Source organism: Alistipes finegoldii DSM 17242, assembly GCF_000265365.1.
GTDB classification, from domain to species: domain Bacteria; phylum Bacteroidota; class Bacteroidia; order Bacteroidales; family Rikenellaceae; genus Alistipes; species Alistipes finegoldii.
Map to the genome: position 1 here is coordinate 516,600 of NC_018011.1, position 57,671 is coordinate 574,270.

Sequence of the window (57,671 nt, forward strand, 5' to 3'; positions counted from 1 at the left end):
ACCGCGAAAACGGGGCTGCTGACCGTCGCCAACCGCAAGCGGCTGATCGACGACCTCTACGCCGGCAATCCGCGCGTCGAAGCCCATATCTACACGGGGCTTACGGGCGAGTTTGCCGAGAAGGCCGGCGCCTGCGCCATCATCCGCGGCGTGAGGAACACCACCGACTTCGAGTACGAGCGCACGATGGAGGCGACCAACCACCGCATCTACCCCGACATCACGACCGTAATGCTCTTCACCCCCTCGCCCGTGGCCGACATATCCTCGTCGACCGTGCGCGAGGTGCTTTCGTTCGGCCGTTCGGTGGAGGAGTTCATGCCCAAAGGAATCGACATAAACAAATACTTATAAACAGAATCGTTATGATGGAATTCACGGCCGAAATGATCGCCGGATTTTTAGGCGGCGACATCGTCGGCGACAAAGAGACGAAAGTACACACCGTATCTTCGATCGAGGAGGGCAAGGCGGGCTCGCTGACCTACCTCACCAACCCCAAATACGAAACGTTCCTCTACAGCACGGGCGCATCGATCGTGCTGGTAAACCGTTCGTTCGAACCTTCGCAGCAGGTCTCGGCCACGCTCATCAAGGTGGACGACGCCGCCGCCTGCGTGCTCAAACTGCTCGAAATGTACAACGCCGCCAAGCCCCGCCGCAGCGGCATCAGCAAGCTGGCTTCGGTCGCTGAAAAGGCCGAGGTGGGCGCCGACTGCTACATCGGGGATTTCACGGTGGTCGAAGCGGGCGTGAAAATCGGCAAAAACTGCCAGATCTATCCGCAGGTTTACCTCGGAGCGGGGGTTACGGTGGGCGAAGGCACGATCCTCTACCCCGGAGTCAAGGTATACGAAGGCTGCCGGATCGGCCGCAACTGCATCCTGCACGCGGGAGCCGTGGTCGGCGCCGACGGTTTCGGCTTCATGCCCAACGCCGCGGGCGGTTTCGACAAAATTCCGCAGCTGGGCAACGTGGTGATCGAAGACGACGTAGAGATCGGGGCCAACACCTGCATCGACCGCGCCAAGACCGATTCGACGGTGATCCGCCGGGGCGTCAAGCTCGACAACCTGATTCAGATCGGACACAACGTCCAGATCGGCGAAAACACCGTATCGTCGGCCCAGACCGGCATCGCCGGCACCTCGCGGGTGGGGCGCAACTGCTTCCTCGCCGGACAGGTCGGCATCGCCGACCACGTGAACGTCGGCGACTTCGTGAAGATCGGTTCGAAGAGCGGACTGGACAAGGACGTGCCCGACGGCGAAGTGCGCTTCGGCTACCCGGCGCTGCCCGGCATGCAGTACCACCGTTCGGCGGCGGTCTTCAAGCGGCTGCCCGAACTGGAAAAACTGGTGCACAATCTGGAAAAACAGCTGGCAGAACTCAAAAAATAAACCAATATTCTTGCACAATGAAAAAAGCATTTCTCTTCGCAGCTTCCGCAGCCGTGCTGTGCAGTTGCAGCACGCAGCCCAAATACGTCGTCGAAGGCGACATCGCCGGGCTCGAAGGCACCGTCTACCTGTTCCAGCAGGACAGCCTGATCGACTCGGCCGTCGTGAAATCGGGTAAGTTCCGCTTCAGCGGTCCCGCCGGAGCGCCCGCGATGCACGACCTGCTCGACTCGCGCGACGGACAGCCGCAGGCGTTCGCCATGCAGCTCATCCTAGAACCGGGTACGATCTCGATCAAGAGCGACGCCGACGATCCGCAGGTGCGCCACACCACCGGCACCCCGGCCAACGACGCCGCCGAAGCCTACACGGCCGCCAGCCGCGCGCTGATCACCGAGTACCGCGACGCTGCGACCACCGACCAGCGGCGCGAAGCGATCGAAGAGGAGTTCGAGCAGCTGACCCGCACCTCGGTAGAGGCCAACCGCGACAACTTCTTCGGCGTCATGCTGATGCCCAACATGGCCTACGAGCTTTCGGGGCAGGAGATTCTCGACCAGATCGCCAAATTCTCGCCCGAAATGCAGCAGACCAAAGAGCTGACGGAGCTGAAAGCCACCGCCGAGCAGAAAAAGCGCACCGACGTGGGCCAACCCTACATCAACATCCTGCAGAGCGACGCCGAGGGCCAGATCGTCACCCTGACTTCGGTGATCGAGAATCCGGCCAACAAATACACGCTCGTGGACTTCTGGGCTTCGTGGTGCGGTCCCTGCATGGGCGAAGTTCCCCACCTGAAAGAGACCTACGACAAGTTCCACAAGAAGGGCTTCGAAATCTACGGCGTGTCGTTCGACAACAACCGCGACAAGTGGCTCGCCGCCGTCAAGGACAACGGCATGAAGTGGATTCAGGTCAGCGACCTGAACGGTTTCGACAATCCCGCAGCGAAGGATTACGCCGTTCAGGGCATTCCCTCGAACTTCCTGATCGACGCTTCGGGCAACATCGTCGCCAAGAACCTGCGCGGCGAAGACCTCTACAAAAAGGTCGAGGAGCTGCTCGGCAAATAACCACCGCCGTACAACCTGCCCCTCCGAACTGCGACACGCCGTCCGGAGGGGCTTTTTCGAACGATATGACCCCAACGGAAAAATACCGCATCATGGGCATCGACCCCGGCACCAACTACATGGGTTACGGCGTGCTGGAGATCGACGGACGCAGCGTGCGCTCGGTCGTCTTGGGCGACATCGACCTGCACAAGCTTTCGGATCCGTACGTCAAACTGCGCTATATCTTCGAACGGGTCGGGGCGCTGATCGACCAGTACGCCCCACGCGAAGTGGCGCTCGAATCGCCGTTCTTCGGCGAGAACGTGCAGTCGATGCTCAAACTGGGACGGGCACAGGGCGTGGCCATGGCAGCGGCGCTGAGCCGCGGCCTGCCCGTTTCGGAATACGCCCCGATGCGCATCAAGCAGAGCATCACGGGACGCGGATCGGCCGCCAAGGAGCAGGTCGCCGCCATTGTCTGCCGCATCCTCTCGCTGGAACAGCCGCCCAAGCGGCTCGACGCCACCGACGGCATGGCCGTGGCGCTCTGCCACCACTTCACGATCTCCAATCCGCTCAATGCCGCGATGGGCAACGAGCGCGTCAAAGGATTGGGCGGCGGCAAGAAGGCCGTATCGAAAGGCGGCTCCCAAAGCTGGGAGAAATTCCTCAGGGAGCACCCCGACCGGGAGATCAAGTAACCGCACCGCAAACCCTAATTTTCGACAGCAACCGAACGATATATGAAGAAAATCCTTCTCACGGCTTCGACGGCCGCCCTCCTCTGCGGATGCGGCGGTCCGAATTACTCCATCACGGGCAACGCAGGACTCGAACCGGGCGACTCGGTATTCCTGATCGGCAGCGGCCGTACGGAACTGGCCGCCGGCATCGTATGCGCCGACAGCACGATCCGGCTAAAGGGTCGTGTCGCCGAACCGGAGATCGCCCGGCTGGCCGATCAGGAACGCATCCCCGTCGGCACCGCCGTCATCTTCCTCGAACCGGGCGAGATACGTACGGTTCCGACGGACGACAGACGGGTTTACGCGGTATCCGGCACGCCGCTGAACGACAGAAAACGGGAGTTCGACGAGCGAATGGCCGACTTCGACCGCAAATTCCGAGAACTTCCCCTCGACGCACCGGCCGACTCGCTCTATGCGGATTACAACAAGCTGGTTCCGGAGAGCATCGAAGCCAATCTGGACAACCTTTTCGGGGCATACCTCTTCTCCGTCTACGAATTCGACGGCAACGACATCGCCGCAGCCAAAACCCGTCTGAAGCAATTTCCGGCCGCCGTGCAGGCCCACCCCATCCTGCAGCGAATCGCCGAAAAAGTCGCAGCGACCGAAAACACCGAGATCGGCAAACCCTACATGGACCTCACGCTGCCCGATGCCGCAGGCGAACCGGTGGCGCTTTCGGGGATCGTCGGCAAAGGCCGCTGGGTACTGCTCGACTTCTGGGCGACGTGGTGCGGCCCCTGCTGCCGGGAAATCCCGCACCTGCGCGAGGCATACGCCGCCTGCAAAAGCAAGGGATTGGAAATTTACGGCGTCTCGCTCGACAACGACGCCGCCAAATGGAGAACGTTCGTGGCGGACAACGATATGCCATGGATCAATGTGCTGGGCGTGAACGCAGACAAGCGAAGCGATGCGGCCGCCATGTACGGCATTTCGTCGATTCCCGCGAATTTCCTGATCTCGCCGGAGGGGATTATCGTCGCCAGAGACCTGCGCGGCGAAAATATCAAGGCCCGGCTGGAGGAAGCAATGCGTTGATCGTCAGCGGACAAACCCCTGACAATCGGTCCGATGCGCCGGCATGCGATTTTTCAGGGCATCTTTTTTCACAAAATTACGCCCAATAATTTGCGAGTTTCGGATTTTCGCCCTATATTTGCACTCGCAATTCGGCACCGTAGCTTAATTGAATAGAGCATCTGACTACGGATCAGAAGGTTACAGGTTTGAGTCCTGTCGGTGTCACTCTCAAAATCAACCACTTACAGCAATGTAGGTGGTTGATTCGTTTTAGTGCGGGTACACAATTTACACACAACTTCGCCCATTTTAAAGACGTCGATCCCCAGCAAACATGTTCGGCCGCTGCCCCTAAACCGGCACAAAATTGCGTTCGTTGATCCGTTCGACTTCACTGAGGGAAAAATTTCCCCCAGTAACTTTCACCCTTCCCGTAACCTCCCCGTTTAATCCTTGTACTACCCCTGTTAAATTGTTCTATAAGTTTGAATTTTACGTAGTGCAAACACTCTTTTATTGCGCTAAACTGTTCTAAAGGTTTGATTTTGGTGCTGGATACGCCGGCTTCAGATGATCGGCTTCGCGCGCGTAAGGACGTGGAAAAATTATCCTTGCTTGGGGTTGATTTTCCCCTCGCTGTAACCTCACCCTAATCTAACCCTTTTTACCCTTGGTGTAACCTTGGTGTTTTTGCATTCCCCTTGCCGTAATCTTGCCGTATTTTTGTATTTGTTTCACCCTTGCAGTAATCTTGCGGTTTTTCTGTTTTACCCTTGACGTAACCTTGATGTTTTTTTTGTTTTACGCTTGTTTTACGCTTGTTTTACCTTGGGGCAACCTTTGGGACATAAAGTCGTTTTCAAGTCGATTTTTCGGCTGCCAAATTGTAAATACCCTTGTAATCTTGCCATTTTCTTATAATCAGCTGATAACCAGCAACGGGCTGATTTGCCCTTGTTTTTAAACGTGCCAAATCAGACACCTTTAAATCCCCAGAAAAATGGGTATTTAAAAAGAAAGGATCTGGACGATTATTTCCGGCTCCAGTCAACCAAAGATTTCTTAAGTGCCTTACAATCATTGTTTGATTTTAAAGACGGGAATTCCCCGTATTTAACAACCAATCCACATCGGGATTCGTTCGGGGGATTCCCCGAACGGCTTTGCCATTTTTGGCAGTCGAAAAATCGGCCACCAATAACGAACCCAGCCGCCCGAATTGACGGCTGGGGCATCTTGGGGTGTACGCGAATTCCTCAGCATTGAGTGTGTGTATTATTATGTTGTTCATCTGCCAGCCTGCTCAACTCGGCATTAAATTCGGTGCCGATCCTCCGTCGCTCTATAAGCTGCTGGAGCACCTCCTTTACCTGCGGATCCTCCGGTTTTATTGCGCCGCTTTCCAATTTGGCAACAATCTCTTTCCCTCTGCGTATTACCGCATCTGTCTCCGCAGTTATCTCGTCATGCCGGCGTAAAATTTGGTCTCTGTTCATGATGCAATAGTTTTATCGGGTAAGTTTCATTAATAATCCTTTCGGCTTTTGATCGGCCTTGCTCGGCGATACCTGCGCCCGCAGTTCCTGCAGCTGCATCCGCAGTTCGAAGTTCTCCATGACTAATTCGCTGCGTTCTTGGAGTAATTGAAACCGGGCTTCGCAGGCTTTCATGTAGAGTTCCGAAAGGCTGTTAAAGTCGGACGGGTTATTTGGCTGCGTATTCATATTCGTTATTGATAGAGGGATCAAACATCATAAATTCGCCGTCTTTGGCCCATTCCCGGACCGTATATCGGCCTTTGGGCAGGAACCCGGCCCGGCGGACCGCTTCGGCCTCGCTGGGGAAATATCCCAGCGTATGCCCTTCAAAGGATAGTTCGTAGATCATAATCTTAGATGATTAGTTCAACATCAATTGCAAGGTTTCGGATATATCGGGATACTCTTTGCCTTCGGCGTCCCAGACCGCCGGAACCGTCACGGATTCCTGCATATCGTCGCTGCACTCTTTCGCCTCGTAGTCGATGAAGGCAATATACCCTTTGTGGGTGATCTCGAAACCTTCGCTTATGCCGTCGCAGTGGAAGGTAATGTAATCGGCTGCCTTGCGGGCCATTGTCCGAATGTCGGACCGGGTTAATGCTGTATTCATGGTATTAATTTAGTTTGCTGGTTCTGCATTGGTATTGATTGATTGTGCGTCTGCCGGCCAAAATATCACGGCATTCTGTAAGCTCTTTTGTTAGTTCGATTATTCGCTGGTGCGCCTCAATAAGGCGATCACCCTGTTCGATGTAATCGCGTACACCTTTCCAATACTCCGCTCGCCAATCAATTTCCGGGGAATTCGTCGTGTTTACGTTCTCTTTCATAATTTTATCGAGGTTTTGCGAGAATCTCGCTATTTGTCTATTTCGGTAATGAGTGTTGAAGGGGGACGGGCGGTCCGCCCCCGGTTGCCGTTAGTCTCCGTAGTAGGTCCTGCTGTTGCCGTAGTAGTCCGCCGGCACCGTCAACAGCTGCGGGCGGTATTCCGTGGCCTTCGGCTGCTCCGTCGGGCGGTTCTCGATCTTCGCCGTCAGTATCGCCAGCTTCTCGTTGCGCCATGCCTTCTTCAGGCAGGCCGAGAACGACATCGAGGCGTTAGCACGTTTCAGATACCAAGCGTTACGCATGATCTTCGATTTGTTGTAGGTTGCTTTCATGGCTGTAAACCTTTTGTTGTCGTTTGATGATGCAAAGTAAACAATAATTATTCAGCCACACAAATATTTTGACAACTTTTTATTATCAAACATGAATAATTTGCACACAATGAGTTTAATTTATATATTTGTAGCATCAAACAATATGTTTACATTATGGATAATGATTTTAGAATAGCGGAAATTCTCAAAAGTAAGGGAATGACGCAAACCGATTTAGCCGAAAAAATAGGTATTTCTCGTGTTGGTCTATCAAAAGCAATTAACGGAAATACCACTATTACAACATTGCGAAAGATCGCCGCAGCTCTCAACGTTGAAGTTCAGGAACTTTTCGCCCCTCAACCGACGAACACGATCACCTGCCCGCATTGCGGCAAACTTATTAAAGTAGAGAAGGGGGAATAAATTATGGGAAAGAAAACGGACGAAATAGACGCTAAAAGCCTTGAACAGGCGCGCGCCCTATTCGAATCGGGGGACATCGACCGCATAGAGGTCGGAACCGTGGCCGGGCTATGCGAGATTCACCGCTATTTGTTCGGTGGGTTGTACGACTTTGCCGGAAAAATCCGGACGCTGAATATCGCAAAGGGCGGTTTCCGATTTGCAAATTGCCTTTATCTGGGTGCCATCCTCCCGGTAATCGAGCAAATGCCGGACATGACCTTTGAGGAGATCATCGCAAAATATGTCGAAATGAACATCGCCCACCCGTTCATGGAGGGCAACGGACGGGCCACCCGTATCTGGCTTGACATGATGCTGAAAAAGCATCTCCAGCAGGTTGTGGACTGGCGGAAGGTGGATAAGGATTTGTATTTGCAGGCTATGGAACGCAGTCCGATCAATGATCTGGAATTACGCGCCCTGCTACAACCGGCATTGACTGACCGCACGGAGGATCGGGATGTTATTTTCAAGGGAATAGAACAATCGTACTATTACGAAGGGTACGAGGCATAACGGACGCTAACAAAGTTAGTAAGCGTAGCCAATTAAGTATAAAGGCCGGATACATTCCGGCCTTTATTTGGTCTTAGAATTGTTTTGTAGCTGCCTCGTTTTTTTGGATATTTCAATATGAAATTGTATATTTGATTTATTAATTTTTTATAAGATGGAAACTATTTACATTATTTTGGGCCTTATAATGCTTGTGTTTGGCATTTTGCAAATTATCCTATTTTTTAAATTGTGGAAAATGACAAACGATGTTCATGCGATTAAAGAAAACAAGCCAGTCGATAAAAATACCCCAGAGGACACCTTTTGGGAGCTTCGTAAATATATTTTATTAAATAATGTTGAGAAGGCAGAAGAAATTGTGTTGGCTATTTTCTTGAACAATGTACGGAAAGATATAGCTGCAAATGGAATAACCGGATGTAATGTAGAAAAGTGGAAAGCTGAATGTCAAGCATATTATAAGGCGATTGGTAAAAATATTCCGGAATCTATTTTAAAAATACATTCCGGAATAGATGTTATCCAATTGGTACACTGACACTGTTTAAAGAGAGTCTGTATTTTACATTTCCAATTTTTATTGTTGTTTATTTAATTCTCTGAGAGTGTAAAATAAACTGTGTCAGGCTATAATAATAATAGTTTAACACAGTTTTTATAATATGGCCAATTTGGAAATAGACTACAAGAAAGCAGCCCAGCAGCTGCGTAGCGGTGAAGCACTCTTCGGTAAAGACGGAGCTTTGGCTCCTATGCTAGAACGTATCCTAAACGCAGCCTTAGAAGGTGAGATGGATGCTCACCTTAATAGCGTTGACTGCAGTTCTGGCAATCGTCGTAACGGCAAGATGAGCAAGACCGTACAGACAAAGTATGGAGAGGTGATAGTCGAAACCCCTCGTGACCGTGACGGTTCTTTTAAACCGGAGACAGTTAAGAAACGTGAGACAATTCTTGCTGAAGGTATGGCAGATCAAATCATCAACATGTATGCTCTTGGTACAAGCACTCGTGATATAAGCAAGTACTTTGAGCGTGAGTTTAACACAACCCTTTCAGCAGAAACCATCAGTGCTATAACCGACCGAGTTATTCCCGAAATAACAGCCTGGAAGTCCCGTATGCTTGACCCCGTCTATGCCATTTGCTGGCTTGACGCCATTCACTACAAGGTAAAAGACGATAAGGGTCGTGCAGTCACTCGTGCAATATACAATGTCCTAGGTGTAAACAAGTCTGGTCACAAGGATCTTCTTGGTATGTATATATCTGAGAGTGAGGGTGCTAACTTCTGGCTTGATGTTATGACCGACCTTCAGAACCGTGGTGTACGTGATATTCTGATTTGTTGCGTAGACGGTCTTAAGGGATTCCCTGATGCCATCCAAAGTGTATTCCCGGAAACCTCCGTTCAGCTATGTGTAGTCCACCAAATCCGTAACTCAATCAAGTATGTAGGAAGCAAGCATCAGAAAGAGTTTCTGAAGGATCTCAAGACCGTATATGGTGCTGTAAGCAAGGATTCTGCATTAGCACAGCTTGACATGGTTGATGAAAAATGGGGTGAGATGTACCCCATAGTAATCAAATCCTGGCGCGACAACTGGGAGCGTCTTACGGAATATTTTCAGTATACTCCTGCAATCCGCAAACTTATCTACACAACCAATACGGTTGAGGGCTATCATCGTCAGGTGCGTAAAGTAACGAAGAACAAAGGTGTGTTCCCGTCAGACACCGCACTTGAAAAGCTTGTGTATCTTGCCTATCGAGACATTAGTGGGAAATGGACTATGCCACTGTCTAATTGGGCACTGATATCACAGCAACTTGCCATAAAATTTGGTGATAGGTTCAAGATTATGTAACTTTGCCTGTGAAAGGCTCCTCTTATTTGTATGCAGATGTGAAATCTGCACACAAATAAGAGGGAAAGAATAAAAAACAGAGCCGTGACACAGTTCAGTTTACACTACCAATTCTCTCTTTAGATAAGCTTCTGCGGTATCTATCACATCATAGCCTTTGGAGCTGACGAAGGACGCATAATCCATTCCATCGACGAAAATAACGCCCGTACCTGCTTTATTTACTTCGTTTAGGGCTTTATTCGCTTCGACACCCGCTGTCGGATCCGTATGATTTTGATCCCCTATAAATCGCCTTTTTTCCTTGCCATTATAAGTCACGGCATAACCAAGTGAACTGCGAAGATTCCATGTATGGTTTAAATAGTCGCGTTTGCCAGATAGTAGTCGAGCTGCCTTTTGCTCAATAAGTGCTTCGTGGGCTTTTTCATCCATGAAATCGACAACCTCGTCTTCGATATTGTCCATAAACGCTTTCAGGTCTGCTATGTCTTTTTTTATCTTCATGTAGTAAAAAGCGTTAGAGGCTTTCAGTATTTTTCTTAATGCTATTTATCCCTTCCTCGATCCGTGCTAAGGTTTTGTCCATATTTTTAGTGCTGGAATTTATCTCGCGCACTTCGATAAGGGTTTCCGCGTCAAAGCGCAACGATTCATAGCAGGCGACCGACATCTGATCTATTCTATCACCTAAAGTGGCGATGTTGTTTATGGCGGTTATAATTCCTCCAGTTTGCGCCATTGCCATTACATACCCTCGAATGTCGGTGACTTTGCCTTGAATGTCCGTGAATCGGCCGTTTAACTCGTCGCCGGTATCTTGAGACATAGCCTGAAAACCGCGAGAAGTCGCTTCTTGGCCCGCTGCTTCTGCCTCCCACTGCAGACCGCGCTCCTCGGCGGCCTGTTTGAGCCGCTCCCATAATTCTTGCCCTACCTTTTGCTGGGCAAGAACATCATCAAGCATTGTATCTACAACTCCGGCAAGTGCATTGTACCTCTCTTCATCTGAGAGTGACAGGTCCCGATTTATGGCGTCAATTTTTTTCTGCGCTTTTTCTATTTCGGGTCCTATAGTTGCCGTGTATAACACCTGCTTTGCAAGATTCTTAAGCATATTGCCAGCCGCTTCACCAAAGGCATCCGCGGCATTTGTTCCTTGTTCGAAAGAATCGACCAGTGCGTCGGTCAGTGTGTTTCCTAATTCGCCGAATATTTCATTGAGGTAGTCATTGACTGCCTTTATCGCTTCTTCATATGTCTCCCAATTATTTACCAGTTCTTTGAGGTATGTCTGATTTTCTTTGGAGAGGTGTTTGAAAGTATCGCTATTCCCCTCTACAAATTCTTTGAGGGCTTGCATATTTAACACGCCGCTCTCTTCGAATAATTCAGGGACTACATCTTTTAATTTCTTATATTTTGCGCTTCGGAACCATGTAGAATGTTGAACTTGATTCATCATGTTAGCAACAGACTCTGAAACGCTTTCCCAGATAAAATCATCCTTCCATAAATTAGCCAGACCTGTATTACCTGTTCCAAATTCTACATACTTTTCTTTGCCACGATTTGTAATTTTATCCATTGTTGCCTGATAGGCATTCATGGCGTCAGTTAAGGCTGTTACATTATTAACGTAATTCCCAAAGGCATCTTCTCCGAAAACAGTTTTGAATACATCGGCATTCAGGCGGGCGCGTTCATTCATCACCCGCAGCTCTTCGTTTAATTCTTGGGCTTCTCGGATATTCCGCTCCATTGAAGTTTCCGTATCTCCGAATATACTGGCAATGCTTTGTATGATTTTCAACGCAGCTTGAATAATGGCCAGAATTACAGATGCCCGTTCTACTTTTTGGATGGTGGTTGCGGCTACTTCTCCCGTATTTTCAATCCCTTCTGCCGAATTTTCTGCAAGGGTCTTGATGCTATTGATCATTTGCAGCGAGCTGGTCGTAATCTTGCTCGCGGTCGATATTACTTCCCCCATCGCACCGCCCGCAGTTTCGCCGATGTCGTTAAATTGTCCTTCAATTTTAGTGAGCGTGCTGTATAGTTTCTGCCACTTTTCAAAGGATTCGCTGTGCTTTTCGTCGCTAACGGGGTCCAATTTCTCAATAGCAGATAGTTGCGCTCGAAGAACATTTATTTTATTTCGCAGGTCATCCCCCAGCTCAGAATCCGAAGAAGGGAGTTTATTAAATTCATCTTCAAGCGTTTTTAATGCAGCTTTTATCTCGCGCTTTAGTTTTTCTATATCTCCTTTTATCTTGCTGATTAGGCTATTGACAAAGTCGCCGCCCTCCACCTCAAGGGCAGCCATCGCGGCGTCTTTTTCGGCTCTCAATGCTTCGGCCGTTCCCGCGTCTTTTGCTAAGCTGATTTTTTTGTCGTAATACTCCTTTGTAGCCTGTATCTTTTCGAGAATGGTCCCGTACTTCATGTAGTACTCATTCCACGCTTCAAGCTGGTCATCTAAATATGTCTTGGGGTCTTTTATTCCCGCTTCTGCCAAAAACGCAGTATCCCATTCTTTATTTTTCAACGCCTTAATAGCCTGTTGGCGCGCTGCAATTAACTCGCGTTGTCCTCGGCTTAACTCTTTCTTCTGCAGTTCACGGATTCGCTCTGCTCCATCTGCGATGGCGGCTTCTCGCTTCTGATAGTCCAATTCTATTTGGGCGATATTTTTATCTATCCCCTCCGGCATTACGTCAATTTCCGCCTGTCTTGCTTCAAATCCAGCATCTCGCATTTCGCGCTGAATTTGTTTTCGTGTGTTGTCTAATTCAATTTGATCTTTCGTCGCAAGACCTAAATTCTCCAATACCTTCAACTCCTTCCGTGCCGCTTCCAATTTTTTGTTGCGGGCGGCAACTTCTTCGGGTGTCTTGGCTACAATTTTTTCGATTTCCGCGATTTCCTTTTTCTTCTGCTCTACTATATCTTCTGTCGCTTTACCATCCTTGTCAATATCTTTTGCCGAGATGTTATACATATCCAGCAGGGTATCCATTGCAATTTTATTGGCAGAAAGTACATCGTTATATTTTTCGCGTATTTTAGTCGCCTTGTTTACTGCTTCTGAAAGGGTATTAGTGACTTTAATAGATTTAGTAACAACTGGGCGATTGCCTACCATAGTTGTAGTTTCGACTATGGACTCTTTATTAAATTTTTTGTAAATTTCTTTTGCCTCTTTTTCTAATTCAGGAACCCCGCTTTGTAATCCTTCGCGAAATCTTGTGAAGTAAGCAACTCCCTCTTCTTTGCCGAACTTTGCAATAAATTTAGCCTGAACGCCTTTAAATGCTTCTTCCATAGAAGCATTAAACTCCTCCATAGCACTATTGTTGGCTGCTTCTAACCCTTTGGCTACAGACGTGGCAGTAACGCTTTTCAACAGCACTTCATAGGCACCACGCATATCCTCCAGATTCTGTATTTCAGCGCGCTGTTTGGACAAATATTTATCGTATTTATCCATTATCGTCTGACGTGCTAAAGCATATTCTGCAGTACCTTTCTTTGCTTGGGATAAAGCCCGGAATTCGCGTTGTAGCTCCTCTCTGCTGGTTGTAACTTGGTTGTTGAACTGGTCAATATTCTTAATTACCGAGTCCAGCGATTTATCTGCCGCAAAAAGGTTTGACACCCAATTTACGATCTCCTTTCCGTAGAGGGTAAGTACGGTAACTCCGGCGACAAGCAAAGTTTGCCACGAGAAGATGGACGATGCAATCTGCTTCCATACGGGCGTGAATGTTTGCCCGGCTTTCTTCAATTCATCAACAGATTTCTTCGCGTGTGAAATCTCGTCGGCCAGCATCGGCAGGTTGTTGGATATGGCCGAAAAGAAAATCTGCGGGCCATACGCCAACGACGGCAATTCACGGGCGACTTGCTGAATCTGGAATCCAAGCATATTGAATCCGGAAGCATAATTACCGACATTGCGGGTGTGTACCCCCATTGCCGCATCCAATTCTTTAATCTTCGTATCGAGTGTGTCGATATTTTTAAGCATGGTTTGTCCCCGTGTCCCCTCCCGCTCTGCTGCGCTTAAATTCCGGTATATATTCTTCATCCGGGTCAGCGATTGCGACATTTTATTAATGGATCCCTCGGCGAATTGCTCTGTCTTGATAATGTTCTTCAGGGTTCCTTGATATAGCGCCAGTTCTTCTTTGTTTTTGGCAATAGACAGCGAAAGGTCCAGCCGTTTGTCCTTTTGTGCCTGCGAGACTGCGGCGTTGTTCTTTTCGGCTTTGGAAAGTGCATTGTACTCAGCCGTCAGTGCTTGCGTCTTGGTTTTCAACAGCTCAATTTGAGCTGTATATATCTTTTTTTGGGCGCTAGCTTCTCGGATGGTGCCGATCAGGTCTTTATATGCTGCTGCTTCGGCTTGGGCCGTCTGACTCCCTGATGTCGTTTTGCTGTTGCTGGGAGTCGCTGTTGGGGTGGCAGGGGTGGCCACTTTAGCCGCCGACTCCGCAGCTTGTTGCTGCATCTTGGCAATTTTGCGTATAGCCTGATCTACACGAGTCTCCAGATCGCTAATATGGCGGTTTATAACTTTGAATCCGCTTGATTTGGACGGGAATTTTTCGAGTAATTCGTATAAACGTTCAAGCGATTTACGGAAATTGTTTATCTTTGCGGTATCCGTAGTAATTTTGAATGATAGTGCGCTCATAACAATTATTTAAATTTTAACGGTTATTGTGCGTGTACATTAGTTTTTTGGCTAGGTGGCGTGCAATTTTACATTACCTGCGTTGCGAAACGCGGGTATTTTTTATGTCTGTTGCGGCTCGGATCGTCACCCCTTTATTTGTTTGTTTTATTGGTGGCTTTGTTGACCATTGCGCGAATTTCCGACAACTTGTATCGCCAAATGGTCCCGGCTTTAAAGGGAACCAAAAGGCCCTTCTGCTGCCACTTCCACAACGTGCTTCGATCAATTGAGAATATTTCGCATACCTGATTTATTGATAGATAGCGATCATCCTTTCTAATCTCGACAAGTTTGTTCAGCAATCTTTTTTCTAGGTCGGCAGTGATATCCTCATGAAATCGCATCAGGTCTTTCAACTTGACGGTAACGGTGGTGTCGGGATGGCTTTTCGCCAGAGTCATTAAATCAGTCATAAAACTTTTTTTTTGCGGTGCCCCTCGGCACCCGGATTAAACAAAAAGGTCTGTCGGCTCAGGAAGCCAACAGACCAATCGCACTATACTATCATCCGTGGCTTATTCCTTCATAAGCTCAGTACAAAGATTGCGGCGGTCCCGTGAAAAAGCAATAGTAAACAATGCTTTTCTGCAATTTATTTTTTCGATGATTCACAGGTGTATCATTTCGCATCTTTAGCTACAGTTTCAGCCAATCCGCTTATTACGCTGGCAACTGCAGAAATATCCTCCAGCGGAATCATCATCAGCGTTTTTTGGTAGCAGTCAAACAACTCGGCGAAAGATGCCCGTTTCATAATCCGCCGGCATATAAACCACGCCTTGAGATCCGCGAATATGCTTTTGCTTCCAGCGACGGCCAGCGCAATACTATGGGCCATTGCCACGATACACGCCTTGCTGCCGTCAGATCCCTTGCCGATATGCCGGGCGGCCATGATTCTCGCCGTGGTCCGGGGTGACATCTTGTATATCGTGTAGCTCTTTTGGGCTATTCGGAAACTGATGAAATCCAGCCTTCCGGATGCGGCCATTTGGGGCCTTGGTGTTGTCGCAATGTCCTTGTGTGCGTTTTTATTCTCGTTCATGGGTTTTACTTTTTTTTTGATTTTACATTGATTGCTTTACCGGGATCGCGCCGTCGGTTTCTCTGCTCCCGTAAGGCCGCCAGTTTCATACGCGCCCCTTTTATTCGGTGATTTTTAATCCCATTCAGAATTATCATCAGTTCATCGCGGTTCAACTCAAGCGTCCAGACGGTCCTATCATCGACAGCTGCAAATCCTTTGGTTATCCTTTCTCTCCTCTTGCGCATTCCCCAGATTGTTCGTATATTTGTCCGTCTGGGTATAGCATAGTGAATATGGATGTTAGTGAGATGGGCGGGGCTTTCCCCACCCGTCTCTATTGTTATCCCAGAAAATCCAATGCTTCAGAATGCAATTCCAATTTTCCGTCCTCGTCGATGGTTGCTATTGTCCGGTATCGGGTGCCGGCGGGGAGCAACCCCATTTTGTAATTCTTGTTGCAGGCGACCAAGGCGTTCAGAGCCTCAACAGCCCGGCGCACTTCGTCGAACTGCTGAAGTACACGCCCCCGCATAGTGCTTACATCAATAAGGCGTTGCCGCTCTTGATCTGCAAGCCATTCGGCAGACAATTCGATTTTATCGCCGTTCACCACAAAGGCAGTATAATCGAGTGCCTTCTCCTTGCCGAGGTGTAGCGCTTCATGAACGACCTGCTGCGAATTGTCTATTACTTTGCTAAGGTATTCAACAGCCTGATCCGTGAGCGTTTGGCGGGTTGTCACGATATTTATTTTCTTTGCGTCTTCGGCTGCGATCCGCAGTGCTTGCGCCCGGATACTCTTACTGTTATCCGTCGCAATATCCTTGAGGCTCTCGGTAGATATTTTCAACCGTGAAGCCGTCAACTGTTGTATTGCTGCCTCCAGTTGAGGAATGGCCGCTTTGTAGGTCTCGATAATTGATTCGTAATTTTTCATAGTTGTTAAAAATCTTGTTGTACGTTTGGATTATTCGGCGTCGGGCAATGTTTCCGCCCATTCCGCAGCGCGCTTCTTTGCCTCTTCCTCGGAGTAGTCGATGGCCGTCACTCCTTGGGACTGCTGGCTTTCTTGTTCTTCTTTCATGGTTACTGTTTGATTTATATGGACCTAGTTTTGAAAAGGCCGCCGTCATATCCTTGTTGTATGGCGAAAGGATTGATGCGTAAAACCTGAGTTGCAGATAATACGCCCATAGTAGGGGACATTTCAATATCCATATCGATTATGGCCCGGTAGTTTGTTCGGTTTATTGCATACATTCCATATTTGCGTGCGAGTGTGTCAAGCTCCTGCAATGCGGATAATGCTTTTAACGCAGCATTATAAAGTTCGATTTGCTGCGGATCGTCTATATACAAGTTAGCGGCTTCGCTAAAGACAGCTTCAGCGACTTCAGAATCAAAAGTTACCTGACCGTTACTGTCTACCGTGTAGCAGTCTGCGGGAACAGTCCCGAATGATTCGAAGCGCTTTTGATCTTTGCGGCAAATCTCATTGAATTGCTCCAACAAAGAAGTATATAGCTCCTCTTTTTGGCTGCGTTCTGCGGGGAATACTATGGGGGCTAGTGCCGCATTAAATTTTTCCGTCATACGGGCGCGAATGGCTGTACCGCCGCTCATAATGTCCCGCAAGTTGTCTGCAGTCAATTCCTCGCCGAACTCGGCAAGGACGGCAGGTGTGACAATCTCCCGTAATTTATCTACGGCCGATCTGAATTCATACATTCCATGCTGAAGGGGCATTTGCCCTATACAGATTCTCTTGCTGTTCTTTGACATGATTACATGGGTAAGTTGGTAAAAGGATCAACTGCCAGCGATCTATCCGGGGTTCGCTTTTCGCCACCCTCGATGATGCGCTGGGTTCCGGCATTTATTAGATTTGCGATTTGGGACGCATTATCGTCGCCGATACCGCTGGATACAGCCTCGATGCGCTCAGAACCATTTTGTCCCGTGTGCTCTGCGACCATTTCGCAGACGGCATCTGCACCGTACTTTTCGGCTGCATGCAGCATCTTTTTTAGTTTTTCGTTGTTCATGATGTTTTAAGCCTGTTTAGTTTGTTCTACGCTTGTTTTTCCTGCTGTTTTGCCAGCCTCAACAACTTACGCGCTAATCTTTTGGCCTGCGCCGGGCTAAAATGCAGCATAGCGCAGTCGCTCTGTATGAAATCCGTGTCATAATCACTGACATCGGAGACGTACAGAATAATTTCGTCGTCGCCCTTGCGCATACCGTGGCAGTCGATAATCGTGGTGGTTGTACGGCCGAGAATTAGCCCAATGCCGTGTTGGTTGTCGATCTTAATTGCTTTCATAATCTTTTCGTTTAAATGGTTGTTATCGTCGTTTTATCGCCGTTTTCGGTCAGTCTTTGTAAACTCGTCCCGCAAAGGCGGGTAAAACATACGTTTTTTCATCTCCTGTTTCTGAATTTTCGATTTTCTTTCGTGTTGTGGGTACTTGTTCCACCCATGAAATTTCATGCGCTCAAATCGCGCATTACGTCAAAACGGCTCGGCCTCCCCGATTGCGTCCGCCGTATTCTCGTAGTCGGTTATCCGGGTCAGGCTCTCGTTATGTCGAAAACAAATGCACCCTATCTCCCCCTCGCGGTTTTTTGAGATGTGCAGTAACCCGACCCCCTCAGCCGGAATAATCCCGTAGCGTCCTGCGTCGATCTCGGTTTGGCCATACATTGCTGGCCGATCGAGGAATGCGACGATGTCGGCGTCCTGCTCGATGGCTCCCGACTCGCGCAAGTCCGACAATAGCGGCCTTTTGTCCAACCTGTCCTCAACCTTGCGGGACAACTGCGACAACAGGATAACCGGGATATTGAGTTCCTTGGCCAGCAGTTTGGCCGAACGGCTGGCGGCGGCGACCTCACGCTCGCGAGTGTTGTTCGGGTTACGGCTTGACGTATCGAGCAGTTGCAGGTAGTCGATAATGACCATCCCGCACCGTCCCCGGCGGCGCATCGCCTTGCATTGCGAGCGTATAGCCCCAATAGTGAGATTTGCCCGGTCGTTGAGGTAAACAGGCATTGCAGAAAGCTTCGCGCCGGCCTTCTCGATCTTCGTCCAGCCCGAAGCGTCAACATTACCGGTGCGGAACTCTCCCGAACTTACACCCGAACTGCCGACAAGCATTCGCCCGGTCAACTGTTCCACGCACATTTCCAGCGAATAGACACACACCGGAACGCCTGACACGGCCGCAGCACGGGCAAAATGTAGCATCATAGCGCTCTTCCCCGTTCCCGGACGTCCAGCCAGCACCACGAGCTGCCCGCCACGCCAGCCGCCTGTAAGAGCGTCGAGCCGCTGCAACCCGGTAGGAATGCCGATGCACTGGCCGGCCTGCCTTTCTTGTTGCCGCAGCTCCAAATTGTCAATAGTTGCCCGAACAGCGTCAGACAGCGGTATTAGGTCGCTCACGCGGGCTGTTGTGGACACTAATGCCGCAATCTGATTTGTGACCAATTCGCATATCTCCTCGGCGGAATTCGTTCCGGCGCTGGATTTGGCTGCGATTTCATAACTCAGCATGATAAGACGGCGCCGGGCTTCTATGTCTGCGAGCTGCCGAGCATGATCCAAAACGTTGACGGCCGACCCTATCGAGTTGGTCAACTCAACCAAGTATCGGACCATCTCCCGCCCCTTGAGTTCCGGATGCTGCGAAAGCATACAAAGATCAATTTTATTGCCCTGCTCCAACATTGAGAGCATCGCGCCGTAAATTTTGCCATTGTTTGGGTCAGAAAAGGCCGAAATTCCGACGATCTCCGTCACGTCGGATAATTGATCCGGTTCGAGAATTAAAGCGCCTAAAACGGCCCTTTCGAGTTCGGGCGATTCCGGAAGCCCCTCAACAGGGGCCGGACGGTTATAGGAAATTTGTTTTTCGCGTTTCATGGGGCGTTTGTTTTTGGGGTGTGGTTTGATCGTGGCGGCGTAGCCAATTCGAAGCTGTCAAGTAGGCCGATCTATTTCTTCGTATCAACGGCTCGTAATTGTGCATTGCCTGTAATACCTCGCATATTTGCTCGGTCGGATATTTGTCTTTCAACTTTTGGTACTGCTCCTCGGTCATCGGTTCTTTCATCTTTGCAACCCGCGGGGCGCTGTTTGTTATCCACTTCTGAAATTTCAAAAAAGATTCGGAGTATTTATGGGGCGCGGGGGCGGAGCCTCCCGCATTCATACCTTCGGTGCTATTATCGGCGCTCGTATCGTCCCCCTTATAACCCCCTTTACTATCCTCTACTATACTTTCCTTTACTTTACTTTCCTTTACTTTAGGAAACCCCGGTAAAACCCCTGTAGAATCTTGGCAAAACTCTGGCATATCCTCCGTATTACCGGAGTTTTGCACCGGTAAAACCCCTGTAGAATCTTGTTCTGTATTTCGTCGCCTGTTTCGTTCAGTCATTAACGGGGCAAGGCGTTTGCGGTGAGACGGAGAGTATAGTTTATTACCGTCAAGGCACAGAAGTCCGATTTTCACGAGGTAATTGACGATTTCGTCCAATAATTCAACCGTTACACCATAATCCGCTGCGAGTAGGTCGATGATTACATCGTCCCACACGATTTCGAAGAAATCGCTATCTGTAAGAGTTTCAAGCAAATAATTCCATACGGCATACCCCGTGTGCGAAAATTTACGGCGAACAGCTTTTATCTTCAAATCGTCGCGCATATTGGCGTCATGCGAAAAATATTCCGCATTATTTTTTCTTGGTCTTGCCATAGCGCTATTGCATTTCGGATTTTAACACACGTAAAGCTTCGATTACATCATCCACCATATCGGGGGATAAGATGATGAGACTTTGCATCTCAATTGGTATGTCGTCGTCGCATTCCTCGCGCAATGTGATACCGCCGTTTGAATTGATGAAGATTTCAACCGCATTTATTCCTTTGAACTTATCATCATTGGACCATACATAAAAGCTCTTGTTAATCATTCCGCACCTCCTTCCGGATAAAATACCTTTTAAACCTACTGCCGTGCTCGCTGGGCACCCACTCGTCGAGGATGGAAATACCCTTTGCCCTCAGATAGCGTATGCAGCTCCGAGGATCGGATAACCTCAACACGGCCGAAATGTCAGCGACGGAATATTTTTTGCCCGACTGGAGTAAATTATAGACCCTTTTCTGATGGAAAGCCAAAGATTTTTGCGTATCTTTGCTGACAGGGACATCAGGGGTTGCCGCTGCGTGCTCATATCGAGTGCCGGCGGCGATCTTCATTTGATCCATACCCCTGATCTATTGATGGTTATTCGCTGATTGGGCAATACGCAACGCGGCGGCTGTCCGCTTATCCTCCGGGCGCGTGGTGCGCGCTTCGATCCACGCAAGAAGCTCTTTTTTCGAGAACACGATTCGGCGTCCAAATTTCTTGTACGGGATTGTATCTTTGTAGACGTGACTATAGAGCGTAGCACGTGTGGTGGGTATGCCCTGCTCGGTTAGGAACCGTGCGGCATCCTCGACAGTCATTCCGTCGGTTTCGACGGGTTCGTTCTTGCGCCGGAAGTCGGCAAGTTTAGGAAGAATGGCCGACACTTCGTCGGCGACGATTTCGCGTAACTGCGCGGGAGTGGTGACGATAACGGTGTTATCCATAGCATCGTGAAGTTTTAAAAATTGAACACTTGCCCGCGTCCGGGCGTTAGTGATCGATCACGATGCAAAGGAGCAAACAAAAAGGGCGTCGGACTAAACGTCGGACGTCCTAAATTTTCATTTCAACCCTATTTTTTTTAGCCATTCGTCGGCGGCCTCTTTTGCAGTCGATCCGGGGTCTTTATAAGCTACAGTATCTTTGGGTTTGGCTTCTATATTTCCGCCTGTGACTGCTTCAACAAAGGCAGCAAGGGTTGTTTTATCCATACGTGCTTGGAGTTTCAATTCATCAATCAACCCCCAAACTGCAGCTATTCGATGGGTACGTGGAATGGTTTGATATTTGCTGTTTTTTTCTAATTCATCATTACTATTGTTTTGCTCATACCTTTTTAAAACATTATGAAACAATAATAATTCTTTCGGAATATCTAGTTTAATATCCTTACCACCTATATTTAGATCAGTGCATATGTCAAGAATATCAATACCGAATAATATTGGTTGGATAAGTGATATGCGCACAAATCCCCTTAAGTCATTAGGATATTGCAATAAGTAATTTCCCATTGTTGTACGTGTTGGCCGTTCTGTCCACTCCTTCCAATACAAATTTAAACTTAACATCCGTTCATAGATTCGAACCAATCTTTTAGAGATGCGTTTGAGTAGAAAAATTCCCCCTTCACGGTTTGAAGAACTTAATATAATTTCCAATTCTTGAGTAATATCTTTATAAACGGGCTTCTTACGCGATAAATTATCATCATCGGGTGTGTAAAACTCATCCCGATAAGTTTTTTTTAGACGCCCCCCTGTAAGTAAAAAATCATCATACGACATATCACCGGCATCGCACTCTACGATTGTATATACGATGGTCTCAATCTGATCTAACCATTTGAATAACTTATTCATCTTGATTTAAAATTTCGTTAATATTTCCGCATTCTTTACCCGTTCTTCTCGCTCAAAGCTGGCAAGATAGTTTTCCGTTGTTTTGAGGTCCTGATGCCCCAGCGATTCGGAGATATAGGCAATGTTTGCGCCTGCTCGCTTCAACACTGTGGCGAATGAATGACGGGCCGTATAGGTCGAGATATTGCCGATACCGAGCTTTTCGCCTACCTCCTTCATGCGCTTATTGATCGCACGGGTTATGTATAGCGTTTTCATCTTTCGCCGCATTGCGTCCTCCGTGCCGTCAAGGACCGAGAAAATGAAGTTATCATGCCGGGGAGGGTTGCCCCAGCGGTCGATGATCGCCTGCATCCGCTCCGTGACAACTACCCGGATTTCCTTGCGGGTCTTGGTCGTGCGTTCGGTCTTTTGCCGGACAAAGCATATTTCGCCGTTCACAATATCCCGGTATCTCAACTTCACAAAATCCGCAACGTTAATCCCGTTGCACAAGTAGAGGAACAGCCAATAATCGCGGTATTTGGCCGTTGCCTCGGTTCCGTCCTCATAGTTGGCTATCTGTCCGATTTGCTCCAGCGTAAGGGCCAGTTTTCGCCCTTCTCCGGCTTGTATCTCATACCGCCCTTTACCGAACGGATATTGCGTGTCTTTGATCGTCCCTAACCGTTTTGCTTCATTGAGAATAGCTCGGAGGTGGCGCAAGTGAATCGCAATTGTTGTCTGCGTCTTGCCCTCTTTCCGCAGAAAATCGGCATACTTCCCCAGCCACGACACCGTGACCGCCTCGAAGCGGATACGCGACCCGGAAAACCGTTCCAAGCCTTTCAGTACATTATCATAAACAAGCATACTACCGACGCGTCCGGCCTTTTTAAGTTCTTCGATTTTACCCCGAAACATCGCATTTACCGTATCGGACGCCGCACCCTTCAAACGATTATTAAGGGCATCGAGCGAGAACCCGCCGGCCCCTGCCAAATCCTCAACAGCCGCCCGCACGATCTGATAGCTGCTTTCGATGTCTTTGCGAATCGCCACAAGTGCACGGACCTTTGTAGTCGGCAGTATTTCCCATTCCTCCGGCGATAAATCCTTTCCGGTCGGATAATAGTTCCGCACTCGATTGTAGGTAACACGGATTTTTACGGGGCACTTACCGGACTTTTTCGGGTGCGCGGTATCAAACATTGCGGCAACCGTTACGCCGTCTTTCGAGTAGTTCATTTTGTGTATAAATTTTAATTTGCGGTACACAATTTACACACAAATATACATAATTAAATCAAATCACCAAAAACAAATCAAGATAAAATGACTATATTTACCACTGAAATACAGTGATTTGCAAAATAAAATCAAAATCGCTAAAAATAGCCAAAAATAGCCGAATTACGACTACGGATCAGAAGGTTACAGGTTTGAGTCCTGTCGGTGTCACAAGGAAAGAGAGTCCAAAAGGCTCTCTTTCTTGCATTTAAAGAGCCGGTGAAAAATGCGGCGTACTTCTTCGAGTCTCGGTTTAGAGCGATTTCCGTATCGAAATCGGGCATTTGTTTAAACCGATATGTAAACCGAAATCGATCTTCCCACTCCACCGTTCCCTATATATTCAGCCCCCAAGACTAAGGCCGCCTCATAGGACAGACAGGCGCAGGCATGCACTCTATACGAACCGACCGGATGATAGATTCAGCCGCAATCCGGAGCTGGAGGCGATTTCCGGTTTTATTTTTGCATAGCCACGGGAAACAAACGTATTTTTACTTCCCTTGATTTATTTTCCATTGGAAATTTATTTTATTGGAAAATATATCATATCTTTGTATCGTTATCAAGATAAGAAAAGATAAAATACCATACGGACCATGAAGAAACTATTAGTGACAGCCGCCTGCATCCTGACGTTCGCAGCCGGGGCCGACGGCCAGACAGACAACAAGAATGACAACACAAAACAAACGAATACCATGAAAACGATCGCATTGACCAAAGCCGACTTTCTGACGAAAGTCGCCAATTACGAAACCAATCCCACCGAGTGGAAGTACCTCGGCGACAAACCCGCCCTCGTCGATTTCTACGCTTCGTGGTGCGGCCCCTGCAAAGCCCTTGCACCCGTACTGGAGGAACTTGCAGCGGAATACGGGGAGAGCATCTACATCTACAAGATCAACACCGAAGAGGAGCAGGAACTGGCTGCCGCATTCGGCATCCGCTCGATTCCGACGCTGCTGTTCATCCCCAAAGACGGCAAGCCCCAGATGGCGCAGGGCGCCCTGCCCAAGGCTTCGCTGAAAGAGGCGATCGACAAGGTGCTCCTCAATAAATAAGCGGGCTATGGCGCTTACGATCGACGAACTCCGCTGTCCCCAGAACCACCGCTGTCCGCTGATTCCGGTCTGCCCCGTCGGAGCGATCTCACAACAGGGAGACGGGCTTCCGGCAATCGACCCGCAGAAGTGTATCGAATGCGGAAAATGTATCAGGCACTGCGGCAGGCAGGCCGTTCACAAAAAGCCGGAGTATGGACAGACTGTGTAGAATACGCGACCTGCAGCGGGCCGTACACCAGTTCGAAGCGAATCTGGAGCGGCTGTACGGAATCTGCCTGAACGAAGGCATGACCCTGTGCAGTCTCTCGAAGGCCGGAAGGCTCTCCTGCGGAGAGTTGAGCGACCTGCTGGGGCTGACCCCTTCGAACATGTCGAAAGTGCTCCGCTCGGTCGAAGAAAAGGAATTCGTAAGGCGGGAGCTGGGAACCGCAGACAAACGCCAGATGTATTTCTCGCTGACCGACCGAGGGCGGCAGCTGCTGGCATCGATCGACTGCAGAAAGATCGAAACGCCCGACCCCATTACCGCCCTGCTTCAAAAGTAACTGACGCATCAAACAACAACCCCGTCCGGAATCCGGACGGGGTTGCTTATTTTAATAAATCAGTTGATAAATATATCAATCTGACAAACAGACTTTTAAGAAGATTTTACAGGGGTTTTAGTAACGATTTGGAGAATGTGCGAAATTCGCTACTTTGCGTAATCATCTTGTCAAATAACCCTTGTCAAAAACAAAGGTAGGAATTTTCTTTGAACTTGCAAAAATATTCGATTTAAGTGCTAAATACAAAACGAAGGCACGAGGTTATGAGCCTCGTACCTTCTTCCCTTTTATTTCTTGTTACCGTGTTAGATGGCTTTGATGACGAATGGGCAATAAGATTAAAATGGTTTTCTGCAAATTACGAAAAATAATTGGTATATAGCCTATTTTCCGGTAATAAAAATGTAGCGACGGTGTTTCACAACTCTGTCGCTACCGCTACAACTAAAACAAGTTTTTAACCTTAATTTTTATCTTCATTACAAATGAATACAAAATAGTTGATATTTGCAAATCATCTGTCCGTTTCCGGTACGAGCCATTCGGGGGCATGAAAAAATGGTATGCCGCATGATAGTGGTCGGAAATGCGCCGGAGCCCGATTCGGATGTGTCGGATGGAAAAAAGGACTCCGTCGTATAACGACGGAGTCCCGGTTTATGAGTGAAACGGATCGGCGGGGTTAGAAATTGCCTTTGTCCTTGCGGTCCCACCACAGACGGGTGCCACCGGTGTCGCCGTCGCCTTTCACTTCGGAAGATTCAGCCTTCAGCAGCTGGATGGCATTGTTCACCTCGACGGTGTTGGAGCTCAGTTCCGTTTCGTTGTACAGCAGGCGGCGCGGGCCGAGCTGCGTGTCGATGATCGAGGGGGCCAGATTTTGCTTCGGACGGAAGAGTTTGGGGTAGCCCGTGCGGCGGTAATCGGCCCACGCTTCGGTCGAGAGCGGGAAGTTGGCGATCCATTTCTGGGTGATGATGCGTTCGAGCTTTTCTTCATTCGAAGCGCCTTCGTCCCACTTCACCGTGATACTGGTGGTCGGATCGGAGTTGTATTCCGGCTTCCACGGGTCCGTATAACCCTCAGGTGAGGAGGTATCGTCGTTGATGTAGCTGCTGATAGCCGCATCGTCGATAGCCGCCCAGTCGGGGGCCGTCAGTTTCTTCTCGGTCCATGCTGCCGCGGCGTCGGACTGTCGGTAGCTCTTCTGGTTGCGGATGGAAACCTCGATACCCTTTTCATAGAGTTCCTTTACGCTCTGCTGCCCGGCGTCGGTCCAGCGAAGTTTGGCTTCGGCGCGCAGGAACCAGCCTTCGGCGGCGAACATGATGGGCTGCGGCGTCGCATATCCGCCGGCCAGAAACGAGTAGTAGACGCGCTGGTTGTCGTTGCCGCCGTTCTTATTGCCCAATTCGCAGCCTACGGGAACTCCGATGTATTGCGCTCCCTTGCGGATCAGGATGTCGCTTTCGTTGTATATGTCCTCGTTGTTCTGGTCTTTCTCGCCTGTCGGTTCGGCGGTCTCCTTGACCAGATGGCGGACGTTGGTGGTGAAATAGAGCGGGCGGCGCGGGTCGTTGTAGCCGTTCATGAACGCTACGATCGACGAACCGATGCCCGAATCCAGCCAGTCCATCATGCGGCGCAGTTCGTTCGAGTAGGACTTGTTGATAAGGATGTCCTTGTCTTCGAGGACTCCGGCCTGAATGGCTTCCTTGGCGTATTTTTCAGCATCGACGGGGTTTACCTTGACGATGCGCAGCGCCATGCGCAGCTTGAGCTGGTTGGCGATCTTCTTCCAGAGCGTGCGGTCGCCGTTGCACCAGCAGTCGAACGATGCGAGACCTGCGGTCTCCGTATCCAGTCCTTCGAGCGCTTTGTCCAGCTGTGCGAATATCGCCTTGTAGATATCTTCCTGTTTGTCGTAGGCGTAGCTGCTGGGGCGTTCGGCCAGTTCGTCCGCTGCGAGGACCGACGAATAGGGAACCGGGCCGTAGGTGTCGGTATACTGGAGCAGGTTATACGCTTCGACGATGCGGGCTACGGCTGCGAAGTCATGCTGTCCGGCGGCGTCGCACTGTTTGATCAGCCGGCGGGTGTTGTTGAATATTTTCTGCATGAAGTTCTCGTGCATGCCGCCGCAGAACCCGCGGGCGAGGTCGTAACGCGCCATCGTCCAGTTGCTGTGCGGCACCTCGAAATAACCGCCGTAGTTGTCGATCGACAACGAGGTCCAGTACTGGAACAGGTTCTGGTGGGTGGGGTAACTGAACGAGAGGGGAGTGGAGAACTGCGCTTCGAACGGCAGTTCTTCGGGGTCGATCTCGTAGGGATTGGTGTTCAGCTCTTCGAAATCTCCCGTACAACTTCCCAACAGTGCGAGGGGAAGCGCCATTGCGGTAACGTTTCTAAGAATATTCTTGAGTTTCATAATGTGTAAACGCTTTTGATTAGAAATTCAGTTTCACGTTCAGACCGAAGCTGCGCGTGGTCGGCAGGTTGAAGACATCGAAGCCTTGCAGGCCGTTGCCCGTACCCATCGACACGTCGGGATCCATCGGGGCGTCTTTGTAGAAGAAGAAAAGGTTGCGGGCGATGAACGCAAGGGTCAGGTTCTTCGACTGGCCGAACAGGTTACGGAAAGTGTAGCCCAGCGAAATCTCGCGCATACGGACGTTGGTCGCGTCGTATACGTAATCCTCGACGTTGTAGACCGAGTTGAAGCTTGTCGCGCCCACCACGTCGTAGTAAGCCTTGACGTTCGAGAATTTGATGCCCTCGCGCATCACGTAGCCGCGGTCGCGCGCCCGGCCCGTGCGTTCCGATACGCCGTATCCGTCGAGTGTGGCCTCGGTCATCGAAACGACCTTGCCGCCGATGCGGAAGTCGATGAGCATGCTCAGTGTCAGGTCCTTGTAGCGGAACGTGTTGTTCCAGCCCATGTTCCACTTCGAGTTCATGTTGCCCATGTATTTCAGGTCGGAATTCTGCTCGCCGCCGTTTACGGGGATCTGGTAGTCGGCGCCTTCGGGGGTTTCCGTCACCAGTTTGCCGCTCTCGTCGCGTTTGAGCGTGCGGACGTAGAGGTCGCCATACTGGCCGCCTTCATAGAGGATCACTTTGGCGCCGCCCAAGTTGGAGACCGTTACGCCGTCTTGGATACCGTCGAAAAGCTCGATGATCTTGTTGTCGTTGTACGAGAGATTCAGATCGGTGGACCATGTGAATTCATTGCCGAAGTCTTGGAACCAGCCGGCCGTCAGTTCGAAGCCTTGGTTCTGGACGTTGCCCGCATTGACGAACTGCGATTTGTAACCGCTCTCCCACGGCAGCGTCACCTCGAAGTACTGGTTCTTGGTGTTGGTCTTGTAATAGGTGGCGTTTACGTGCAGACGGTGCTGGAAGAACTCTCCGTCGAAACCGACCTCGAACGAGTGGGTCTTTTCGGGTTTCAGCGTGCGGAACGGCACCGATTTGGGCGGGTTGATGGCGCCTTGGTCGCCGTAGGTATAGCGCGGATTGGTCTTGTAGACGGGGACGTCGTTGCCGACGATGGAGTACGAACCGCGGAATTTGAACAGGTCGATATTCCGGCCCATGTCCACGAAACGGTTGAGCAGAAGGCTGGCGCCCACCGAAGGATAGAAGAACGAGTAGCCGTCGGTGTAAGCGAGGGCCGACGACCAGTCGTTACGGGCCGTCACGTCGAGGAAGAGCGCCTCTTTGAAGCCGAACGTGACAGCTCCGAAGACCGAGTTGAGCCGTTTGCGCTCCAGTCCCATGGTCGTGCCGTTCTTGTAGAAATTCGACGGGTTGAAGATGTTGGGATAGTAGGCGCCGCCGTTGCCCGGAGCGACGAACTTGCTCTGCTCGTAGAGCAGGCTCACGTTGTTCGAACGTGTCTGCATCATGCTGGTGCCGAGGGTGGCGTTGAGCGAGAAATCGTCCCACGTATGGTTGTACTGGGCGAGCAGGTCCGCATAGAGCTGTTCGCTGAAGTAGCGGTTGTCGTCCATTTTGCCGTAGGTGTATTTATTGCCGTAGGACGACGCGTAGTGGTTGCGTACGTAGTGTTCGTCGGCGCGCTCGTAGCGCATGCGGCCCGTGAGCGAAAGTCCGTCGATGATCTGGTATTTGATCGATCCGCCGAATTCGTAGCGGTTGCGTTCGACGACGGGGCGTTCGCGGTTGAGCAGCCAGTAGGGGTTGCTGTTGGTCTCGTCGGTGGTAGTCACCCAGTTCTGGACGTTGGCGTTGAGCTCGCCGTTGTAGGTCTCGAAGTTGCTTTTGTAGCCGTTCCAGTCGCCGCCGCGCGGGAAGGTGTAGGTGCCGACGAGCGGGTTGAAGACGAAACCGCCGGCCGGCTGGTTCGAGATGTGCTGGTTCACGTATTTGGCGTTGAAATCGACCTTGATGTGGTCGTTGAAAAGGTCGAAACCGACTTTGGCGTTGAGCGTGTGTTGCGAGTAGTCGTTTTCAGGGGTGATGCCGCCGGATGTTACGTTGCCGTAGGAGAAGTAGGCTCGCAGGTCTTCGGCGCCGCCGTTGATCGAGATCGAGTTGTTGGTCGTCCAGCCCGTACGGAAGAACTTCTCGGCGTAATCGGGAGCCTTCGACGCGAGTTTGTCGCCCCAACTGTATTGGCCGTTCGCCCCGTATGTGTTCTGGAATTCGGGCAGCGAGAGCGGGGTGTCAATGGTCGTGTTGCTCGATACGTTCACCGCCAGACGCCCTGCCATGGCCGATTTGGTCGTGATCATGATGGCGCCGTTGGCGGCTACCGCACCGTAGAGGGCGGCGGCCGACGCGCCTTTCAGCAGGGAGATCGAGGCGATGTCGTCGGGGTTGATCGTAGACATGGCGTCGCCGCCGTCGCGCTGGGCGCCCCAGTTGCTGTCGACCTGATCGGACGTGATGTTCATCATCAGGGGGACGCCGTCGACGACGACCAGCGGCTGGTTCGAGCCGTTGATCGACTTGTTACCGCGGAAGAGTATTTTCGACGATCCGCCCGCGCCCGTCGAGTTCGGGGTAATCTGCAGACCGGCGGCCTTGCCCTGCAGCGCGTTGATCATATTGACCGACTTGATGTCGGCCACGTCATCGCCGCCGACCGTTTCGGCAGCATAGGAGAGTGTTTTCGACTGACGTTCGATACCCATGGCAGTCACTACGACTGCGTTCAGCTGGTTGGCGGTCGTCGTCATCAGGATGTCCAGTGTCGTCTGACCTGTGTAGGTCACCTCGTAGGGGTCGTATCCTACGTAGGTTACTTGCAGTACGTCGCCGGGCTGCAACCCTTCCAGACGGAATTTGCCGTCCATGTCGGTTGTCGTTCCGCGCGTCGTGTTCTTCACAATCACCGTTGCTCCGAGAAGCGGCCCGGAGTCGTCTTTGATCAGGCCTTCAAGGGTGCTGCCCCCCCCCTCCTGCGCGTAGGAACGCAGAGCGGTAGCCGGCGCAATGAGGCAAAAGGACGTCATCAGAGCAAAGCAGATGAAAAGTGCTCGGTTGGTTAATTTCCTCATAAATAAGTGGGTTTTAGTTGAACAAGAGTAAAGATTCCGGAGTGACGCCGTATCTTTGGTTTGATAGAAAAAGCAGTGTTATAGCGGCATATTTTAATGTTAAAAAGTAGTGTTATGAAATCAAAGATAAATATATTTTAATTAAATATCAAATTATATATTAAAAAATAATACGTGAAGTTCAGTATGTCCATAATGATATTTCGATTGTTTATTTCACTATAAATATATTGAATTTCAGCAAAATACACAAATGTCTTTGTATAAATTTTACGCATGATTTATTCGTGTTATGTTAAAAATATTAACGGACGTTATACGGATAATCATATTTGCAAATTATTCTCGTTGTTATATTGAAAACCATCTCCGCTAATTGGTGAGGAGTACTCTGCGTTTTCCGATGGTTTACGCCTAACTTTTTACGCTTCGTGTCGGCACGAATTTCTTTCGACTGATCCTCGTCCTCGGTTTTTTGGCTATGGGCTGGATTTCGGCAGACACTTCGGCTTTAGGCTTCCGCCCCCGCCTTTTTGGAGGCACTACCTGCAGGCAGTCTATGGCTTTCAGCCGCTCGTATTCCTCGCGCAACTCGTCGATGATCCGTCGGTTGTTGCTTGCAATACAATCGCGCAGGAGTTTTACATCTTCGCGGCTGAATCCGTAATGTTTAATCGTTTCGCGCGTCAGTTCGAAGGGCGCGTTTTCCAGAACCGCCCGACGGCACAGGTAAGCCAACAAATGCGGATATTCCGTTACGAAAATTTCTACCGTCAGCTCCTTGCGGCTCGTAGCGCAGAAACGCTCCTCCCCGTTGAAAGGGTTCTCCATCAATTCCCATTCGGGAAACTTCGTGGCCCATTGCTCGCGAAAAAAATAGGCATTGAAATTAACCCGGAAAGAATCGATGCGGCTGTCGAAGTTTTCGTAATTGTCGTTAAACTCCGCAACTGAAAATGTCTTTTCGTCGGGATGGCTTTCTTCATCGTCCAGCGTAATCCAAAATACCGATTTCGGAGCACCGCACAAGATTGCATAGACAAAATGCGCCTTCTTTTTCAGATCATCGAAAAATTGCCGGATGTCGCTTTTGCGGATGTCGCAATCCAAACAGTCTTGAAGCAGATTCCCCAGCGTATAGGATTTTTGTGGCATGGTTCAGTAGTTATGGGTTTATAGAACAATTCTTAAACGTACGCAAAGGTTATAGGCACTTCGAGAATACAAAATAAAGGGACGACCGAATTGTAATTGCAATAAAATAACGATTGTCTGTTAACTAATCGTGGTTGGTCATCCCTTTTTCTATTAAAAAGACAATGCCAAATACGTTAGGCGATGGTTGTGTGACAGTGATGATGTAAGTCCGTATCGAGTTTCGGCATTGCATTTAACAAATATCTTAAATTACGAACTATATTAAAAAATGCGGAAAAAGAGTAATAATATCGGAGAATGGTTCCTACTAAGGTCTGTTGGAGACGAATCCGTCGATATACTCTTTATCGTGCGCGACAACAGCAAAAGCCTGCCTGATGAGCTTGTTTGCGACAGCGATCATAGCGAGTTTTCCCGATTTTCCGTTTTGCCTGAGCCTCGTATAGGTCTCTTTGCATTGGGCATTGAACCTACTGGCAGGCCAAGCGGCGATATAGAGAAGTCCTCTAGTGTATGCGTCTCCGTTTCGGTTGATATGCCCTTTGATGTTTACCGAAGTTCCGGACTGTTCGTAAGTGGGACAAATTCCGAGATACCGGGACACCTGCTTGGCATTTTGGAAGTAGGTAAAGCCTCCAGTAGTGATGATGAGCGCCGTGGCAAGCGTTATGCCTATCCCTTTGATGGTCGTCAGCAGCGCGAGTTGTCGGCTGAACTCCACTTCGACAAGATCCGTGAGTTCCGCCTGGAGCCTGTCACGCTTCTTTTCAAGGAACTTGATAGTTTCGTCTACGGTATGAGTTGCACCTTTGTCCGGGACAGGCAGACATGCAAGAGAGCCACGAAGGTTCGACATGGCGGTAATCTGCTTAGTAAGTTGGCGAATGACGGTTCTTTTCTGTCGGAGCCGCAGGATGGCCTCTCCCTGTACCTTGAAAGGACGCGGGTTCATCTTCTCTCCGTACAAGGTAATGAGTCGTGCATCGCTCTTATCGGTCTTGACCGTAGAGAGCAAGGCTTTGGCGAAGTTCTTTACCTTCAGCGGATTCTCCATGCTGACAGTAATTCCGGCGACATTGAGCATATACAGCAGCAAGGCGCTGTAATTCCCTGTCGCCTCCATAACACAGTGGATACTGCCGTCTTTGGGGAGAGTCCCGATAAACTGTCTGATACCAGCGGTCGTGTTGTTAAAAGTACGGATCTCCCCGCCTTTGTCGGAGGAGTAAGCTACCACGAATGTAGCCTTGCTCACGTCGATTCCAATGTACCTCATGGCCGTTCATTTTTTGGTTTTAACGACATCGCTTACATCTTGGTCCTTCATTGCGAATACGGGCTCAGACACCTTACGAACTATCCGGATTCTGATGTAAAGAGTATGGGGTCAGAACATAATTCCCGGTTTAGAAAACCAATGAGAGATCGGACTTATTCCATACTCTGATGTCTTAACTATTCAAATTTAATTAACTAATTACAAATATACAATTGTGAGAATACAAAATATATCGTAAAAAAACAGGTGCGGAAACAGTAAAGTCAGTAGTGGGAAAATATGAAGCTAAGATTCGAGTATCCCGCACCCGTTATCGTAAAATTGAAGTATCGAAAAAGAGGGGCGGTAACGGACTGGTACGCCTCACACCACGATAAACGAAAAAGAGCATCCTTCGGCTTATCGTTTCCGTCCGCCCCTCGGCTTCCGAAACGCGAGCCTATGGAGGCAGGAGATTTCGGAAGCATTGTTACAGAAGAAGCAGGAACCGCAACGGACTTACTTGACATGATAGCTACATCACTTCCCTTGTCACTCTCTTTTTTAGCGGTTCCTGCATGATGAAAAACGGGTGCGGGACTGTCGATGAAAAAAATAGTGACGCAACTTCGACATGAAGAATTCCAATGTCCCGCACCCAGTTCGGAGAACGGCCCGCCGTTACCAGATTTAGGTGCCTTTAAAGCGGGATTATTATCGACGGCGAGCGTTCTCGTTACAGCGAATGACGGCGCCCCACCCCGCACCAACCGAGGGTCGGCGGAACGTGATTCTTTCCGATTGGGAGTATATGGCCGTAACATCGTATTATTAAGGGTTCGTTATTAAAATCCTCGTTCCGGCCTAAACACATAAAAAAGCACGGAACGCAGGTACAGCCCCAACGGTCGGCCTTGCGAGCCTTGGATTGGTAACTGCCCTTACGCCCGTGCCCGCCCACGGCACAAAGCCGCAGGCATGACAAGGGTTTCAGACAAATTTTACACCAATCCTAAAACCTATTATATCGCTATAATAGTCGCAAGTTTACCGCTGGTATAAAGGTTGTCCTAACCTTATGAATATGTTACGGCTATGGCGCCGTTTTCATCCGCAAAGGTAACATATCTTTTTCAATTTTAGTTATGCGACCCGACTGATGCCATAAAAGAATGACGAAACGTGAACCCGGCTCTGAAGAACCCCGCTGTCCTTTACAAGAAAGGTATGCGGCTTGCGTTACTTACGCTGCGTAGGTCGTAGGAAACCCGTCTGACTTCGTAACACAAGAGGCCCACGCCCGTCAGGTGTAGTTGCCTTAAATGTACTGCCCCGTCAAGGCGTGGTACGACCCGACAAGGACTCTCTTGTTGCCGCAGACTGTAAATTTCCTACGTTTACGCAAACAGCAACGCGATTCACGCCTTTACAGCGGATCGCTTGTCCCAAAGGTAGCACAAAAAATTCGAATCCGCAATATGTTGCGGGCACTTTTTGTGCCGTAGGGTTTATGCCGCCCGAATAGCCCATGTTCTGGCTTTAACGGAATACGCCGTCCTAAAACAACAACGGGACGGCCTTTTGGTTCCGTCCCGCTCGTGGTTACATCTTCATCCCGCGCCTTTGCTCCGTTTGTTCGATGTCAATTCCTATCCGCTCGTAAAACTCCTTTCGTTGCTGTCTGAACCACTCGTCGCAGTCCTTTCCGTTTATGGTGAACTGGAACCCGCTCGGCCCGTCCTTGTCGGGTTTGAATTGGAGAATGACATCGTTCGCCCGAAACGTATGATTATACCTTATCGAATGCAGCTCGCCCGTATATCTGTAAGGTTGCATCGTAAACAACGCTTTGGTCCGCTCCTTGTCCAACCCGACATCCTTGCAGTAATTTTCCCATTTCAACAGCCCCTTTACATAGGGACACAACTCATCGACACGCATCAAGGCTTTTATGACTTGTTGTGCTTCCTGTTTAAGGTTGGCCACCTCTTTATCGTGTCCGGCCTGCATGGTCTTGATCTCTTGTTGCAGTTGCCCGATGCACTTATCCTTGTCGGCAATTACCCCTTGCAAATCTGCAATCTGTTTTTCATACCTCGCGGGCTTGGGGTCGTGGAACAACGCTCCGATCCTTTCTACGGCTTTCGTCGTGGCATTCACGGCCACGCCTTTGAGTTTGTCGGTCTTGATCTCCCGCCGCGTCTGTGCCAACTCCGTTTCGGCTTTTGCCAGTTCTTCTTTCTTCTTCCGCCGCTGTTCGTCGATAGCGTTGCAGTCTGTCTGTGCGGCTCGTTGCTGTGCTTGGAGTGCGGCAATATCTACCGTGAGCGTCTTTTGCTGTTCTTTCAGATTCTCGATCTGTTCGGCCATTTCATTTTTCCGGACGAACACCTCGCGGTAATACTGCTGCGTGGAAATATGTTTTGCTTCCGATCCCTCGACGCCGCGTTGCAGTCCGTATTTGGCCATCGCTTCGGCATAGGTGGTCTGGTAGGCTTTGAGTTTGTCCCGTGCCATCACATCGTCGGCACATAGACGCGGGCGGTCTTTCTTAGTGCGATAGGTTCTCTTTCCGCTTTGGGCGTTCTTCTCCCGCTCCAGCTTGGCCTTTCTGCGTTCGCCCCGTGTGATCGGCACGACGGTCGCGTGTATATGTGGTGTTTTCTCGTCCAGATGCAGGACTGCCGACACAACGTTTTCCTTTCCGAAGGTCTTTTGCAGCCAGCCGCAGGAATCCTTGGCCCAAGCATCCAACTGTCCGGCCTGCCGGATACGCTTCATATCTTCGGGGCTTCCGGAGAGCATGACACGCAACGCCCTTACTTGGTTCTTTCCGATCTTGCGTTCCAGTCCTGCATTGTCCAGCCGGTGCTGGATCGCTTCGGTACGGTTGGTAACTCCTTTGGGGAACTCTACTAATTCTTCGTTCAGGTAGGTAAGTGTCGTTATGACGTTGGCGGGTGTTATTCTCCGCTCGACGTGTCCCGACATGGCGGCGTCCGTTCCGGCTGCCTTCTCGATATGCAATACGACATAGCCCATAGCGGTATAGTTTCAGGTGGTTTGGATAATCTGTTCTCGGCGGCATCGGAGCGAAGCGGATAAGGATTCGGAGTTGTCCCGGCCGTCCGGCTTGCGGAGTTGCCGCCGCAAGGGGTGTCCAGAGGGGCGCCGCCCCTTTGGCCTAATGGGGCATTTTCAGCGTTGCGGAGCAATGCGGAAAGAAAATGCCCTAATAGGCTATGCCTTTTGTAAAAAGGCGCGGGCGCGAAGCGGCCGATGGGTGGGCGACGGTGCCGCCGTCATGTCCGTCAGCAGGGGAAGCCGATGAAAGCGAACCGACGGCCCGGAAGCCCGTGCCCCTGTGCGCCCGGAGGGATCCTCCGTAAATCCCGAAGGGCGCACAAGGGCGGAAGGGCTGTTACTCCGCCAGACGGTATTTGTCGCCGAGGCGTTCGGTGAGCGCCGACATGTCGCGGCTTATCTTTTCATTGGTGATCTTCGCGTAGATTTGGGTGGTCTTGATGTTCGTATGCCCCAACAGGCAGCTGACGGTTTCGATAGGCATACCCTGCGAGAGCGTGATGGTTGTGGCGAAGGTATGCCGCGCCATGTGGAAGGTCAGTTTGTTTTTAATGCCGCATTGCTTGCCGATCTCGCGCAGGATGTCGTTGCAATGGCAGTTGCACGGCATATAAAAGACATGGTTGTCGAGCCGCTGATCCGCGTATTTCTCGATGATGCGTTTGGGAATATCCAGCAGGCGGATACGGCTTTCGGTATTGGTTTTCTTACGTCGCGTGATGATCCACAGGTTACCGTCGAACATAGTTTGAAGGTTGTCCGTGGTCAGCCCTTTCACGTCGGCATAAGCCAGCCCCGTGAAGATGGAGAAGACGAACAGATCGCGGATGCGGGCATGCGCCTTGTTGGCCGTTTTATAGTTCATCACGGCCTTGATCTCCTCTTGCGAGAGATAACCCCTGTCCACGCTTTCGGGAGAGTTGATATAGCCCGAAAACGGGTTGAACGGCAGGCGCCCGTCGTTGCGGGCAATGGCGACGATATGTTTCAAGACGATCATGTAGCCCCACACGGTATTTGTGCGGCATTTCTTCTCCGTGCGCAGGAAATACTCGAAATCGTTGATAAAGGTAAGGTTCAGTTCTTTCAGCGGGATGTCCTCCCGGTGGTAGGTATGGGCGAGGAACTCCCGCACGCGCTTACACACGCAGCAGTACTTTTTCCATGTGGCGACCTCACGGTTGAAACCCACCTTTTTCCGGTATTCGACATTGTGCTGTTCGAAGAGTTTCAACAGCGTTTCCTGCTTTACTCCGATACCGAGGTAGGCATCCCGCAGTTTGGCGGCCGTGACATAGCCGTCCGACTGCATCAACTCCTGATAGCGGCGGTTCACCTCGACGCGGATTTTATCGACGGCAAGATTGATTTGCATGGCCTCGACGCTCTTGCCCGTCGCCCGGCCGTTCTTGACATCCCATAAACGCGGAGGAACGTCCATTTTGCAACTGAATTGTTTGACCTCGCCATCTACTGTAAGACGGCACATCAAAGGCAGATCGCCGTTGGGGCGGGCGCTGCCTTTCTTCACGTAAAATAAGACCCGAAACGTGCTTCGCATAATAAACCCGATTTTTGGTTACAAAGTTAATACCTGTCGGGCCGTTTGTCAAGATGTAAAATTGTGCAAAACACAGAAAAAGAATGTGTTACGCTTCAATAGCGAAGTAAATTCCGCGTAATGATCTGGTAACGATTCTTTGTCGGCGATAGGCTGTAAAACCGTATCGAACCAATTTCCGCATAACGCAAATTAACGCGCTATTAATTACAAGCCAACACTTTACACCTCTCGTTGCGCTATCCTGCTAATCCGCTGAAAGTTTATTTTAATATTCTTTAATCGTGAAAATATTCATATATCTCGTCGTAGTAATCTTCGTATAGGTTTTGAGGGGCGCCATATATTCGCTCATCCTTGGACCATTCGAATTCCCGTAATTGTCGCCGGGGTTCCTCAGCACGGTAAATAATCAGACGACGATTGTAGTCGAGTTCTTTTATATCGGTTACTGGGCGTGACGAGTCATTATTTATCCATGGATTTTCTTGCACGACCGGAGTAGACTGGTTGTAATAATATACGATCAAACACATAATGCAAAAAAAATAAAAATCCACCTACCAACAATCCTAGACATCCTACCAACCGCTTTCTCGGCAGTTCTATACCAAAATCATCATCCTTCATTTTCGCCATACTTATCAGTCTTTTTTTACGAAAATAAGAAATATATGACAATGCAGAAATATATGTTACGCAAAATAGCGAATTTCGCACATTCTCCAAATCGTTACCGTGACCTCTGAAAATCCTCTTAAAGTCTGTTTGTCAGATTGGTATTCTTATCAACTGATTTATTAAAATAAATATCAATCATTTTACAACTTTTTATTATCAATTCTGGCATTTTAATTGAAAATTTCTTAGATTTGTAGAAACTGGATAACACCACGATCTTATGGCGCAACGGGAACTACTACTCGGAGACGAAGCCCTCGCACTGGGCGCGCTCCACGCCGGACTGTCGGGCGTCTATGCCTATCCGGGCACGCCCTCGACCGAAATAACCGAATTCATTCAGGGTCATCCGCTCACCGCCGAGCGCGGCGTGCACTGCACTTGGTCGGCCAATGAAAAGACCGCCATGGAGGAGGCCCTCGGCATGTCGTTCGCCGGAAAACGGGCGCTGGTCTGCATGAAGCACGTGGGCATGAACGTCGCCGCCGACGCATTCGTCAATTCGGCGATGACCGGCGCCAACGGCGGGCTGGTCGTGGTCGCGGCCGACGACCCTTCGATGCACTCGTCGCAGAATGAGCAGGACTCGCGCTTTTACGGCCAGTTCGCCCTCGTGCCGACCTTCGAACCTTCGAACCAGCAGGAGACCTACGACATGGTGCAGGCGGCCTTCGACTTCTCGGAGAAATACCGTATTCCCGTACTGATGCGTCTGACAACCCGCATGGCCCATTCGCGGGCCGTGGTCGAAGTCGCCGGCGTCCGCGCCGAGAACGAACGCTCCTACCCCGCCCAAACGCGCCAGTGGGTGCTGATGCCGGGCAATTCGCGCGTAAGGTACAACACGCTGCTCGACGACTACGCCCGGTTCGAGACCGAAGCCGCAGAGAGCCGGTTCAACCGCTATACGGACGCCCCCGACAAATCGGTCGGCATCATCGCCTGCGGCATCGCCCACAACTACCTCGCGGAGAATTATCCCGGCGGCTGTCCGCATCCCGTGCTGAAAATTTCGCAGTATCCGCTTCCGGCCTCACTCGTGCGCCGCATGGCGTCGGAGTGCGGTTCGCTGCTCATCATCGAAGAGGGACAACCCGTCGTCGAGCAGGCCGTGCGCGGTATCCTGCCCGCACCGCTCGATATTCGCGGCCGCATGACGGGCCAGCTGCCCCGCACCGGAGAACTCACGCCCGACAGCGTGCGCGCCGCACTGGGACTCGCGCCGCACGCCACGCACGCGGCCAGCCAAATCGTCGTGCCGCGTCCGCCGGCCCTGTGTCAGGGCTGCGGCCACAGGGACGTCTACACGGCTTTGAAAGAGATTGCGGACGAACACGAAAACGCCAAGGTATTCAGCGACATAGGCTGTTATACGCTGGGCTGGCTGGCTCCGTTCCACGCCATCGACACCTGCGTCGATATGGGCGCTTCGATCACGATGGCCAAAGGAGCCGCCGACGCGGGCGTATATCCGTCGATCGCCGTCATCGGCGACTCGACCTTCACCCATTCGGGCATGACGGGACTGCTGGACGCCGTAAACGAGCGCAGCAACATCACGGTCATCATCTCGGACAACCTGACGACGGGCATGACCGGCGGACAGGATTCGGCCGGCACGGGCCGTCTGGAGCAGATATGCGCCGGCATCGGCGTCGATCCGGCCCATATCCGCGTCGTGGTGCCCCTTCCCAAGAACCGGGAAGAGATGAAAGCCATGCTCCGCGAGGAGATCGCCTACGACGGGGTTTCGGTCGTCATCCCCCGCCGCGAGTGCATCCAGACCGCCAAACGCCACAACGCCGCCAAACAGAAACAATAGGGCCGACGGCACTGACGGCGGCAAACACGCGACCGGAAAAAACGCGGCAACGAACACCAACCAGCAAACAACGGAACACTTATGAAAAAGGACATCATACTTTCGGGCGTGGGAGGACAGGGCATCCTCTCGATCGCCACCGTCATCGGCAAAGCGGCCCTCGACGCAGGCCTCAGCATCAAGCAGGCCGAAGTCCACGGCATGAGCCAGCGCGGCGGCGACGTACAGTCGAACCTGCGCATCGCGTCGGGCGAAATCGCTTCGGACCTCATTGCGCGGGGCGTCGCCGACATCATCATTTCGCTCGAACCGATGGAAGCCCTGCGCTACCTGCCGTGGCTTTCGAAGGAGGGGTGGGTAATCACCAACACCGCGCCGCTGATCAATATCCCGAACTATCCCGAAGCGGAAGCCCTCCGGCGCGAACTCGACGCACTGCCGCACGTCGTGGCGCTCGACGTGGACGCCATTGCCAAGAGCGCGGCATCGCCCCGCGCCGCCAACATCGTACTGCTGGGCGCAGCGGCGCCGTTTCTGGGCATCGACGCCGAGAAGCTCGAAGCCGGCATCCGCGCCATCTTCGCCCGCAAAGGCCAAGAGATCGTAGAGATGAACCTCGCGGCGTTCCGCGCAGGATACCAATACGCACAAAAACAGACCGAATAATGGAACGGCTTCCACTCGACCGCTCTGTGCTCGACTCCGCGCTGGAGCGCATGGACATCGCCGACATCGCGCAGGCGACCATCCGCCAGTCGGGCGACATCGCCCGCATACTGGAAAACGAAACGGGAACGGAATTCCTGCACCTCGAAATGGGCGTTCCGGGACTCCCGCCCGAACAGGTCGGCGTCGAAGCCGAATGCAAAGCCCTCCGGCAGGGCGTGGCGTCGCAGTACCCCAGCATGTCCGGCATTCCGGAACTGAAGGAGCAGGCTTCGCGTTTCATCCGCGCGTTCCTCGACATCGGCGTCGCACCGCAGGGCTGCATTCCGACCGTCGGTTCGATGCAGGGCAGTTTCACGCTGTTCCTGCTCTGCTCGCAGCTGGACCCGAAGAAGAACAAAATCCTCTTCATCGACCCCGGATTCCCCGTACAGCGCAATCAGGTGCATATCCTCAATATCCCGCACGCTTCGTTCGACATCTACGAGTACCGCGCCGAAAAGCTGGGTCCCAAGCTGGAAAGCTACCTCACGCAGGGCGACGTGGCGGCCATCGTCTACTCCAACCCCAACAATCCGGCATGGATCTGCCTCACGGAAGAGGAGCTGCGCACCGTCGGCGAACTGGCGAGCAGGTACGACGCCATCGTCATCGAGGATCTGGCCTACCTCTGCATGGACTTCCGCAAACCGCTGGGACGGCCTTTCGAAGCGCCCTATCAGTCCAGCGTCGCCCGTTATACGCAGAATTATATCCTGATGATCTCCGGGTCGAAGATATTCAGCTACGCCGGACAGCGCATCGCCGTCGCGGCGATCTCCGACACGCTCTACACCCGCCAGTATCCCGCGCTCCGGGAGCGTTACGGCATGGCCCGTCTGGGCGACGCCTATGTGCTGACGATACTCTATGCGGCATCGTCGGGCACGAGCCATTCAGCCCAGTACGCCCTCGCGGCCATGTTCCGCGCCGCGGCCGACGGCCGGCTGGATTTCGTGGCCGAAACGTCGGAATACGCACGCCGCGCACGGCTGACCAAGGAGCTGTTCCTGCGCCACGGTTTCCGCATCGTCTACGACAAGGATCAGGACGAGGCGGTAAGCGACGGATTCTTCTACACGGTCGGCTACGGCGATCTGACCAGCTCGGAGCTGCTGAGCGAACTGCTGCTCTACGGCATCTGCGCCATTTCGCTCACCACGACCGGCAGCCGCCAGCCGGGCATCCGCGTCTGCGTCTCGCAGCTCAACCGCCCCGAACAGTTCGACCTCTTGGAAGCCAGACTAACCGCCTTCGGGCAAAACCACCGATAAGCCTATGCAATTCACGACAGCCGCCGAAGCCGCAAAGCTCATCCGATCGCACAGCAGCGTCTACATTCAGGGCAGCACCTCGATTCCCGAAGTGCTGGTCCAAGCCATGACCGACCGTGCCGATGAACTCACCGACGTAAAGATCTACTCCGGATTCGCCGTCGGACGGGCCGATGCCCCCTATTGCAGGCCCGAATACAAAGACACGTTCCTCGTAAACAGCCTTTTCGTCGCCAACAACATCCGCCGCTGGCTGGCCGCAGGTTACGGCCAGTCGATCCCGGCTTTTCTGGGTGAGATTCCGGGGCTTTTCCGCGACGGCACGCTGCCTGTCGACGTGGCGATCCTCAACCTTTCGCGCCCCAACGAGGAGGGTTACTGCTCGTTCGGCGTATCGGCCGATCTGGCCGTTTCGGCCGTGGAGTGCGCTAAGACGGTCATCGCACAGGTCAATACGGCCATGCCGTTCTCTTACGGCGACGCCGTGATTCATCTTTCGCGCGTGGCGGCGGCCGTCGAGGTCGACGATCCGCTGGTCGAGGTCCCCTCAGCGACACCCTCCGAAATCGAAAGCAGGATCGGCGGCTACATCGCCGAACTGATCCCCGACGGCGCCACGCTTCAGATCGGCGTGGGCGGCATTCCCAACGCCGTACTGGCGGCTCTCACGGGCCACAAGCACCTCGGCCTGCACACCGAAGCGATGACCGACGGGGTCCTGCCGCTCTTGGAAAGCGGCGTAATCGACAATTCGCTGAAAAAGGTCATGCCCGGCACGACCGTCGCGTCGCTGGCCCTCGGCTCGCGCCGTCTGTACGATTATATGGATTACCGCAAAGACCTCTTGATGAAAGACGTGGCGTGGACCAACGATCCGTTCCGCATCCGCGAAAATCCCCGCGTCATGGCGATCAATTCGGCCGTCGAGGTGGATCTCACGGGACAGGTGTGCGCCGACTCGGTCGGAGAACGCATTATCTCAGGCGTGGGCGGTCAGCACGACTTCATGTACGGCGGTGCGCTCTCGGAGGGCGGCAAAACCTTCATCGCCATCCCCTCGACCACCCCGAAGGGCGAATCGAAGATCAAAGCGCTGCTGACGCCCGGCGCGGGCGTCGTCACGACCCGCCACATGGTCCAGCACGTGGTCACCGAATACGGCGTAGCGCACCTGAGAGGCCGCAACCTCGCCGAGCGCGCCCGTGCGCTGATCTCCGTCGCCCACCCCTCGGTGCGCGAAGAGCTGGAAAAAGCCGCCTGCGAACGCTTCGGTTACACGTTCCTGCGGATTAAGTAAATGCACGGAGACAGCAACAGTACGGGCCGCACTTTACAGCTGCGGCCCGTATTGTGTTCAGCGGTCTCCTGTCGTGCAGTTCCCGGCCCGAAAACCGGGCGAAAACAAAATAAAAGGCGAACTTTGCCCGTTACCACACAAAAAACCTGAAAATCTATGCACTGGAAATACCTCCTTTTCGACCTCGACGGCACGCTGACCGACCCGATGCAGGGCATCACCCGCTCGGTGCAGTACGCCCTGCGGCACTTCGGGATCGAAGTCGAGGACCTGACGACGCTCTGTCCCTTTATCGGACCGCCGCTGCGGGATTCGTTCCGCGAATTTTACGGCATGACCTCCGCCCAAGCCGACGAGGCGTCCGAAAAATACGGCGAATACTTCAGCCGTCAGGGAATCTTCGAAAACAAGCTCTACGCGGGAATTCCCGAACTGCTGTCCGCCCTGCAGGCGCAGGGTGCGACGCTGGCCATCGCCACCTCCAAACCCGACTTTCTGGCCGAACGGATCGCCCGGCATTTCGGGTTCCGCGACCGTTTCACGCTCATCTGCGGCGGAACGGCCTATGGTCCCTGCTCGACCAAAGCGGGCGTAATCCGCGAGACCCTCGCACAACTGCGCATCGACGATCCGTCGCAGGCCGTCATGATCGGCGACCGCCGCTTCGACATCGAGGGAGCCGCGGCCGCAGGCATGGAGTCGATCGGCATATTGTGGGGCTACGGCAGCCGCGAAGAGCTGGAAAAGGCCAGTCCCGATTACCTCGCAGCCGACATCCCGGAACTGCGGCGAATATTGGGGTAACGCACCGAGGTCAGGCGGCAGGCAGAAACGCAGGAGTCAGCCCCCGGCGGTCCCCTGCGTCAGCCGCATGACGGCCGGTCGGCAAAAAGGCTCGGACGGCGGAGCGGATGAAAACAGCATTGCGCCGCTTCCCATCTTTCACCGGGCACCCGCCCCTACGACACAAATTCTGCGCAGACAAATCGAAACGCCTGTAACCACGACAAACAAAAGACGCCCGCGGCAACCGCAGGCGTCTTCATCTATCCGAAAACCCGGAGTCCCCGGCAGAGCCGGGGCCGATCCGATTCCGAACTATTTTTCAAATTTCATTTCGTCCAGCAGCCAGTCCGCCTCGGCATATTTGTCGATAATCCACATCACGTAGCGGATATCGACGCAGACCGTACGCGCCAGATCGGGATGGAACCACACGTCGCCGGCCATCGACTCGCGGTTGCCGTCGAAGGCCAGTCCGATCAGCCGTCCGCGGCCGTCGAGCACGGGACTGCCCGAATTACCGCCCGTGATATCGTTGTCGGTCAGGAAATTGACGCAGAGCGTACCCTTTTCGCCCCAGCGGCCCCAATCCTCAGCGGCAATCAGCCGTTTCATGCGATCATCGACCCGGAATTCATACTCGTCGGGGTTGTATTTCTCCATATAACCCGCAATCGTCGAGCGCGAATCGTAATGCACGCCGTCCGACGGATTCAGGGGCACGACACTGCCGTAAGTCAGGCGCATGGTCGAATTGGCGTTGGGATACTGCGCAATCCCTTCCGAAGCGCGGAAGTCGTAGAGCAGGCCGGCATAACGGCTTTCGGCCTTGCCCACCTGCGCGCGAACCCGTCTCTCGGCCTTGTCCACCCCGCCCGTAAACCGCTGCACCCGCACCGATTCGGTGAGTCTGACCAGCGGATCGCGGCGCATCTCGGCGACCGAGCGGTTCCGTTCGAAATAGGCGTCATAACGGTCGGGATCGCTGCAGAACGACGCATCGAACGCTTCGCGCGCCATCCGGTCGGCATCGCCGCCCGCCGCATCGTACATCTCGGTCAACTGTTCGCCCCACATCTCGCGCGGCACATGCTTCGTGAAGTTCACGATCATCTTCGCCAACAGGTCGCGGTCGGTCTCGACATCGTAGTTGCGGCGCAGGCGGCCGCTTCCGGCAACCACGCTCTGCGCATCCTTCGAGTCGATCTTCAGCGAATCCAGCTTCAGGCGGTCCAGCTTGCCGAGGTACGACGACACGCGGTTGGCCACCAGCAGCGCCTCGCTCGGACCGAGCCACGCCTCACGGAAATAGTTGAGACTGCGTTCGGCGCCCCGGCGGCCCTCGTAGCCGCGTTCAAGGTCGGCAAGCAGCCCGCCGTCCTCGGCCCTGCGCGCCGAATCGGCTTCGATCCAGCGTTGCAGACGCTCCTCTTCGGCCTTACGGATCGACACCACGTCGAAACGGCGCAGGCACTTGTTTTCCCACTTGGCGTAATCGGCATAGTTGCTCAGCCCGAAATAGGAGTCGGAATACTTCATGCGCACCTTCGGATCGCGCTCCATATGGCGCTTGAGAATATCCATCCGGTCGTGGCGGTTGGCCACGACGACGGGATTCTTGACACGCTGTTTCTCGGCCACGGCGAACGACGAAGCGTAACGGTTCGTATGGCCCGGAAATCCGATCACCATCGCAAAGTCGCCGTCGTGCACGCCGCCCGTCGCAATACGCAGTACGCGGCGGGGCTTGAGCGGCACGTTGCCGGCGGAATACTCCGCAGGACGTCCCTCCGCGTCGGCATACACCCGGTAGAGCGTAAAGTCGCCCTTGTGCTGGGGCCAGCCCCAGTTGTCGTGATCGCCGCCGAAAGCGCCCAGCGTAATGGGCGGAGTTCCGACCAGCCGCACGTCCTTATAAACGTCGTAATAGAACATCAGGTACATTTTGCCGCCCCACATCGAGTAGCACGACACTTCGTGTTCGGTCTGCGCGGCATAACGGTCCTCGATCTCCTTGTACACGCGGCGCATGCCCATTATGCCCCATTTTCCTTCGGCCATCATGCCGTTGCGGATCGCCTCGACCTCCTCGGTCACATCGACCACCTTGCGCAGGAACCACACGGTCTTGCCGGCCACGGGAATCTCTTCTCCGCGCGTACGGGCCCAGAAACCCGTTTCGAGGTAGTTGTGTTCGGGCGTCGAAAGGGCGCAGATGTCGCTGAACGCGACGTGGTGATTGGTTATCATCAGCCCTTCGTCGGAGATCATGCTTCCCGTTCCCATACCGCCGTCCACGGCGACTACGGCGTCGGCGAGCGCCGAAGTCTGCTCGTTGTAAATCTCCTTGTCCTTTATCTTCAACCCCTTGGACTTCATCTGAGGGTAAATCTCCCCCAGCCGGTTGATCAGCCACATGCCTTCGTCGGCCACGGCGGTCTGCATGCAGAGCAGCACGACGGCCAGACAGGCTATCCATCTTCTCATATCTTTCATCTTCATAAAACGGGAGGAAACCGTCAGCCGATCCCCTCCCGGTCATTTTATTCGGTTACGGTCTTGCCCGGATTGGTGAACTTCAGCCGCGGATCGGCCTCCTTGAAGGTCCCGTCGGCCATGCGGAGCGTCCACTTCTCGGCTTGGAAAATCTCCTTCCAGAGCTTCTCGTCGTTCCACATCGACTTCACATAGTGAATACGCATGACGGGCGTCAGGTCGCGCAGCACGAAATCTACGGAGACAATGCCCTCGGAGCACGAAAGGAAGCTCTTGAAATAGGGGAACGCATTGCGGATCGGCATCTTCTCGATACCGGGGAACGCCATTTCGTAGACAGCCTTCGGGAACTGTTCGTCGTCGCCCCACTTCTCGATGTTGGCAATGAACCTGCCCGCCTGCTTCTCCACGTCGCGGAACATGATCTGCGCGAACTCCTCGCGCGAAACCTGCCCGGCGACCGCATAGCTCTTGAGCACGGTGTGCATCGGAATCACCTTTTCGCCCTCCTTGGCCGGAATCACCAGCTCTTCGGCGTCGATCGCCTCCTCGAACATCTTTTCGGTAATGCCGGCGGCGGGATCGGCGTAGACCGTCACATCCACGGGGCAGGCGAATTCGGAGGTGAAGCCGTATACGCCCTCGATCTTCTGCAGCACCATGCCGAAGTAGATCATATCCATCCGGTCGTGGAGTCCCTCGACGCCGAGTTTCACCACGTCGAGCATCGGCACGTTCTCGCCCGGCATGGCGTATTTACGCAGCGTCGGAGCGAAAATCGCGGCCTGAATCTTCAGCGTGTCGGTCTTGGCGGGGTCGAACAGCACCTCGACGCCGTGACGGCGGACGAAGGTCTTCACGCCGTAAACACCCGGCACGGTCTGCATCTTGGCCGAGAAGGCCTTCGAAGAGCCGAAGCACTTGATCGTCTGCAATCCCTCCATCTCGAAGGTCTGCAGATTCTCGACCTGCTCGTAATCGCCCCATTTCTCGTCGATCGTGGGCAGCTCCATCGTGGAACCCATCCACACAGCGATGAAGAAGAGCACGACGGCCAGCAGTCCCGGCACCCAGCGCAGCGAACGGCGGCCGTTGACCTGCAGGGCGTCCTTCGTACAGGAGCCGATACAGTTGCCGCAAAGCGTGCAATCGACGTGCTTCACCTTCACGTAGTCGTGGATCGGCAGCTGATAGGGGCACTTTTTCTCGCAGAGACCGCAGTTGTTGCAGGTGCGGATGTCACGCTCGATGTACATCAGCGGGAAGACGCAGCTGCGCATCTTGACGATCTCGACGACATATGCGGCCAGACATGCGCCGCCGATGGTCCAGATCCATGCGTCCGCAACGCCCAGCATGCCGAGAATCCAGCCGCCGAGGGCCGCGATGACGAACAGCAGCGTGAATTTGAAAATGTTGCTGGCCGCCCCCAGCGGGCAGATATACTTGCACCAGAACATCTTCACCACGAAGCCGCCCAGCAGCAACAGCGTAAGGCTCGTGAGCGACATCCAGAGCACGATCTCGCCCTTGAATCCCGTAGCCACGGCATAGAACGGATCGAGTTTCTTGCAGAACAGCTCGCTCGACGAGAGCGTGAAATAGAGGATCGTGAAGAGCAGCACGTACTTCACCACGCGCAGCAGTTTGTCTACGATGCTGCCCGACGGAACCTCGACCTGCAGATGCAGTTTCTTTCCGGCGCGGCCCATCCATTCGCCGACGGTGCCCAGCGGACAGAGGTAGCCGCAGAAAAGTTTGCTGAACAGGATCACTCCCACGGCGAGCACGAGGCCCATCATGATCTGGAGCATAGACATCGAGCAGGCCAGCGAGTTGTTCACCAGATAGGTTCCGAAAGCCTGCAGACCGCCGAAGGGACAGTAAGCCTCGACATCGACGGGTTTTTCGCTGAAGTTGGCCCAGAGCACCGTGCCTGCAATGGCGGCCAGTACGCCCCACTGCAGGATGTGCTTCAGGTAATTGGGTTTGCGTTTCATGTATCGTTAAGTATTGTGTTTGTGTGTGCGGAGCGGGTTATTCCCTGTCCTTGATACAGCGGACGGGAGCGGCGCAGTAACCGCCTTGGTATGCGACCGTTATACGGTTGAAACTCTTGTTGTAGGTGATCATGCCGGCATAATACTGAATGTTCTTAATGCCGCTGGCCGGGTCGTCGGCCGTATTGTAGGTAACCTTATAGCCGGTCGAACTGGGGAAATACCCCATGCCGAACGCCGAGGCGTCGGCAGCCGAGGCTGTCGCCATATAGGCCGGAGTCGCCGTGACATTTGCCGCATTGACATAACCGCAGCCTGCGATGTTAAACCCGTCTTTATTGAGCTTAACGATCGAACCGCCGCTCTGCGTCTGTTCGAAATAGGGCGACGTCGGATCGGTGAGGTTGCCGCTGCCGACACCCGCCAGTTTGAGCCATTCGGCCATCGTCGGGATATGCCATCCTTCGGGGCAAATACCCCGCGCCCCTTCATACTGGTCGAAATTGTCACCCGTCATGTCGCCGGTCATCCCCAGCATCACCGGATAGCTGTACAGCAGACCGTTGCTTTCGACGAGCGACGGATCGGCCGCTTTAGACAGATTGCACGGATACCATACGCCGCTGCCATCCTTCGGGTCGCTCGATATGGTTTTGCCTTCGGGCACGTAGCGCAGGTTTTCGGCCATCCACGTACGGCCGTCCTTCAGGGTCACGATCTCGTACTTCACGCCGCCCCATTCGACGGTCGGGGTCTCGACCTCGCCTTCGCCGTCCGGCAGCAGGTCGTCGCCGTCCACCCAGCCCGTAATCGGACCGCTGAACTTCAACTCGATGTCGGCCGGCTGCACGTTGCACTCCATGCGGCGGTTCTCACCCGACTTGAAGTCGGCCGTACCGAGCGTCTGCGTGCGTTTCTTGCCGTCGGCCGTGGTGACGGTAACCATCAGTTTGACACCGTTCTGCGGCACCAGAAGCGCATAGTAGACTTTGTTCGCAGTCGCCGTATTGGCGATCAGGTCGGAAGCCTCCGCGTCCGCTTTGGCCGTAAAGTTGCCCGTCGCTGGATCGAGTACGCCCGTCCCCACGGCGCCCTTGATGACGATATTCGTAATATCGAAACCCGATTCGTTCGTCACGTCGATAACGATGCGCGACATCTTGTGCTTGAAAGTCATCTGCGTGGACGACAGCGTCGGCTTGACGCCCGCCTTCACGGCCACGATCAGGTCCGAAGCCGTGTAGTTGTCGCCGCTCTGATCGGCCTTGACCGAGAATTCCGCGGGAATATCCCCGCCCTCCTGCCAAGGATAATAGGCGAAGAGCGTCGAGGTCGCATTGATGTCCTCATACCAGAGGAATCCCTCGGTCTTGAAATCGGTGCCGTCGAAAGTCATCGGTTTGTTCGACACGAAATCCTTGCCGTCGGCGGTCATCGTAACCTTCAGGCCGACCTTGTCGCCCAGTTCGAAATCGGTATCCGTGGCGCGCGTAGAGGCGGTCATGGCTGCCGGCGTCAGCGAAGGATTGCCGATCGTCGGAGTGATACGCAGCGTCCGGTCGCCCGGAACCCCGCCTTCGTTCTTCGAGCAGGCGGCAAAGCACACTGCCGCGGCTGCCGCAATCATCAAAATCTTTTTCATAGCTCTATCCGTTTAAGTTAAAAATTATATCCCACACTCACCGTCGCCCGCACCCGGTTGGGCTGCGCGACGTATTGCAGATCGAACCCGTGTTCGTAGCGCGCATACAGTTCGACGTAGAACCGCTCGATGTTGCGCCGCACGCCCAGTCCCGCCCCCAGCCGTTTGGCCGTCAGGTATTCGGTTTCATAATTGTAATATCCGGTCAGTTGTCCGGGATACTCGCCCGGCTGCTCGCCGGAGGTCTCGAACTGTTTTTCGCACTCCTCGAAGCCGCCCTGACGGTAGTCGGCGGCGAGGGTCACTTCCCAGAACCCGAAGGCGCGGATCAGTTCGGCATAGACTTTCGTAAAGTGCAGCTTCTGCCCCTTGACATAGGGATACATCAGCGTCGATTCGCGGTTGAGCTGCGAATAGGCCACGCCGGCGCGCAGGTCCGTATAACGGTTTGCAAATTCGTACTCGCCCCCCAGATCGAGCCCCTTGCGCCCGAAGATGGGCGTCGAGCCGTGAATGTAGGGCTTCGTCACACCGTTGACGGTCTCCGTCGTGATGATGTTCTCGTCGGTCCGGAGCGACCGCCAGTCGAGGTGCAGCCGCACGAAGTGCCTGCGCTGCAGGTTTCCGAGCGAAAGGGCGGCGTTCGCCGTCACCTGATGCGTCCCGAACTCATGCCAGATCATGCCGCGCTCGCCCGTCTCGCCCTGCCGGTTGCGATATGCGGCAGCGGCATAGACCGGTCCGTACTGCAGCTGCACGCCCGCGCCCTGCGTATTCTCCCGGACGGGAAATCCCGTGACGCCGCTGGTCGTGAGGTGCATGTCGCTGCTCTCCCAAAGCTGCAGCGAGCCGTAACCCAGACCGCGATCGAAGAAAGCCTGATACGATTCGGGCGTGGAGCCGATCTCCTCGGCTTCGAGTTTTTCGCTGTTCGTGCCCACGATATAGACCGCGCCCGCGGCGAAACGGCCCGCATGGTACATCACGCCGGGCGAGAATTCGAAGTCGAGCCGCGTGTTCTTGTGACGCAGGTCCTTGCGCTTGGCATAGTTCTGCGCTTCGAACTCCACGCGCAGGCCGCCCGTCCAGCGTCTCCCCAGCACGGCCGAAACGCCGCCCGTGAAGGTATAGTCCTCGCGGATTTTGCGGCCCGGCGTAAATTCGAGAATATCCACGGGATAATAGCCCGGTTGGGTGAACATCGAACCGCACATGTTGCGGCCGTCGAAATAGTCGTATCCGAAGCCGCCCGCGAAAGAGACCTTTTTCAGATGGCGCACCGACTCGGTCCGCGCGCCGGCGTTCCAGCTGTCGTCCGACGACGAATGGCCGGTCATCCCGCCGGTCTCCTTGGTGAAATAGATTTCGGCATAGGAGCGGCTCAGGCTGTCCTGCCGGATGCCCGCGGCGTTCGGGCCGCCGTTCCACGGATTGCGGCGAAAAACATAATCGAAACGCTCCTGTGCCGCGGCGCCTGAGACGGCAATTATCATCAGCAGTGTTAAAATCCGTCTCATAGGCTATTCACGCAAAGATTGTGTCTCACGCTCGTAAAAATCGTTCGACGAATTGTTGGTATCCACATATCGGTCGAATCCGGCGCTCGCAGTGGCCTCTTCGTCCAGCCTGCGGTAGAGGCTGTGTCCCTGCGCCTTGGCCGAGAATCCGACGTATCCGGCGTCCACATCGGTATGCAGACGCTTGTTTCTGGTCGCTTCCGACAGGTTGCAGACCTCGACGCCGTCTACGATCCACTCCCACGGAATTTTCGAATAGACGACGCTGCCGCTGGCGATCGCCGATTCGAGATCATTGGCCAGATAGGCGTCCAGATCGAAATCGCCGGGCGCCCGGAAAAGGATCACGGCGGGCGAATTCTGCGATATCACATAGACCACGGCCGTATTCGTTCCGGTTTTTTTCAGCACTTTCATATAGTGCGACTCATCGATCTGATCGCCCGGAGTAGGCGTGGGATGCAGCCGGTTGCCGGGATAATGCACCATGTCGTAAAGCACGAAGTAGCCTTTCCGGTTGAGATTCACCGACTGGGAGTAGGTCTGCGTGTGATCTACGCCGTAATAGGCCACGACGGCCTCTTCGCCCGGCTCCAACGGGAAATCCGTGCCCGTGCCGGGGAACATCCAGATACAGTCCGGCATGGCGGCGTAGTCGCGGAAAACGATGTTGCCCGAAGGGTCCGTACTCGTCCACGGATTGTTGGCGTTCGAGTTGTAGGGCGCGACCATACCCAGACAAAGGCCGTCGAGGTAGTAGGTGTCGAAACTGTTGTTGTGCAGGACAATATACTTGTCGTCGGCATACGAACCGGTCGCAGGCGGGTCCTGCGGACAGCCGCCCGAATAGATCTCCTTGATGAGGATCGTGCCCGGCTTGGCGTATTTCAACTCTACGCTCACATTCCGGTCCGCGCCGGCGAGGTCCACCTGTTCGACGGCGCCGTTGAAGACCGACGACGCATCGGGGCGGTCGAGCACCGAAAGCCGGTAATGCCCGGCGGCCACGTCGAAGGCCGCCACGCCGCGCGCATCGGTCAGCGCGGTGTAGACGTTGCTCGAATTGCGGTCGGTGAGTTTCACCGGAACGCCCTCCCGCAGGAAGGAGGCGTACTCTTCGGGGTAAACGACCTGCACGCTGAGCGACCGCAGCGTATCGCCGTAGGGATTGCCTTCGAACGACGTGCAGCCGGCGGCCAGCAGGCAGGATAATATGCAAAATAGCTTTTTCATCGTTTTCAGAATTTAAGACGCACCGTCAGGCCGTAATAGAAATCGGGCGTAAAGACGACCTTGACTCCCGAAGCGTACGACGCGACGAAAGGCCGGGAATTGGTGAAGTTATTGGCATAAAACGAGATGGATACATGATCCCCGATCTCCTTGGTGATGCTCAGGTTGGCCGAGAAATAGGGATCGTACCCGTCGCCGTTGAACGAGTAGGCATTGCCCGAACGAAGCAGCAGGGAGGAGAAGGCCGGATCGTTTTTCTGGGCGTCGGTGAAGGGATGGCGGTTGCCGTCGAGGTCGAGGTAGGCCACGGGCCAGATCGCCGTATAGCTGTTGCCGTCGTATATGCTGCCGCCCGTGGGATTGCGGTCCTCGTCCGCGTTGAAGGCGTATTCGCGGCCGTCGTACTCCGAAAGGTTCTGCGAACGCTTCACCAGCGAAGCTTCGAGTCGGAGGGTGACGATCATGCGGATCGCGGGCACATGGGTCGTGGCCGTGAGGTTCGCATCCAGCGCATGGGTCTTACGGCCGTTGTAGGTCACGACGGAGCTGCCCCCGTTGTCGGCGTAAATACCCACGTAGGGGAAGAATTCGCCGCCCGTCGTGGTCGAAGGATAATAGGACGCCTCGCCTTTATTGACGTATTTGGTATAGCCGTAGGCGCCGTCCAGCCGCAGCTGCGTGCGGATAGGATTGATCTGCGGGAAATCAACGACGAACTCCAGACCCATGCGGTCCACGGGCGAGCCGTTGTCTTGGTAGGTATTCTTGACGAAGGTGCGCTTGGTGGAAGTCGTCTCCATGGCGATCCATCCGGCCGAGGGGTCGTCCTTGTCGCGGACGAAGATCTCACCCGTCTGGCTGTCCACCCTGAAGAGCGGATTCGACGGCATCTGGAACGAGGAGCCGTCGGGCATCTTCGAGGGCAGCCCCATCACCTTGTAGGAGAACGGCTCGTAGGCGGCGCTCAGTTCATAGGGGTATTTGGTACGGTTGAAATAGCCGACCAGCGAAACCGAAGTGCCGCCGATACGCAGATCGACGCCGACCTCGGCGTTGCGGTTGCGCTGCCAGCGGAGGTTGTCGTTGTAGAGTATCTGGTAAGGCTGCGTGTGATAGACGTACACGCTCCGGTTCGGGCTGTAGGTGTTGCTGAACACCCGCGTATCGCGGTATTCGGGCAGCGGATAGAGGACGTTGAAGGACGGCAGTTTCTCGGTGATACCCCAGCCGCCGCGGACGGTCACATGGTCGTTGATGCGGAACTTCAGGTTCAGGCGCGGCGAAAGACTCGACGTATTTTCATACTGCGTATTCTTGATAAAGGTCTTTTCGGCGCGCACACCCGCCATCAGCTGCAGCGAGGTCGTTCCCAGCGGCACGGTCAGCGTCTCTTCGAGGTAGGCCGCGAGGTTGTGCATGTAGGGAATATCGGTATAGGGGCGGGGGCGGTACCCGTCGGGTGCAAGGGGGGGGGCCGCATAATACTCTCCCTCCCCGACGTTGCCGTTGGCGCGCCACGACGCGCCGATCTTGGCATTGCTATGCACGTCGCCCCAGCTGCGGACCCAAGTGGCCTTCAGATTCGCCGCATAGTCGAGCTGCTTGGAGTCGATATTGCGCGTCGTATAGAAAGTCGCCGGAAGCATTTCGGCGATATAATAGCCCTCGCTTTCGGCATGGACGGCCGGGGTCTCCGTGGCCGACGACTGGTAGGTGTGCCTGCGTGCGAGCTTGTCGGCATAGCTGAGCGAAGCATCGAAATCGACGCACGTGATCCACGGTTTGTTGAGCAGCCATTTGAGCGACGTATTGGCCCGCAGGGCGTTGTCGCGCACCTTCTCCCACTCGCCCACCTGCGCGTCGGGGTCGTCTTCGGTATTCATGCCGCCGATGTTGGCCGTCACGCCGAAATTGAAACGCAGAACCTTGGCGAAGGTGTTCTGGTAATTGAGCGCAATGCCCGTGCGCGAATAGGAACTGTAGGGCGACGTGGGGTTCTTCATGGCCCGCGTGTACTCCACGCTGCTGTTCAGCACGCCGCGGTCGGTACCCAGATCGAAACCCTTCGAGGCGGAGATTTGTTTGGTGCGGGGATTGGTCGAGAGCACCAGCGTATAGGGCGTCTTGCCCTTGCGGGTCGAAATCTTCACCACGCCCGACGAGATATCGCCGTACTCGGCCGAAGGCACGCCCGTCACCACCTCGACCGACTCGATATTCGTCGAAGCGATGTTGCGGGTGCTCGCGCCCGACATTTCGCCCAGCGAAGCGTTGGTCGAGATGCGCACGCCGTCCACCTCGACGGCCGTGCCGAACGAGGCGTTTCCGGCCGCGGAACCGCCGCTGCGCAGCGAAAAGACATTGTCTTTGGTCAGATCGGGATTTATCGTCTTGCCGCCCGGCAGCAGCGACGAAATATCCGAAGCGTTCACCATTTGCAGGTGGTCGATGGCGTTGCCGCCGATCGTCCGCGAGGTGGCCATGGCATTGGGCGCCTCCTTGGCCGTGACGACGACGCTTTCCAGTTTCAGATTGTCCTCAGGCGCATAGAGCAAGATACGCCCCATGCCGGCGCGGACGTCGAGTTCGGTTTCCGTGGTCGCATATCCCAGACACGACACCACGAAACGGGTCGCGCCTTTGGGCACGCCCTTCACGGTAAAATTGCCGTCGCCGTCGGCCACGGCCCACAGTCCGGCCTGCGGCAGCTCGACGACAGCCTGAGCGATCGGTTTGTCGGTGCCCTTGACCAGCACCCGCCCCGATAAATCGTAACGCTGCGCCCAAACTACGGCCGGAATTAGCGTGAATAACAGTAGCAGAAGTTTCCTCATATGATTGACCTAACGCAACAAATATAACTAAAATGAATATTTTTTGTGCATTTTCAAGCGTTTTTTTAACCATTTCAACAATTTTTACGGGCAGGAGATTCGATTCCGTCCGGCTCGGCAAAGACCGTTTCGCCAAATCCCCCATGCGTTCCGCACGGAAATACCTGCATTACAGCGAAAACGGACGGCTTATAAACATAGGTCCCAAAGATTAATTTTATTTTTACAGTACTATGTCGCACAAAGTATAAATATTTTACCTATATTTGCGCTTATCAACCGACGGTTTATTGGTGTTTAGTAATTTTTTATTGATTTTCGATAAAAACAAATTGTTTTTCAAGAATATTTTAATACCTTTGTTCCCGACGCCGTTTCCCTCGGCTTACAGATCGTAACTACGCAACCTTACAAAACCGCTTTACAACGGCAGACAGAATATGATAAAGCTGGAAAACATCAACAAGACCTACGACAACGGGTCGCCCCTGCATGTGCTCAAGGGTATCGACCTCACGGTGGAAAAGGGCGAACTGGTCTCCATCATGGGCGCATCCGGATCGGGCAAATCGACGCTGCTCAACATCCTCGGCATCCTCGACGACTATGACAGCGGCAGCTACTATCTGGCCGGCCGCCTGATCAAGGATCTCAGCGAGACGCAGGCCGCCGCGGCCCGCAACAACATGATCGGCTACATTTTCCAGTCCTTCAACCTGATCAACTACAAGAACGCCGTCGAAAACGTCGCCCTGCCACTCTACTATCAGGGCGTCTCCCGCCGCAAGCGCAACGCCCTCGCCCTCGAATACCTCGACATGCTGGGCCTGAAGGAGTGGGCCGAACACATGCCCAACGAGATGTCGGGCGGTCAGAAACAGCGCGTGGCCATCGCGCGGGCGCTGATCAACAAACCGCAGATCATCCTCGCCGACGAACCCACGGGCGCACTGGACAGCGTCACCTCGCAGGAGGTGATGAACCTGCTGCGCAGCGTGAACGTCGACATGGGTATGACCATCATCTGCGTCACCCACGAACAGTCGATCGCCGACCAGACGGACAAAATCATCCGCCTGACGGACGGCGTCATCAGCAGTATCACCGAAACCGGACTGGCAACGCGATGAGAGAGCTGCTGCTGGAGATATGGACTTCGGTGCGCCGCAACAAACTGCGCACGTTCCTCACGGGATTTTCGGTCGCGTGGGGCATCTTCATGCTCGTCATCCTGCTGGGATCGGGCAACGGACTCAAGAACGGCGTGCTGTCGAATTTCGGCAACTACGCCACCAACTCGATCACCATCTCCGGCGGCTGGACCTCGAAGGCCTACGCCGGCTACAACAAATGGCGCAGCATCGACCTGAAAAACCGGGACCTCGAAATTCTGGTCAATGAATTCCCCGAAGTGGACGACGTCGCCGCCAAAGCGTGGTACCGCGGCTCCACGGCCACCTACCTCGACCGCTTCGCCGACATCAGCCTGCGCGGCTCGCTGCCCAAGATCCAGCAGATCGAAGGCGTCGAGATCGTCAAGGGACGTTTCATCAATCAGGCCGACATCCACAACTACCGCAAGGTGATCGTCATCGACGAGGCGCTCGAAAGAATACTCTTCCGCGGCGACAACCCGCTGGGCAAGCCGGTCAAAATCCACAACAACATCTACCGCGTGGCCGGCGTCTACAGAGGCGACGCCCAGCAGCGCAATTCGATGGGCTACATCCCGCTGACGACCGGCCAGCTGATCTTCAAGGCCAACGATCCGGTCGTGGACAACGCGATCATCACCGTACACGGACTCGAC

The 57,671-nt window shown here is 53.3% G+C and carries 52 protein-coding genes and 1 tRNA gene (2 of these 53 cut by a window edge); 20 read left to right on the forward strand and 33 right to left on the reverse strand.

Annotated features, from left to right (window positions below; genetic code table 11):
• The 6 genes from coaD to ALFI_RS02245 all read left to right on the forward strand — a co-directional run.
• On the forward strand, positions 1-354 hold the 3' portion of the coding sequence (gene coaD / locus ALFI_RS02220) for a pantetheine-phosphate adenylyltransferase (RefSeq protein WP_014774606.1). It extends 117 nt beyond the left edge of the window; the window shows 354 of its 471 coding nt (coding positions 118-471); the start codon falls outside the window, past its left edge; it ends in the stop codon at positions 352-354.
• A gap of 11 nt (positions 355-365) precedes the next feature.
• Positions 366-1,400, forward strand: coding sequence for a UDP-3-O-(3-hydroxymyristoyl)glucosamine N-acyltransferase (lpxD, locus tag ALFI_RS02225; RefSeq protein WP_009597825.1), 1,035 nt, complete (start codon positions 366-368; stop codon positions 1,398-1,400).
• 17 nt (positions 1,401-1,417) lie between these two features.
• Positions 1,418-2,473: a TlpA disulfide reductase family protein gene (locus ALFI_RS02230; protein WP_014774607.1), complete on the forward strand. Its 1,056-nt coding sequence runs from the start codon at positions 1,418-1,420 to the stop codon at positions 2,471-2,473.
• 65 nt (positions 2,474-2,538) lie between these two features.
• On the forward strand, positions 2,539-3,156 hold the full coding sequence (ruvC, locus tag ALFI_RS02235; protein ID WP_014774608.1) for a crossover junction endodeoxyribonuclease RuvC: 618 nt from the start codon (positions 2,539-2,541) through the stop codon (positions 3,154-3,156).
• A gap of 42 nt (positions 3,157-3,198) precedes the next feature.
• Positions 3,199-4,245 carry a TlpA disulfide reductase family protein gene (locus ALFI_RS02240; protein WP_014774609.1) on the forward strand — a complete coding sequence of 349 codons (1,047 nt, stop codon included), beginning with the start codon at positions 3,199-3,201 and terminating at the stop codon, positions 4,243-4,245.
• Between the two features lie 133 nt (positions 4,246-4,378).
• Positions 4,379-4,452 (forward strand) — tRNA-Arg (locus tag ALFI_RS02245).
• A gap of 634 nt (positions 4,453-5,086) precedes the next feature.
• On the opposite strand, the gene ALFI_RS16815 is transcribed toward ALFI_RS02245, so the two are convergent.
• The 7 genes from ALFI_RS16815 to ALFI_RS02275 all read right to left on the reverse strand — a co-directional run bounded on the left by ALFI_RS16815 (position 5,087) and on the right by ALFI_RS02275 (position 6,931).
• Positions 5,087-5,308, reverse strand: a complete 222-nt coding sequence (locus ALFI_RS16815) for a hypothetical protein (RefSeq protein ID WP_155835624.1) — start codon at positions 5,306-5,308, stop codon at positions 5,087-5,089.
• Positions 5,309-5,483: 175 nt separating this feature from the next.
• Positions 5,484-5,723 (reverse strand): hypothetical protein, encoded by a 240-nt coding sequence (locus ALFI_RS02250; protein WP_014774610.1) that lies wholly within the window; start codon positions 5,721-5,723, stop codon positions 5,484-5,486.
• Between the two features lie 12 nt (positions 5,724-5,735).
• Complete coding sequence (locus ALFI_RS02255) at positions 5,736-5,951, reverse strand: hypothetical protein (RefSeq protein WP_014774611.1); 216 nt, start codon at positions 5,949-5,951, stop codon at positions 5,736-5,738.
• A complete protein-coding gene (locus ALFI_RS02260; protein WP_014774612.1) occupies positions 5,932-6,114 on the reverse strand; it encodes a hypothetical protein in 183 nt (60 codons plus the stop codon). The genes ALFI_RS02255 and ALFI_RS02260 overlap by 20 nt, the downstream gene beginning before the upstream one ends.
• 12 nt (positions 6,115-6,126) lie before the next feature.
• A complete protein-coding gene (locus ALFI_RS02265) occupies positions 6,127-6,378 on the reverse strand; it encodes a hypothetical protein (protein ID WP_014774613.1) in 252 nt (83 codons plus the stop codon).
• Between the two features lie 4 nt (positions 6,379-6,382).
• On the reverse strand, positions 6,383-6,598 hold the full coding sequence (locus ALFI_RS02270) for a hypothetical protein (protein WP_014774614.1): 216 nt from the start codon (positions 6,596-6,598) through the stop codon (positions 6,383-6,385).
• Between the two features lie 90 nt (positions 6,599-6,688).
• Entirely contained in the window at positions 6,689-6,931 is a 243-nt protein-coding gene (locus ALFI_RS02275; RefSeq protein WP_014774615.1) for a hypothetical protein, read from the reverse strand.
• A 156-nt stretch (positions 6,932-7,087) separates the two neighbouring features.
• Between ALFI_RS02275 and ALFI_RS02280 the strand changes: the two genes are divergently transcribed.
• The 4 genes from ALFI_RS02280 (at position 7,088) to ALFI_RS02295 (ending at position 9,768) form a co-directional block, all read left to right on the forward strand.
• A complete protein-coding gene (locus ALFI_RS02280; protein WP_014774616.1) occupies positions 7,088-7,339 on the forward strand; it encodes a helix-turn-helix domain-containing protein in 252 nt (83 codons plus the stop codon).
• A 3-nt stretch (positions 7,340-7,342) separates the two neighbouring features.
• A complete protein-coding gene (gene fic, locus ALFI_RS02285; protein WP_014774617.1) occupies positions 7,343-7,897 on the forward strand; it encodes a protein adenylyltransferase Fic in 555 nt (184 codons plus the stop codon).
• Between the two features lie 154 nt (positions 7,898-8,051).
• Positions 8,052-8,438: a hypothetical protein gene (locus ALFI_RS02290; RefSeq protein ID WP_042493135.1), complete on the forward strand. Its 387-nt coding sequence runs from the start codon at positions 8,052-8,054 to the stop codon at positions 8,436-8,438.
• Between the two features lie 124 nt (positions 8,439-8,562).
• The gene (locus ALFI_RS02295) at positions 8,563-9,768 is read left to right on the forward strand and encodes an IS256 family transposase (protein ID WP_009316578.1); all 1,206 of its coding nucleotides are present in this window, start codon (positions 8,563-8,565) and stop codon (positions 9,766-9,768) included.
• Between the two features lie 99 nt (positions 9,769-9,867).
• Here the strand turns inward: ALFI_RS02295 and ALFI_RS02300 are convergent, their stop codons facing one another.
• The 13 genes from ALFI_RS02300 to ALFI_RS02375 form a co-directional block, all read right to left on the reverse strand.
• The gene (locus ALFI_RS02300) at positions 9,868-10,275 is read right to left on the reverse strand and encodes a hypothetical protein (RefSeq protein WP_014774618.1); all 408 of its coding nucleotides are present in this window, start codon (positions 10,273-10,275) and stop codon (positions 9,868-9,870) included.
• A 13-nt stretch (positions 10,276-10,288) separates the two neighbouring features.
• Entirely contained in the window at positions 10,289-14,467 is a 4,179-nt protein-coding gene (locus ALFI_RS16145; protein ID WP_014774619.1) for a coiled-coil domain-containing protein, read from the reverse strand.
• Positions 14,468-14,601: 134 nt separating this feature from the next.
• On the reverse strand, positions 14,602-14,922 hold the full coding sequence (locus tag ALFI_RS16150) for a helix-turn-helix transcriptional regulator (protein WP_014774620.1): 321 nt from the start codon (positions 14,920-14,922) through the stop codon (positions 14,602-14,604).
• A gap of 206 nt (positions 14,923-15,128) precedes the next feature.
• Complete coding sequence (locus ALFI_RS02315) at positions 15,129-15,554, reverse strand: hypothetical protein (RefSeq protein ID WP_014774621.1); 426 nt, start codon at positions 15,552-15,554, stop codon at positions 15,129-15,131.
• A gap of 322 nt (positions 15,555-15,876) precedes the next feature.
• A complete protein-coding gene (locus ALFI_RS02325) occupies positions 15,877-16,473 on the reverse strand; it encodes a hypothetical protein (RefSeq protein ID WP_014774622.1) in 597 nt (198 codons plus the stop codon).
• A 161-nt stretch (positions 16,474-16,634) separates the two neighbouring features.
• Positions 16,635-17,318, reverse strand: a complete 684-nt coding sequence (locus ALFI_RS02330) for a hypothetical protein (protein ID WP_155835625.1) — start codon at positions 17,316-17,318, stop codon at positions 16,635-16,637.
• 2 nt (positions 17,319-17,320) lie between these two features.
• The gene (locus ALFI_RS02335; protein ID WP_014774625.1) at positions 17,321-17,581 is read right to left on the reverse strand and encodes a hypothetical protein; all 261 of its coding nucleotides are present in this window, start codon (positions 17,579-17,581) and stop codon (positions 17,321-17,323) included.
• A 26-nt stretch (positions 17,582-17,607) separates the two neighbouring features.
• The gene (locus tag ALFI_RS02340) at positions 17,608-17,859 is read right to left on the reverse strand and encodes a hypothetical protein (protein ID WP_014774626.1); all 252 of its coding nucleotides are present in this window, start codon (positions 17,857-17,859) and stop codon (positions 17,608-17,610) included.
• A 189-nt stretch (positions 17,860-18,048) separates the two neighbouring features.
• Entirely contained in the window at positions 18,049-19,461 is a 1,413-nt protein-coding gene (locus ALFI_RS02345) for a replicative DNA helicase (RefSeq protein WP_014774627.1), read from the reverse strand.
• A complete protein-coding gene (locus ALFI_RS02350; RefSeq protein WP_014774628.1) occupies positions 19,433-20,299 on the reverse strand; it encodes a DUF4373 domain-containing protein in 867 nt (288 codons plus the stop codon). Before ALFI_RS02350 ends, ALFI_RS02345 begins: the two co-directional genes overlap by 29 nt.
• A 527-nt stretch (positions 20,300-20,826) precedes the next feature.
• Positions 20,827-21,186: a helix-turn-helix domain-containing protein gene (locus ALFI_RS02365; protein ID WP_014774630.1), complete on the reverse strand. Its 360-nt coding sequence runs from the start codon at positions 21,184-21,186 to the stop codon at positions 20,827-20,829.
• Between the two features lie 117 nt (positions 21,187-21,303).
• A complete protein-coding gene (locus tag ALFI_RS02370) occupies positions 21,304-22,104 on the reverse strand; it encodes a hypothetical protein (RefSeq protein WP_014774631.1) in 801 nt (266 codons plus the stop codon).
• A gap of 6 nt (positions 22,105-22,110) precedes the next feature.
• Positions 22,111-23,331 carry a site-specific integrase gene (locus ALFI_RS02375; RefSeq protein ID WP_014774632.1) on the reverse strand — a complete coding sequence of 407 codons (1,221 nt, stop codon included), beginning with the start codon at positions 23,329-23,331 and terminating at the stop codon, positions 22,111-22,113.
• Positions 23,332-23,972: 641 nt separating this feature from the next.
• On the opposite strand from ALFI_RS02375, the gene trxA reads away from it, so the two are divergent.
• The 3 genes from trxA to ALFI_RS02390 are packed head-to-tail and all read left to right on the forward strand — an operon-like array spanning position 23,973 to position 24,985.
• Positions 23,973-24,437, forward strand: a complete 465-nt coding sequence (trxA, locus tag ALFI_RS02380; protein WP_009597773.1) for a thioredoxin — start codon at positions 23,973-23,975, stop codon at positions 24,435-24,437.
• Positions 24,438-24,444: 7 nt separating this feature from the next.
• Entirely contained in the window at positions 24,445-24,648 is a 204-nt protein-coding gene (locus tag ALFI_RS02385) for a 4Fe-4S binding protein (RefSeq protein ID WP_014774633.1), read from the forward strand.
• The gene (locus tag ALFI_RS02390) at positions 24,632-24,985 is read left to right on the forward strand and encodes a MarR family transcriptional regulator (RefSeq protein WP_014774634.1); all 354 of its coding nucleotides are present in this window, start codon (positions 24,632-24,634) and stop codon (positions 24,983-24,985) included. The genes ALFI_RS02385 and ALFI_RS02390 overlap by 17 nt, the downstream gene beginning before the upstream one ends.
• Before the next feature lie 685 nt (positions 24,986-25,670).
• Here the strand turns inward: ALFI_RS02390 and ALFI_RS02395 are convergent.
• From ALFI_RS02395 to ALFI_RS16820, 7 genes are all read right to left on the reverse strand, one after another.
• Positions 25,671-27,419, reverse strand: coding sequence for a SusD/RagB family nutrient-binding outer membrane lipoprotein (locus ALFI_RS02395; protein WP_014774635.1), 1,749 nt, complete (start codon positions 27,417-27,419; stop codon positions 25,671-25,673).
• A 19-nt stretch (positions 27,420-27,438) separates the two neighbouring features.
• Positions 27,439-30,471: a SusC/RagA family TonB-linked outer membrane protein gene (locus tag ALFI_RS02400; protein ID WP_018697414.1), complete on the reverse strand. Its 3,033-nt coding sequence runs from the start codon at positions 30,469-30,471 to the stop codon at positions 27,439-27,441.
• A gap of 459 nt (positions 30,472-30,930) precedes the next feature.
• Complete coding sequence (locus tag ALFI_RS02405; RefSeq protein WP_009599008.1) at positions 30,931-31,671, reverse strand: hypothetical protein; 741 nt, start codon at positions 31,669-31,671, stop codon at positions 30,931-30,933.
• Positions 31,672-31,981: 310 nt separating this feature from the next.
• Entirely contained in the window at positions 31,982-32,950 is a 969-nt protein-coding gene (locus ALFI_RS02410) for an IS110 family RNA-guided transposase (protein ID WP_014774638.1), read from the reverse strand.
• Between the two features lie 1,584 nt (positions 32,951-34,534).
• Positions 34,535-35,974, reverse strand: a complete 1,440-nt coding sequence (mobV, locus tag ALFI_RS02415; RefSeq protein WP_014774640.1) for a MobV family relaxase — start codon at positions 35,972-35,974, stop codon at positions 34,535-34,537.
• Positions 35,975-36,353: 379 nt separating this feature from the next.
• The gene (locus ALFI_RS02420) at positions 36,354-37,577 is read right to left on the reverse strand and encodes a site-specific integrase (protein WP_009599012.1); all 1,224 of its coding nucleotides are present in this window, start codon (positions 37,575-37,577) and stop codon (positions 36,354-36,356) included.
• Between the two features lie 468 nt (positions 37,578-38,045).
• Entirely contained in the window at positions 38,046-38,216 is a 171-nt protein-coding gene (locus ALFI_RS16820; protein ID WP_155835626.1) for a hypothetical protein, read from the reverse strand.
• 262 nt (positions 38,217-38,478) lie between these two features.
• On the opposite strand from ALFI_RS16820, the gene ALFI_RS02425 reads away from it, so the two are divergent.
• From ALFI_RS02425 to ALFI_RS02445, 5 genes are all read left to right on the forward strand, one after another.
• Positions 38,479-40,080, forward strand: a complete 1,602-nt coding sequence (locus ALFI_RS02425; protein WP_014774641.1) for a thiamine pyrophosphate-dependent enzyme — start codon at positions 38,479-38,481, stop codon at positions 40,078-40,080.
• 81 nt (positions 40,081-40,161) lie between these two features.
• Entirely contained in the window at positions 40,162-40,746 is a 585-nt protein-coding gene (locus ALFI_RS02430) for an indolepyruvate oxidoreductase subunit beta (RefSeq protein WP_014774642.1), read from the forward strand.
• Positions 40,746-42,059 carry an aminotransferase class I/II-fold pyridoxal phosphate-dependent enzyme gene (locus ALFI_RS02435; RefSeq protein WP_014774643.1) on the forward strand — a complete coding sequence of 438 codons (1,314 nt, stop codon included), beginning with the start codon at positions 40,746-40,748 and terminating at the stop codon, positions 42,057-42,059. Before ALFI_RS02430 ends, ALFI_RS02435 begins: the two co-directional genes overlap by 1 nt.
• A gap of 4 nt (positions 42,060-42,063) precedes the next feature.
• The gene (locus tag ALFI_RS02440; RefSeq protein ID WP_009597877.1) at positions 42,064-43,356 is read left to right on the forward strand and encodes an acetyl-CoA hydrolase/transferase family protein; all 1,293 of its coding nucleotides are present in this window, start codon (positions 42,064-42,066) and stop codon (positions 43,354-43,356) included.
• Between the two features lie 156 nt (positions 43,357-43,512).
• Positions 43,513-44,160 (forward strand): HAD hydrolase-like protein, encoded by a 648-nt coding sequence (locus ALFI_RS02445; protein WP_014774644.1) that lies wholly within the window; start codon positions 43,513-43,515, stop codon positions 44,158-44,160.
• A gap of 294 nt (positions 44,161-44,454) precedes the next feature.
• Here the strand turns inward: ALFI_RS02445 and ALFI_RS02450 are convergent, their stop codons facing one another.
• The 6 genes from ALFI_RS02450 to ALFI_RS02475 are packed head-to-tail and all read right to left on the reverse strand — an operon-like array spanning position 44,455 to position 55,861.
• Positions 44,455-46,626, reverse strand: a complete 2,172-nt coding sequence (locus ALFI_RS02450; RefSeq protein ID WP_014774645.1) for a S46 family peptidase — start codon at positions 46,624-46,626, stop codon at positions 44,455-44,457.
• A gap of 56 nt (positions 46,627-46,682) precedes the next feature.
• Positions 46,683-48,635 (reverse strand): 4Fe-4S binding protein, encoded by a 1,953-nt coding sequence (locus tag ALFI_RS02455; protein WP_014774646.1) that lies wholly within the window; start codon positions 48,633-48,635, stop codon positions 46,683-46,685.
• Positions 48,636-48,672: 37 nt separating this feature from the next.
• Positions 48,673-50,277, reverse strand: coding sequence for a fimbrillin family protein (locus tag ALFI_RS02460; protein WP_244264997.1), 1,605 nt, complete (start codon positions 50,275-50,277; stop codon positions 48,673-48,675).
• 17 nt (positions 50,278-50,294) lie between these two features.
• Entirely contained in the window at positions 50,295-51,794 is a 1,500-nt protein-coding gene (locus ALFI_RS02465) for a DUF6850 family outer membrane beta-barrel protein (RefSeq protein ID WP_014774648.1), read from the reverse strand.
• Between the two features lie 3 nt (positions 51,795-51,797).
• Positions 51,798-53,027: a DUF4876 domain-containing protein gene (locus ALFI_RS02470; RefSeq protein ID WP_009597840.1), complete on the reverse strand. Its 1,230-nt coding sequence runs from the start codon at positions 53,025-53,027 to the stop codon at positions 51,798-51,800.
• A 5-nt stretch (positions 53,028-53,032) separates the two neighbouring features.
• Entirely contained in the window at positions 53,033-55,861 is a 2,829-nt protein-coding gene (locus ALFI_RS02475) for a TonB-dependent receptor (RefSeq protein ID WP_014774649.1), read from the reverse strand.
• Positions 55,862-56,301: 440 nt separating this feature from the next.
• Here ALFI_RS02475 and ALFI_RS02480 point away from each other — a divergent pair, with 440 nt between their 5' ends.
• Together ALFI_RS02480 and ALFI_RS02485 are read left to right on the forward strand one after the other, a co-directional pair.
• Complete coding sequence (locus tag ALFI_RS02480) at positions 56,302-56,991, forward strand: ABC transporter ATP-binding protein (protein WP_009597793.1); 690 nt, start codon at positions 56,302-56,304, stop codon at positions 56,989-56,991.
• Positions 56,988-57,671 carry the 5' portion of an ABC transporter permease gene (locus ALFI_RS02485; RefSeq protein ID WP_014774651.1) on the forward strand. It continues 573 nt past the right edge of the window, so 684 of the gene's 1,257 nt are visible here — the first part of the coding sequence; its start codon is at positions 56,988-56,990; its stop codon lies beyond the right edge, outside the window. The genes ALFI_RS02480 and ALFI_RS02485 overlap by 4 nt, the downstream gene beginning before the upstream one ends.

What these genes read in the sequence shown, in the direction of transcription:
- ALFI_RS02250 (WP_014774610.1), bottom strand. Translation starts at nt 5,723, where the DNA reads ATGAACAGAGACCAAATTTTACGCCGGCATGACGAGATAACTGCGGAG.
- ALFI_RS02345 (WP_014774627.1), bottom strand. Translation starts at nt 19,461, where the DNA reads ATGAAACGCGAAAAACAAATTTCCTATAACCGTCCGGCCCCTGTTGAG.
- ALFI_RS02280 (WP_014774616.1), top strand. Translation starts at nt 7,088, where the DNA reads ATGGATAATGATTTTAGAATAGCGGAAATTCTCAAAAGTAAGGGAATG.
- fic (WP_014774617.1), top strand. Translation starts at nt 7,343, where the DNA reads ATGGGAAAGAAAACGGACGAAATAGACGCTAAAAGCCTTGAACAGGCG.
- ALFI_RS16145 (WP_014774619.1), bottom strand. Translation starts at nt 14,467, where the DNA reads ATGAGCGCACTATCATTCAAAATTACTACGGATACCGCAAAGATAAAC.
- ALFI_RS02375 (WP_014774632.1), bottom strand. Translation starts at nt 23,331, where the DNA reads ATGAACTACTCGAAAGACGGCGTAACGGTTGCCGCAATGTTTGATACC.
- ALFI_RS02325 (WP_014774622.1), bottom strand. Translation starts at nt 16,473, where the DNA reads ATGAAAAATTACGAATCAATTATCGAGACCTACAAAGCGGCCATTCCT.
- ruvC (WP_014774608.1), top strand. Translation starts at nt 2,539, where the DNA reads ATGACCCCAACGGAAAAATACCGCATCATGGGCATCGACCCCGGCACC.
- ALFI_RS02330 (WP_155835625.1), bottom strand. Translation starts at nt 17,318, where the DNA reads ATGTCAAAGAACAGCAAGAGAATCTGTATAGGGCAAATGCCCCTTCAG.
- ALFI_RS02440 (WP_009597877.1), top strand. Translation starts at nt 42,064, where the DNA reads ATGCAATTCACGACAGCCGCCGAAGCCGCAAAGCTCATCCGATCGCAC.
- ALFI_RS02265 (WP_014774613.1), bottom strand. Translation starts at nt 6,378, where the DNA reads ATGAATACAGCATTAACCCGGTCCGACATTCGGACAATGGCCCGCAAG.
- ALFI_RS16150 (WP_014774620.1), bottom strand. Translation starts at nt 14,922, where the DNA reads ATGACTGATTTAATGACTCTGGCGAAAAGCCATCCCGACACCACCGTT.
- ALFI_RS02315 (WP_014774621.1), bottom strand. Translation starts at nt 15,554, where the DNA reads ATGAACGAGAATAAAAACGCACACAAGGACATTGCGACAACACCAAGG.
- ALFI_RS02425 (WP_014774641.1), top strand. Translation starts at nt 38,479, where the DNA reads ATGGCGCAACGGGAACTACTACTCGGAGACGAAGCCCTCGCACTGGGC.
- ALFI_RS02340 (WP_014774626.1), bottom strand. Translation starts at nt 17,859, where the DNA reads ATGAAAGCAATTAAGATCGACAACCAACACGGCATTGGGCTAATTCTC.
- ALFI_RS02480 (WP_009597793.1), top strand. Translation starts at nt 56,302, where the DNA reads ATGATAAAGCTGGAAAACATCAACAAGACCTACGACAACGGGTCGCCC.
- ALFI_RS02255 (WP_014774611.1), bottom strand. Translation starts at nt 5,951, where the DNA reads ATGAATACGCAGCCAAATAACCCGTCCGACTTTAACAGCCTTTCGGAA.
- ALFI_RS02230 (WP_014774607.1), top strand. Translation starts at nt 1,418, where the DNA reads ATGAAAAAAGCATTTCTCTTCGCAGCTTCCGCAGCCGTGCTGTGCAGT.
- ALFI_RS02290 (WP_042493135.1), top strand. Translation starts at nt 8,052, where the DNA reads ATGGAAACTATTTACATTATTTTGGGCCTTATAATGCTTGTGTTTGGC.
- ALFI_RS02260 (WP_014774612.1), bottom strand. Translation starts at nt 6,114, where the DNA reads ATGATCTACGAACTATCCTTTGAAGGGCATACGCTGGGATATTTCCCC.
- lpxD (WP_009597825.1), top strand. Translation starts at nt 366, where the DNA reads ATGATGGAATTCACGGCCGAAATGATCGCCGGATTTTTAGGCGGCGAC.
- ALFI_RS02470 (WP_009597840.1), bottom strand. Translation starts at nt 53,027, where the DNA reads ATGAAAAAGCTATTTTGCATATTATCCTGCCTGCTGGCCGCCGGCTGC.
- ALFI_RS02455 (WP_014774646.1), bottom strand. Translation starts at nt 48,635, where the DNA reads ATGAAACGCAAACCCAATTACCTGAAGCACATCCTGCAGTGGGGCGTA.
- ALFI_RS02390 (WP_014774634.1), top strand. Translation starts at nt 24,632, where the DNA reads ATGGACAGACTGTGTAGAATACGCGACCTGCAGCGGGCCGTACACCAG.
- ALFI_RS02410 (WP_014774638.1), bottom strand. Translation starts at nt 32,950, where the DNA reads ATGAGGTACATTGGAATCGACGTGAGCAAGGCTACATTCGTGGTAGCT.
- ALFI_RS02475 (WP_014774649.1), bottom strand. Translation starts at nt 55,861, where the DNA reads ATGAGGAAACTTCTGCTACTGTTATTCACGCTAATTCCGGCCGTAGTT.
- ALFI_RS02435 (WP_014774643.1), top strand. Translation starts at nt 40,746, where the DNA reads ATGGAACGGCTTCCACTCGACCGCTCTGTGCTCGACTCCGCGCTGGAG.
- ALFI_RS02420 (WP_009599012.1), bottom strand. Translation starts at nt 37,577, where the DNA reads ATGCGAAGCACGTTTCGGGTCTTATTTTACGTGAAGAAAGGCAGCGCC.
- trxA (WP_009597773.1), top strand. Translation starts at nt 23,973, where the DNA reads ATGAAGAAACTATTAGTGACAGCCGCCTGCATCCTGACGTTCGCAGCC.
- ALFI_RS02430 (WP_014774642.1), top strand. Translation starts at nt 40,162, where the DNA reads ATGAAAAAGGACATCATACTTTCGGGCGTGGGAGGACAGGGCATCCTC.
- ALFI_RS02370 (WP_014774631.1), bottom strand. Translation starts at nt 22,104, where the DNA reads ATGAATAAGTTATTCAAATGGTTAGATCAGATTGAGACCATCGTATAT.
- ALFI_RS02335 (WP_014774625.1), bottom strand. Translation starts at nt 17,581, where the DNA reads ATGAACAACGAAAAACTAAAAAAGATGCTGCATGCAGCCGAAAAGTAC.
- ALFI_RS02400 (WP_018697414.1), bottom strand. Translation starts at nt 30,471, where the DNA reads ATGACGTCCTTTTGCCTCATTGCGCCGGCTACCGCTCTGCGTTCCTAC.
- ALFI_RS02295 (WP_009316578.1), top strand. Translation starts at nt 8,563, where the DNA reads ATGGCCAATTTGGAAATAGACTACAAGAAAGCAGCCCAGCAGCTGCGT.
- ALFI_RS02350 (WP_014774628.1), bottom strand. Translation starts at nt 20,299, where the DNA reads ATGGCAAGACCAAGAAAAAATAATGCGGAATATTTTTCGCATGACGCC.
- ALFI_RS02405 (WP_009599008.1), bottom strand. Translation starts at nt 31,671, where the DNA reads ATGCCACAAAAATCCTATACGCTGGGGAATCTGCTTCAAGACTGTTTG.
- ALFI_RS02395 (WP_014774635.1), bottom strand. Translation starts at nt 27,419, where the DNA reads ATGAAACTCAAGAATATTCTTAGAAACGTTACCGCAATGGCGCTTCCC.
- ALFI_RS02450 (WP_014774645.1), bottom strand. Translation starts at nt 46,626, where the DNA reads ATGAGAAGATGGATAGCCTGTCTGGCCGTCGTGCTGCTCTGCATGCAG.
- ALFI_RS02300 (WP_014774618.1), bottom strand. Translation starts at nt 10,275, where the DNA reads ATGAAGATAAAAAAAGACATAGCAGACCTGAAAGCGTTTATGGACAAT.
- ALFI_RS02385 (WP_014774633.1), top strand. Translation starts at nt 24,445, where the DNA reads ATGGCGCTTACGATCGACGAACTCCGCTGTCCCCAGAACCACCGCTGT.
- ALFI_RS02460 (WP_244264997.1), bottom strand. Translation starts at nt 50,277, where the DNA reads ATGAAAAAGATTTTGATGATTGCGGCAGCCGCGGCAGTGTGCTTTGCC.
- ALFI_RS16820 (WP_155835626.1), bottom strand. Translation starts at nt 38,216, where the DNA reads ATGGCGAAAATGAAGGATGATGATTTTGGTATAGAACTGCCGAGAAAG.
- ALFI_RS02275 (WP_014774615.1), bottom strand. Translation starts at nt 6,931, where the DNA reads ATGAAAGCAACCTACAACAAATCGAAGATCATGCGTAACGCTTGGTAT.
- ALFI_RS16815 (WP_155835624.1), bottom strand. Translation starts at nt 5,308, where the DNA reads ATGATTGTAAGGCACTTAAGAAATCTTTGGTTGACTGGAGCCGGAAAT.
- ALFI_RS02240 (WP_014774609.1), top strand. Translation starts at nt 3,199, where the DNA reads ATGAAGAAAATCCTTCTCACGGCTTCGACGGCCGCCCTCCTCTGCGGA.
- ALFI_RS02445 (WP_014774644.1), top strand. Translation starts at nt 43,513, where the DNA reads ATGCACTGGAAATACCTCCTTTTCGACCTCGACGGCACGCTGACCGAC.
- ALFI_RS02465 (WP_014774648.1), bottom strand. Translation starts at nt 51,794, where the DNA reads ATGAGACGGATTTTAACACTGCTGATGATAATTGCCGTCTCAGGCGCC.
- mobV (WP_014774640.1), bottom strand. Translation starts at nt 35,974, where the DNA reads ATGGGCTATGTCGTATTGCATATCGAGAAGGCAGCCGGAACGGACGCC.
- ALFI_RS02270 (WP_014774614.1), bottom strand. Translation starts at nt 6,598, where the DNA reads ATGAAAGAGAACGTAAACACGACGAATTCCCCGGAAATTGATTGGCGA.
- ALFI_RS02365 (WP_014774630.1), bottom strand. Translation starts at nt 21,186, where the DNA reads ATGGATAACACCGTTATCGTCACCACTCCCGCGCAGTTACGCGAAATC.